Raw genomic sequence first — 57,671 nt, 5'->3', positions numbered from 1 at the left:
GGGATTTCATCCACCTTTGTTTTGGCTTTGGAATCCGACCGGGCACGAATCCAAAGCGAGCCCAGCATAGGTTTCCCGTGCGCTGGTCATAAATAACCAGGTTGCCGTCATCTTGAATAACCATGCAGGTGTTGAACCAAAGCGATTTGTCGGTGCTGTGGGTGCTTGAAGCGATCCATAACCGCTTTCTTGAGGGGTCGTAAAGAAAGCCGCTATTGCTGATGACGAATTGCAAAGGTTCACGCATCTTTTTTTGATGCAGTGTTCTGCTGTAAACCTGATTTTCATCTGCTACCCACACTACTGCATCGTTATCTGTAATTACCAAATTACCATCCGCCTGCAGTACCAGGCGAAATTGTCCGCTTGGGGATATCAGGTGCTGCCCCGGCGACATTGTTTGGTTGGGCGGCAATACTGGAGAGCCGCTTGATTGAAAGGGGGTATAACGAATAGCCATTTGCCTTTCCTCATGAGTGTTTGAACTTCCATTCAAACAGGCTCAACTGCGGATCAAGCCGTAGATATTTATGGCTTGGCTTCGTGGCGACGAGGAGTACGCCCATGGCTTTCCGTTGGTCGTGAGGTGGGCCACCCCTGGTAGGCAACGCAGACCACCCGCACATCCCAATCTCCCCCGCCCAGTTGCGACTAATTATTTCCACCCCCCATCCGTTCTTTTTGGAGACAAGCCCGGCCGTTGTCATGGCCGGGGCGTGCATCCACAGGAAAACGATAAATGGGCATCGATCGCGAAGCACCCGGCCTGACTCTGTTCTGCCTGCCTTATTCCGGCGCCAGCGCCATGTGCTACAGCCCTTGGCGGCAGAAACTGCCGGCCTGGCTGCGGGTGCGCCCGCTAGAGCTGCCCGGGCGTGGCATGCGCATGGACGAGCCGCTGCAGACCGACATGGTGGCGCTCGCCAATCACCTGGCCGACGAAATCGCCGTCGAACTGGACCGTCCCTACGCACTCTTCGGCCATAGCCTCGGCGGTCTGCTGGCCTTCGAGCTGGCTCACGTCCTGCGCCAACGCGGCCTGCCGGCGCCGCTGGCACTGTTTGCCTCGGCCACGGCAGGTCCGGCCCGGCGCGATGTCAGTGAGTACGCCATCGAGAAAAGCGACGCCGAACTGATCGCCCGCCTGCGCGAGTTGGGTGGAACCAGCGAAAGCGTGATCGCCAACGAAGAACTGCTCGAACTGATCCTGCCGATCCTGCGCGCCGATTTCCTGCTCTGTGGCAGCTTCGCCTATGGCCGGCGCGAGCCGCTGGCAGTGCCGATCCATGTATTTGGCGGCAAGCGCGACACGGTCAAGGTCGAGGAACTGCTCGACTGGCAGGAGGAGACCAGCACCGGTTTCTCCCTCGACATGTTCGAAGGTCATCACTTCTACCTGATCGACGAACAGGCCCACCTCCTGCGCCAGTTGCGCCGCTACGCCGACCAGCATCTGGCGCGCTGGCGCAACCGTAAGGCCCTGCAACCCGCCCGCGCGGCCGGTTGAGCAGCACTGCTGCACGCGCGCCGGCCGCTGCGGGCGCGTTTTCTTTTCGATACCCCGACCCTTTTTTTGCCAAGCCGAATCTAGCAGGAACCCATCATGGATGCGTTTGAACTTCCAGCCACCCTGGCTCAGTCCCTTCAACGTCGCGCCGCACAGACGCCGGACAAACTGGCGCTGCGGTTTCTTTCCGACGAAAAGGACCAGGGCCTTGTGCTGACCTACCGTGACCTGGACCTGCGCGCGCGAACCATCGCTGCCGCCCTGCAGTCCCAGGCCGCGCTGGGTGACCGGGCGATCCTGCTGTTTCCCAGTGGCCCGGACTATGTCGCGGCGTTCTACGGCTGCCTGTATGCCGGCGTGATCGCGGTGCCGGCCTATCCGCCGGAGTCCAATCGCCGCCATCACCAGGAGCGCCTGCTGTCGATCATCGCCGACGCCGAGCCGAGCCTGGTGCTGACCGCTTCGGGCCTGCGCGAGAGCCTGTTGGAAGTCGCCGAACTGGCCGCCGACGGCGCTCCGGCGCTGCTCTGCGTGGATACCCTGGACAGCGCGGCGGCTGACGCCTGGCAAGCACCGGAACTGACCGGCGAACACATCGCGTTCCTGCAATACACCTCGGGTTCCACCGCGCTGCCCAAGGGCGTACAGGTCAGCCACGGCAATCTGGTGGCCAACGAGAAACTGATCCGCCATGGCTTCGGCATCGACATCAACCCGGACGACGTAATTGTCAGTTGGCTGCCGCTGTACCACGACATGGGCCTGATCGGCGGCCTGCTGCAACCGATCTTCAGCGGCGTGCCCTGCGTGCTGATGGCCCCGGCGTACTTCCTGAGCCGGCCACTGCGCTGGCTGGAAGCGATCAGCGACTACAAGGGCACCATCAGCGGCGGCCCGGACTTCGCCTACCAGCTCTGCGCCGCGCGGGTCAGCGATTCGGCGCTGGCCCGGCTCGACCTGAGTGGCTGGCGCGTGGCCTATTCCGGCTCCGAGCCGATCCGCCTGGACAGCCTGGACGCGTTCGCCGAGAAGTTCGCCGGCTGCGGTTTCGACGCCAGCAGCTTCTTCGCCTCCTATGGCCTGGCCGAGGCGACTCTGTTCGTCGCTGGCGGCAAGCGTGGCCAGGGCATTCCGCACCTGCGCCTGGACGAGCAGGCACTGGCGCGCAACACCGCCGAGCCGGGGCAGGGCAGTCCGGTGATGAGCTGCGGCACCAGCCAGCCGGAACACGGCGTGCTGATCGCCGATCCACACAGCCTGGCGGAACTGGGCGAAAACCAGGTCGGCGAAGTCTGGGCCTGCGGCCCGAGCATCGCTCACGGCTACTGGCGCAACCCCGAAGCCACGGCCAAGACCTTCGTCCAGCATGCCGGCCAGACCTGGCTGCGCACCGGTGACCTGGGCTTCATCCGCGACGGCGAGCTGTACATCACTGGCCGCCTGAAAGACATGCTGATCGTCCGCGGCCAGAATATTTATCCACAGGACATCGAGCAGACCATCGAGCGTGAAGTGGACGTGGTGCGCAAGAGCCGCATCGCCGCGTTCGCGGTCACTCAGGACGGCGTCGAGGGTATCGGTATCGCCGCCGAAATCGGCCGCAGCGTGCAGAAAAGCGTGCCTGCCGACGAGCTGATCAAGCGCCTGCGCCATGCTGTGGCTGACGCCTTCCAGCAAGCCCCGAGCGTGGTGGTGCTGCTCAATCCCGGTGCCTTGCCGAAGACCTCCAGCGGCAAGCTGCAACGTTCCGCCTGCCGCACCCGCCTGGCCGATGGCAGCCTCGACAGCTACGCGGTGTTCCCGCAACAAGCGGGCGCGGCCAAGGCCAGTGACGCAGTGCTGGCCCAGTCCAATCTGCAGGAACTGGTGGCGCGCACCTGGCGCGAACACCTGCAGGTCGAGGACCTCGCCGCCGACGATCACTTCTTCCTGCTGGGCGGCAACTCCATCGTGGCGACACAAGTGGTCGCCAGCCTGCGTGAAGCGCTGGGCATCGAGTTGAACCTGCGCCTGCTGTTCGAAGCGCCGACGCTGGAAGGCTTCGTTGCCGCCATCGAAGGCGTGCAGTCCGGCGCCCAGGCCCAGGACGGCATCGCCCGCCTGGCCGGCGACGAAGGGCTGCCGCAACCCCTGGCGCAGAACCGCCTGTGGTTCACCTGGCAACTCGACCCGCAAAGCAGCGCCTACAACATTCCTGCGGGCCTGAACCTGCGTGGCGAGCTGGACGAAAACGCGCTGCGTAGCGCCTTCCAGCACCTGGTCGAGCGCCACGAATCGCTGCGCACGCGCTTCTACGAAGAAGATGGCGTGGCCTTGCAGCGGATCGACGCTGCCAGCCCGCTGGCAATCTCGCGTATCGACCTCAGCGAGCTTGATGACGATGAGCGCCGCGCCCGCGCCCTGGCGATCCGCGAGGAGCAGGCGCGCCTGCCGTTCGATCTGGAAAACGGCCCGCTGCTGCGGGTGCAACTGGTGTGCCTGGACGAGCAGGAGCACCAACTGCTGGTGACCCTGCACCACATCATCGCGGACGGCTGGTCGCTGAACGTGCTGATCGACGAGTTCTCGCGCCTCTACGCCGCCGCCGTGCAAGACCAGCCGCTGGTGCTGGAGCCGCTGCCGGTGCGTTACGCCGACTACGGCCAGTGGCAGCGCGAATGGCTGGCCCGCGGTGAAGCCCAGCGCCAACTGGATTACTGGAAAGCGCAGTTGGGTGACGAGCAGCCGAGCCTGAATCTCGCCACCGACCATCCGCGTTCCGCCCGCCAGCAACACAGCGCCGCGCGCTACAGCCTGCGCCTGAGCGCCGAGCTGAGCAGCGCGCTTAAAGACGCGGCACAACGCAATCAATCGACGCCGTTCATGCTGCTGCTGGCCGGCTTCCAGAGCCTGCTGCACCGCTACAGCGGCCAGACCGATATCCGCATCGGCGTCCCCGGCGCCAACCGTCCGCGCCTGGAAACCCAGGGCCTGATCGGCTTCTTCATCAACACCCTGGTACTGCGCGCCGAACTGGAAGCTCGCCTGCCATTCGCGCAACTGCTGGCCCGCACCCGCCAGACCGCGCTGGAAGCCCAGGCCAATCAGGACCTGCCGTTCGACCAATTGGTCGAGGCTTTCCCCCAGGCCCGCGAACAGGGTCTGTTCCAGGTCATGTTCAACCACCAGCAACGCGACCTGAGTGCCTTGCGCCGCCTGCCGGGCCTGCTCGCCGACGAGCTGCCGTGGCACAGCCGCGAAGCCAAGTTCGACCTGCAACTGCACAGCGAAGAGGACCGCAACGGGCGCATTAGCCTGTCGTTCGACTACGCCGACGAATTGTTCGAGCGCGCGACCATCGTCCGCCTCGCCGCGCATTACGTGCGCCTGCTGACCCAGGTCAGCGCCGACGCCGACATCGCCCTCGGTGACCTGCAACTGCTGGACGCCACCGAAGTGGCCCGCCAGCAAGACTGGAGCGTCGCGCCTTGCGCCCCGGCCAGCCGCTGGCTGCCGGAACTGCTCAATGAACAGGCCCTGCGCAGCCCCGAGCGCACTGCGCTGGTGTGGGATGGCGGCAGCCTCGACTTCGCCGGCCTGCACGTTCAGGCCAACCGCCTGGCCAACTACCTGCGCGACAAAGGCGTCGGCCCGGATGTGAAAGTGGCGATCGCCGTGGAGCGCTCACCGCAACTGCTGGTCGGTCTGCTGGCGATCATCAAGGCCGGTGGCGCCTATGTGCCGCTGGACCCGGATTACCCGAGCGAGCGCCTGGCCTACATGTTGGCCGACAGCGGCGTGTCGCTGCTGCTGACCCAGAGCCATCTGCTCGGCGACATGCCGAGCGCCGAAGGCGTCAGCGCCATCGCCCTCGACACCCTCAAGCTGGACAACTGGCCGAGCCACGCGCCGGGCCTGCACTTGCATGGCGACAACCTCGCCTACGTGATCTACACCTCCGGTTCCACCGGCCAGCCGAAAGGGGTGGGCAACACGCATGCGGCCCTGGCCGAGCGCCTGCAATGGATGCAGGCCACGTACCAGTTGAACGACACCGACGTGCTGATGCAGAAGGCGCCGATCAGCTTCGACGTGTCGGTGTGGGAGTGCTTCTGGCCGCTGATCACCGGCTGCACGCTGGTCATCGCCGGCCCTGGCGAGCACCGCGATCCGCACCGCATCGCCCAGTTGGTCCGGCAGCATGGCGTGACCACGCTGCACTTCGTGCCGCCGCTGCTGCAACTGTTTATCGACGAGCCGCTGACCGCCGGCTGCGACAGCCTGCGCCGGGTGTTCTCAGGTGGTGAAGCGCTGCCCGCCGAGCTGCGCAACCGCGTCCTGGCGCAACTGCCCAACGCGCAATTGCACAACCGCTACGGCCCGACCGAAACCGCGATCAACGTCACCCACTGGCACTGCCAGACCAGCGATGGCGCGCGTTCGCCGATTGGCCGCCCGCTGGGCAACGTGATCTGCCGAGTGCTCGATGGCGAACTGAATGCCCAGCCGGATGGCGTCGCCGGTGAGCTGTGCATCGGCGGCATCGGTCTGGCGCGCGGCTATCTGGGCCGCGCCGGGCTGACCGCCGAGCGCTTCGTGCCGGACGCTGCCGGCGAGCCGGGCGCTCGTCTGTACCGCACCGGCGACCGCGTGCGCTGGGCCGCCGATGGCGCGCTGGAATACTTCGGTCGCCTGGACCATCAGGTAAAACTGCGCGGCTTCCGCGTCGAACCGCAGGAAATCGAAGCGCGCCTGCTGGCGCTGGACGGCGTTGGCCAAGCGGCGGTGCTGGTTCGCGAAACCGTCGCCGGCCCCCAACTGGTGGGCTACTTCACCGCCGAGGCGAGCGAGGAGGGCGAGGCCGCGCAAGTGGCGCGGCTCAAGGCCGAGCTGGCGCTGGAACTGCCGGAGTACATGGTGCCGGCGCAACTGATGCGCCTCGACGCCATGCCTCTCGGTCCGAGCGGCAAGCTGGACCGCCGCGCGCTGCCGGAACCGCAATGGCAATCCCGCGAGCACATCGAGCCGCAAACCGAGCTGCAACAGCGTATCGCCGCGATCTGGCGCGACGTGCTGGGTGTGCCGCGCATCGGCCTAGCCGATGACTTCTTCGAACTGGGCGGCCACTCGCTGCTGGCGACCCAGATCATTTCCCGCGTGCGTCAGAGCTGCGACGTCGAGCTGCCGTTGCGGGTGCTGTTCGAGCATCGCGAACTGGGCGATTTCGCTGCCCGTGTCGCCGCCCTGCACGCCGCCGGCGAGCGCAACAGCCAGCAGCCGATCGGCCAGGTCGATCGCCGCCAGGCGGTGCCGCTGTCGTACTCGCAACAACGCATGTGGTTCCTCTGGCAGATGGAGCCGGACAGCCCGGCGTACAACGTCGGCGGCATGGCGCGCCTGAGCGGTGCGTTCGATATCGGCTGCTTCGAGGCCGCGTTGCAGGCGCTGATCCTGCGCCACGAAACCCTGCGCACCACTTTCCCGAGCGTCAACGGTGTGGCCTGCCAGAAGGTCTCGGAAGAGACCGGCGTGGCCATGCAATGGCTGGATATCTCGGCACTGCCCGCCGCCGAGCGCCAGGTGCGCCTGCAAGCCTTCGCCGACAGTGAAGCGCACACGCCGTTCGACCTGGAAAGCGGCCCGCTGCTGCGCGCCTGCCTGGTCAAGGCTGGCGAGCAGGAGCACTACTTCGTCCTGACCCTGCACCACATCGTCACCGAAGGCTGGGCGATGGATATCTTCGCCCGCGAACTGGGCCTGCTCTACGAAGCCTTCCTCGACGGCAAACCGTCGCCGCTGGAACCGCTGGCGGTGCAGTACCTCGACTACAGCGTGTGGCAGCGCCAGTGGCTGGAATCCGGCGAGCGCCAGCGCCAACTGGATTACTGGACCGCGCAACTGGGCAAGGAACATCCGCTGCTGGAATTGCCCGGCGACCGTCCGCGCCCAGCGGTGCAGAGTCACCAGGGCGAGCTGTTCCGCTTCGACCTCGCCGATGACCTGGCCGGCCGCGTGCGCGCCTTCAACGCGAAGAATGGCCTGACCCTGTTCATGACCATGACCGCCGCCCTGGCGGTGCTGCTCTACCGCTACAGCGGCCAGACCGACCTGCGCATCGGCGCGCCGGTGGCCAACCGTATCCGCCCGGAAAGCGAAGGGCTGATCGGCGCCTTCCTCAACACCCAGGTGCTGCGCGTGCAGCTCGACGGGCAGATGAGCGTCGGCGAACTGTTCGAACAGGTCCGCCACACCGTGATCGAAGGTCAGTCGCACCAGGACCTGCCGTTCGACCATCTGGTGGAAGCCCTGCAACCGCCGCGCAGCGCCGCCTGGAACCCGCTGTTCCAGGTGATGTGCAACGTGCAGCGCTGGGAATTCCAGCAAAGCCGCGAGCTGGCGGGCATGACCGTCGAATACCTGGTCAACGATGCCCGGGCGACCAAGTTCGACCTCAACCTGGAAGTCACCGAGCTGGATCACCGCCTGGGTTGCTGCCTGACCTACAGCACCGACCTGTTCGATGAGCCGCGCATTGCGCGCATGGCCGGCCACTGGCGCAACCTGCTGCAAGCGCTGCTGGACAACCCGCAACAGCGCCTCGGCGAACTGCCGCTGCTGGATGACAGCGAGCGCCAGGGCCTGATCGACAGCCTTGGCGCCGAGCCGGGCGAGCAGCGTCTGGACCAGTGCATCCACAGCCTGTTCAGCCAGCGCGTGCATGCCAACCCTGACGCCGGCGCGCTGACCTTCCGTGGCCAGACTCTCAGCTACGGCGAGCTGGACGCCCAGGTCAACCGCCTGGCCTGGATGCTCCGCGAGCGTGGCGTCGGCCCGCAGGTGCGGGTCGGCCTGGCACTGGAGCGTTCGCTGGAAATGGTCATCGGCTTGTTGGCGATCCTCAAGGCCGGCGGCGCCTATGTGCCGCTGGACCCGGAATACCCGCTGGAACGCCTGCAATACATGATCAAGGACAGCGGCGTGCGCCTGCTGCTCAGCAACGCAGCGCTGCTCGACGCTTTGGGCGAACTGCCCGAAGGCGTGGCGCGCTGGAGCCTGGAAGACGACCTGCCGAAACTGGCCGCCTACCCGCACAGCGAGCCGCCGTTCCTCAGCCTGCCGCAGCATCAGGCGTACCTGATCTACACCTCCGGCTCCACCGGCCTGCCGAAAGGCGTGGTGGTCAGCCATGGCGAAATCGCCATGCACTGCCAGGCGGTGATCAAGCGCTTCGACATGCGCCCGGACGACTGCGAACTGCATTTCTATTCGATCAACTTCGACGCCGCCACCGAGCGTCTGCTGGTGCCCTTGCTGACCGGTTCGCGGCTGGTGCTGCGCGCCCAGGGCCAGTGGGACGCCGAGGAAATCTGCACGCTGATCCGCGAGCAGGGCGTGACCATCCTCGGCTTTACGCCGAGCTACGGCAGCCAGCTGGCGCAGTGGCTGGCGACCCAGCAGCAACGCCTGCCGGTGCGCATGTGCATCACCGGTGGCGAAGCGCTGACCGGCGAGCACCTGCAACGGATTCGCGCGGCCTTCGCGCCGGCGCTGTTCTTCAACGCCTACGGTCCGACCGAGACCGTGGTCATGCCGCTGGCCTGCCTGTCGCCGGCCGAGCTGGACGAGGGCCAGGCCAGCGTGCCGATCGGCAGCGTGGTGGGCGCGCGGGTGGCGTACATCCTCGACACTGATCTGGCGCTGGTGCCGCAAGGCGCCACCGGTGAGCTGTACGTTGGCGGCGCCGGCCTCGCGGTCGGCTACCACGAGCGGGCGGGGCTGACTGCCGAGCGCTTTGTCGCCGATCCGTTCGCCCGCAATGGCGGCCGTCTGTACCGCACCGGCGACCTGGTGCGCCAGCGTGCCGACGGCCAAGTGGAATACATCGGCCGGGTTGACCATCAGGTGAAGATCCGCGGCTTCCGTATCGAACTGGGCGAAATCGAAACCCGTCTGCTGGACCACCCGGCCATCCGCGAAGCGGTGGTGCTGGCGCTGGAAACGCCGGCGGGCAAGCAACTGGCCGGTTATCTGGTCAGCGATGTGGCCAATCAAGACGAGGCGCAACAGGCGCATCTGCGCGAAGCGCTCAAGGCCGCCCTCAAGGCGCAGCTGCCGGACTACATGGTGCCGACCCACCTGATCCTGCTGGACGCCATGCCGCTGACCGCCAACGGCAAGCTCGACCGCCGCGCCTTGCCGGCGCCGGACCCGGAGCTGAACCGCCAGCAGTATGTGGCGCCGAGCAGCGAGCTGGAACTGACCCTGGCGCGGATCTGGGGCGAAGTCCTCAACGTCGCCCAAGTGGGCCTCAACGACAACTTCTTCGAACTGGGTGGCGACTCGATCCTGTCGATCCAGGTGGTCAGCCGTGCCCGTGCGGCCGGCATCCACTTCAGCCCCCGCGACCTGTTCCAGCACCAGACCGTGCAGAGCCTCGCGGCGGTGGCCACCACGCAAGAACTGGTCAGCGCCGAACAGGGTCTGCTCAGTGGCACCTCGGGGCTGACGCCGATCCAGCACTGGTTCTTCGAGACCCCGATCGCCAACCGTCAGCACTGGAACCAGGCGGTACTGCTGGAGCCGACCCTCTCCCTGCAGGCCTCGCTGCTGGAACAGGCGCTGAACACAGTGCAGCACCAGCACGACGCCCTGCGCCTGCGCTTCAGCGAGCGTGACGGGCAGTGGCAGGCGCAGTTCAGCGAGAGCGCCGGCGATAGCCTGTTGCGGGTGGCGCAAGTCAGCGACATGGCCCAGTGCGTGGCACTGTTCGACGACGCCCAGCGCAGCCTCGACCTTGCGCACGGCCCGCTGCTGCGCGCCTTGCTGGTGGACGGCCCGCAAGGCCAGCAGCGCCTGCTGCTGGCGATCCATCACCTGGTGGTGGACGGCGTGTCCTGGCGTGTCTTGCTGGAAGACCTGCAAACCGCCTATCGCCAATTGCAGGTCGGCGATGCCGTGCAGCTGCCGGCCAAGACCAGCGCGATGCGCGACTGGGCGGCACGCCTGCACACCTACGCGGCGAGCGAATCGCTGCGCGAAGAACGCGACTGGTGGCAAGCACAACTGGCGGGCGCCGGCCAGCAACTGCCGGACACCGACCTCAATGGCGGCCAGCAGAACCTGCACGCCGCCACCGTCAGCGTGCGCCTGGACGCCCAGCGCACCCGTCAGCTACTGCAAGACGCCCCGGCGGCGTACCGCACGCAGATCAACGACCTGCTGCTGACCGCCCTGGCCCGCGTGCTGTGCCAGTGGACCGGACAGGCCTCGGCGTTGGTCCAGCTTGAAGGCCATGGCCGCGAAACCCTTTTCGACGAGATCGACCTGACCCGCAGCGTCGGCTGGTTCACCAGCGCCTATCCGCTGCGCCTGACCCCGGTGGCGAACGACGCTGCGGCGTCGATCAAGGCGATCAAGGAACAACTGCGCCAGGTGCCGCACAAAGGCCTCGGCTACGGTGTGCTGCGCTACCTCGGCGACGATGCCAGTCGCGCGGCGATGCAAGCGCTGCCGCTGGCGCCGGTGACCTTCAACTACCTCGGCCAGTTCGACCAGAGCTTTGCCAGCGACGCGCTGTTCCGTCCGCTGGAAGAGTCCGCCGGCACCGCCCATGACCCGCACGCGCCGCTGCCCAACGAACTGAGCATCGATGCCCAGGTCTACGCCGGCGAACTGGTGCTGCGCTGGACCTTCAGTGGCGAGCGCCACTCAAGCGCGGCCATCGACACCCTGGCCAACGCTTATCTGGCGCAGTTGCAGGCACTGGTCGAGCACTGCGTCACCGCGGGCAATGGCGGCCTGACGCCGTCGGACTTCCCGCTGGCCAGCCTGACCCAGGCGCAGCTCGATGCACTGCCGGTGCCGGCAGCGCGGATCGAAGACGTCTACCCGCTGACCCCGATGCAGGAGGGCATGCTCCTGCACACCCTGCTGGAACCGGGCACCGGCCTGTACTACATGCAGGACCGCTACCGCATCAACAGCGCCCTCGACCCCGAGCGTTTCGCCCAGGCCTGGCAGGCCGTGGTGGCCCGCCATGAAGCGCTGCGCGCGTCGTTCTGCTGGGATGTCGGGCAGACCATGCTGCAGGTTATCCACAAGGCGGGCGATACCGCCGTCGAATACCTCGACTGGCGCGACGTGCCGGCAGATGAGCAGGAGCCGCGCCTGCAAGCGCTGCACAAGCGCGAGCGCGAGGCCGGTTTCGATCTGCTGCACCAGGCGCCGTTCCACCTGCGCCTGATCCGCGTCGGCGAGGCGAACTACTGGTTCATGATGAGCAACCACCACATCCTGATCGATGCCTGGTGCCGTTCGCTGCTGATGAACGACTTCTTCGATATCTACATGGCCCTCGGCGAGGGGCGCGAGGCGCAACTGTCGCCGCCGCCGCGCTACCGCGACTACATCGGCTGGCTGCAACAGCGCGGCCTGGAGCAGGCGCGCAACTGGTGGCGCGACAACCTGCGCGGCTTCGAGCGGCCGACGCCGATCCCGAGCGACCGGCCTTACCTGCGCGAACATGCCAGCGAGCACGGCGGCATGATCGTCGGCGACGTCTACACCCGCCTCGAGGTGAAAGACGGCGCCCGCCTGCGCGAACTGGCGCAGCAGCATCAACTGACCGTCAACACCTTCGCCCAGGCGGCGTGGGCCCTGACCCTGCGGCGCATGAGCGGCGACCGTGACGTGCTGTTCGGCGTCACCGTGGCCGGGCGTCCGGTGGACATGCCGCAGATGCAGCGCACCGTCGGCCTGTTCATCAACACCATTGCCCTGCGCGTCGGCCTGCCGCGTGACGGCCAGCGCCAGAGCGTGCGCCAGTGGCTGACCGGCCTGCTGGACAGCAACATGGAGCTGCGCGAGTACGAATACCTGCCGCTGGTGAACATCCAGGAAAACAGCGAACTGCCCAAAGGCATGCCGCTGTTCGACAGCCTGTTCGTGTTCGAGAACGCCCCGGTGGAAGTCTCGGTGCTGGACCGTGCGCAAAGCCTGAACGCCACCTCGGACTCGGGCCGGACTCACACCAACTACCCGCTGACCGCCGTCTGCTACCCGGGCGACGACCTCGGCCTGCACCTGTCCTACGACCAGCGTTACTTCGATGAATCCACCGTCACCGGCATGCTTGCCGAGTTCAAGCGCCTGCTGCTGGCGCTGGTGGAAGGCTTCCATGGCGATATGGCCGAGCTGCCGTTGCTGGGCGAGGCCGAGCGTGAATTCCTGGTGCAGGGCTGCAATCAGAGCGCTCATGAGTACGCGCTGGAACGCAGTTATGTGGCGCTGTTTGAAGAGCGAGTGGCCGCGCATCCCGAGCGTGTTGCCGTCTCCTGCCTTGAGCGTCAGGACACCTACGCCGAACTCAATGCCGCCGCCAACCGCCTCGGCCATGCGCTGATCGCGGCGGGTGTTGGCGTCGATCAACCGATCGCCCTGCTGGCCGAGCGTGGCCCGGACCTGCTGGGCATGATCGTCGGCAGCTTCAAGGCCGGCGCGGGTTACCTGCCGCTGGATCCGGCGCTGCCGAACCCGCGTCTGAGCGGCGTGATCGCGCAGAGCGGTGCGCCGGTGCTGGTGTGCAGCGCCGAATGCGAAGCGCAGGCCCGCGAACTGTTGGCTGGTCTGGAAAGTCCGGTGCAATTGCTGGTCTGGGAACAGGTTCAGCAGAGCGGGGTGTCTGTGGATAACCCTGGCCGCTACAGCGCCCCGGACAACCTCGCCTACGTGATCTTCACCTCCGGTTCCACCGGCCTGCCGAAAGGCGTGATGGTCGAGCAGCGCGGCATGCTCAACAACCAGTTGAGCAAGGTGCCTTACCTCAATCTGAGCGACGCCGATGTGATCGCTCAGACCGCGTCGCAGAGCTTCGACATTTCCGTCTGGCAGTTCCTTGCTGCGCCGCTGTTTGGTGCCCGTGTGGATATCGTGCCGAATGACATCGCCCGGGATCCGCAGGCGCTGCTGGCCCACGTTCAAACTCAGGGCATCAGCGTGCTGGAAAGCGTGCCGTCGCTGATTCAGGGGCTGTTGGCCGAAGAGCGCGTGAGCCTGGACGGCCTGCGCTGGATGCTGCCAACTGGCGAAGCCATGCCGCCTGAACTGGCGAAGCAATGGCTGCTGCGTTATCCACAGATCGGTCTGGTGAACGCCTACGGCCCGGCCGAATGCTCGGACGACGTGGCGTTCTTCCGCGTCGATCTGGATTCCACGCAAAGCACCTACCTGCCGATCGGCACGCCGACCGACAACAACCTGATCTACCTGCTGGACGACGCGCTGGAGTTGGTGCCGCTGGGTGCCGTCGGCGAGTTGTGCGTGGCGGGGACAGGCGTCGGTCGCGGTTATGTCGCCGACCCGCGTCGCACCACCCCGGTGTATGTGCCGAACCCGTTCGGCGCACCGGGCGAGCGCCTGTACCGTACCGGTGACCTGGCACGCCGCCGCGCTGATGGCGTTCTCGAATACGTCGGTCGCGCCGACCATCAAGTGAAGATCCGCGGCTACCGCATCGAGCTGGGCGAAATCGAAACCCGCCTGCAAGAGCACCCGGCGATCCGCGAAGCGGTGGTGCTGGATATCGACGGTCCACAGGGCAAGCAGCTTGCGGCGTATCTGGTTGCCCGTGGGGAAGTCGATGGCGAAGCGCTGCGCGAAGAGTTGAAAACCGCACTGAAGGCCAGCCTGCCGGACTACATGGTGCCAACCCACTTTGTGCTGCTGGCCGCCATGCCGCTGACCCCGAACGGCAAGCTCGACCGCAAGGCGTTGCCGAAACCGGACACCACCCAGGCGCAAACAGCCTACGTGGCGCCGGTCACCGAGCTGGAGCAACAGCTCGCGGCCATCTGGGCCGAGGTGCTGAAAATCGAGCGCGTCGGCCTCGATGACAGCTTCTTCGAACTGGGCGGTCACTCGCTGCTGGCGACCCAGGTCATCTCCCGCGTGCGTCAGGCCCTGAAGATCGAGCTGTCGCTGCGCAGCCTGTTCGAAGCCCGGGACCTGCGCGGCTTTGCCCGCCAAGTCGAGCAAGGCGAAAGCAGCAAGCTGCAAGCCATCGGCAAGGCTGACCGCGACCAGCCGCTGGCGCTTTCGTACGCTCAGCAACGGCAGTGGTTCCTCTGGCAACTGGAGCCGCAGAGCGCGGCGTACAACATGCCGGCGGCGCTGCGCCTGAAGGGCGCGCTGGATATCGCTGCGCTGGAACTGGCCTTTGAAACCCTGATCGGCCGCCACGAAACCCTGCGCACCACCTTCCGCCAAGACGGCAGCCAGGCCGTGCAGGTCATCCACGCGGCGGCGCCGTTCGTGCTGGCGCTGGAGCAGTTGCCGGACTCGCAACTGCCGCAGGATGAACAGGTGCGCCTGTTTATCGAGGACGAAACCCTGCGTCCGTTCGACCTGGAGCAGGGGCCGCTGCTGCGCGTACGCCTGCTGCACCTAGGCGAGAACGAACATGTGCTGGTGCTGGTGCAGCACCATATCGTCACCGACGGCTGGTCGATGCCGATCATGGTCGATGAGCTGATGCGCCTGTACGCCGGCTACAGCCAGGGCGAGGAAGTGGCGCTGGCACCGCTGCCGATTCAATACGCCGACTACGCCTTGTGGCAGCGCACCTGGATGGAAGCGGGCGAGAAGGACCGGCAACTGGCCTACTGGACCGCACAACTGGGCGGCGAGCAACCGGTGCTGGAACTGCCGACCGACCATCCGCGGCCACCGGTGCAGAGCACCGAGGGTGCGCAACTGCACCTGGAACTGGATGCCGAACTGGCGGCGCAGCTGAAAGCCTTGGCGCAAGCGCAGGGCGTTACCCTGTTCATGCTCCTGCTGGCCTCGTTGCAGACCCTGCTGCACCGCTATTCGGGGCTGGGCGATGTGCGTGTCGGCGTACCGATCGCCAACCGCAACCGCGCCGAGACCGAAGGGCTGATCGGCTTCTTCGTCAACACCCAGGTGCTCAAGGCCGAGGTGGATTCGCAGACCGCCGTTGCCGCGTTGCTGCAACAGGTCAAGCGCCATGCGCTGCAGGCCCAGGCCCATCAGGACCTGCCGTTCGAGCAACTGGTGGAAGCGCTGCAACCCCAGCGCGACCTGAGCCGCAGCCCGCTGTTCCAGGTGATGTACAACCACCAGAACGAGGCGCCGCAACTGGTCCGCGAGCTGGCCGGGCTGACCTTGCAAGGGGTGACTTCGCAGAAGCACACTGCGCAGTTCGACCTGATGCTCAACACCGTCGAGCAAGACAACGGCCTCAGCGCGTCGCTGACCTACGCCACCGCGTTGTTCGAAGCGGACACCATCGCGCGCATGGCCAGCCACTGGCAGAACCTGCTGCGGGGCATGGTTGCCGATGCGCAGCAGCGGATTGGCGAGCTGCCGCTGCTGGGCGATGCCGAGCAGCACCATATCCTCGGTGAGTGGAACGCCACTGCGGCCGAGTTCCCGAGCGAGGCGTGCATCCAGAGCCTGATCGAGGCGCAGGTTGCTGCAACGCCGGACGCTCCGGCGCTGGTCTTTGCGGGTGAAGAACTGAGTTACGCCGAAGTGAACCGCCGCGCCAACCAACTCGCTCACAAGCTGCGCGAAATGGGCGTTGGGCCGGATGCACTGGTGGGCATTTCGGTCGAGCGCAGCCTGGAAATGGTTATCGGCCTGGTGGCGATCATCAAGGCGGGCGGTGCCTATGTGCCGCTGGACCCGGATTATCCACAGGACCGTCTGGCGTACATGATCGAGGACAGTGGCGTGCAATTGCTGCTGACTCAAAAGGCGCTGGTTGATCGTCTGCCGATTCCAGCGGAAATCCAGTCGCTTTGCCTGGATCAACTGGATCTGAACGGTTACAGCGACGCCAACCCGTCGCTGCACACCGTGCCGGAAAACCTCGCCTACGTGATCTACACCTCGGGCTCCACCGGCAAGCCAAAAGGGGCGGGCAACAGCCATCGCGCCCTGGTCAACCGCTTGCACTGGATGCAGAAGGCTTACGGTCTGGACGGCACGGACACCGTCCTGCAAAAGACCCCGTTCAGCTTCGACGTGTCGGTGTGGGAGTTCTTCTGGCCGCTGCTGACCGGCGCTCGTCTGGCGGTTGCACTGCCGGGCGATCACCGTGATCCGGAGCGTCTGGTGGCGACTATCAACGAATACGGCGTCAGCACGCTGCACTTCGTGCCGTCGATGCTTCAGGCGTTCATGACCAGCGAGCTGGTCGAGTCGTGCGGTTCTCTGAAGCGCGTCGTTTGCAGTGGTGAAGCATTGCCGGCCGAGCTGGCGGCCCAGGTGTTGAAACGCCTGCCACACACCGGCTTGTACAACCTGTACGGCCCGACCGAGGCGGCGATCGACGTCACCCACTGGACCTGCACTCTGAACGATCACCTGAGCGTTCCGATTGGTCAGCCGATCGACAACCTCAAGACCCACATCCTCGAAGACGGCCTGTTGCCCGCCGCACCGGGCACTGCTGCCGAGCTGTACCTGGGCGGTGTCGGTCTGGCTCGCGGTTACCACAACCGTCCTTCGCTGACTGCCGAACGCTTCGTGCCGGACCCGTTCTCGACCGAGGGCGGCCGCCTGTACCGCACCGGCGACCTGGCGCGCTACCGCGACGAGGGCGTGATCGAATACGCCGGTCGTATCGACCACCAGGTGAAGATTCGCGGTCTGCGGATCGAGCTGGGTGAAATCGAAGCACGTCTGCTGGAGCATCCGGCAGTCCGTGAAGCCAGCGTGATCGATATCGACGGCCCAAGCGGCAAGCAACTGGCGGTGTATCTGGTGGCCCAGGACAGCGGCGATTTGAAAGACGCACTCAAGGCGCATCTGAAAGCCCATCTGCCCGAGTTCATGGTCCCAAGCCACTTCGTACTGCTGGAGAAAATGCCACTGAGCGCCAACGGCAAGCTGGACCGCCGTGCGCTGCCCAAACCCGATATCAGCCAGTCGCAGGCCGCCTATGTTGCGCCGACGAATGCGCTGGAAACCCAACTGGCGGCGATCTGGGCCGACGTGCTCAAGCTGGAGAAAGTCGGCGTGACCGACAACTTCTTCGAGCTGGGCGGCGACTCGATCATCTCCATCCAAGTGGTCAGCCGTGCGCGTCAGGCGGGCATCGTGTTCAGCCCGAAAGACCTGTTCCAGCGCCAGACCGTGCAAGGCATCGCCCAGGTGGCGAGCCGTGCTGCGGTGGTGCGTATCGAGCAGGGCCCGGTGACCGGCGAAACCCCGCTGATGCCGATCCAGCACTGGTTCTTCGACAGCGCGATTCCTGAGCGTCATCACTGGAACCAGTCGGTGCTGCTCAAACCGACCGTGCACCTGGAGGCCGCGCCGCTGGAAGCGGCCTTGCAGGCACTGCTGGTGCATCACGATGCGCTGCGCCTGAGCTTCGTCGAGGGTCGCGCACGTTTCCGCGACGCCGCTGCCGGCGAGTTGCTGTGGGTACGCGAGCTGTCCAGCCGCGATCAATTGGCTGCACTGACCAACGAAGCACAACGCAGCTTCGATCTGGAAAACGGCCCGCTGTTGCGCGCCCTGCTGGTCAACCTGCCGCAGGGCGAACAACGCCTGCTGCTGGTGATCCATCACCTGGCGGTGGACGGTGTGTCCTGGCGCATCCTGCTGGAAGACCTGCAAGCCGCCTACAACGGCGTCGCGCTGCCGGCCAAGACCCATTCGGTCAAGGTCTGGGCCGAACACCTGCGCACCTTCGCCGGTACTTCGGCGCTGGAGCAGGAACTGGGCTGGTGGCAGGCGCAGTTGCAGGGCGTCAGCGACGCACTGCCGCTGGACCGTGCCGAGGGCGGTCGCCAGCACCAGCACGAAGCGACCGTTCGCACGCAGTTGAACAGCGCGCTGACCCGCCAGTTGCTGCAGGACGCCCCGGCGGCCTACCGCACGCAGATCAACGACCTGCTGCTCACCGCGCTGGCCCGCGTCATCAGCCGCTGGAGCGGCAACGCCGAGACCCTGGTGCGCCTGGAAGGTCACGGCCGTGAAGACCTCTTCGATGGCCTCGACACCACCCGCACCGTCGGTTGGTTCACCAGCCTGTACCCGGTGAAACTCACCCCGGCCGCGGAGCTGGGCGTGTCGATCAAGGCGATCAAGGAACAACTGCGCGCCGTGCCGAACAAAGGCCTCGGTTATGGCGTGCTGCGCTACCTGGGCAGCGACGCGGCGCAAGCCAGCCTCGCCGCATTGCCGCAAGGCGAGATCGTCTTCAACTACCTCGGCCAACTGGATGCCAGCTTCGCCGCCGAAGGCGCGCTGTTCGCGCCGTCTGGCGAGGGCAGTGGCGAAGGCCAGAGCCCCGAGGCGCCATTGGGCAGTCTGCTGGCGATCAACGGCCAGGTGCTCAAGGGTGAGCTGGAACTGGCGTGGAGCTTCAGCCGCGAAGTATTCGACGCTCAGACCGTGCAAGCCCTGGCCGATGCCTACGGCCAGGAGCTGCAACAGCTGATCGAACATTGCGTGGCCACCGGTGTGGCCGGCGTGACGCCATCGGACTTCCCGCTGGCCGGCCTCGACCAGCAGCAACTGGACAGCCTGCCGCTGGCCGCAGCGCAGATCGCCGATGTCTACCCGTTGTCGCCGATGCAGCAGGGCATGCTGTTCCATAGCCTGTACGAGCAGGAGGGTTCCAGCTACGTCAACCAGATGCTCGCGCAGGTGCGCGGCCTGGATGTCGAGCGCTTCCGCGCGGCGTGGCAGGCGGTGGTGGATAACCACGATGTGCTGCGGGCGAATTTCGTCAGCAGCTTCGCCCAGCCGTTGCAGGTGATTCGCCGCCAGGTGGCGGTGTCCTTCGCCGAGCTGGACCTGCGTGGCCAGACCGTATCGGACGAGGCCCTGGCGGCCTGGGCCGAGGCGGACAAACAACGCGGCTTCGATCTGCAACGTGACCCGCTGCTACGCCTGACCCTGCTGCGCACCGCCGAGGACAGCCACTACCTGGTGTTCACCAGCCACCACATCCTGCTCGACGGCTGGAGCAACTCGCGGATGCTCGGCGAAGTGCTTCAGCGCTACAGCGGTCATGTGCCGGCGGCCGGCAAGCGCTACCGCGACTACATCGAATGGCTGCAACGTCAGGACGCTCAGGTTGGTCAGGATTTCTGGCTCGGCCAACTGGCCGGGCTGGACGAGCCGACCCGCCTGGTGCCAGTGTTCAAGGCACCGGTCGAGGGTGAAGGCTTCGCTGACCTGTTGTTGACCCTGGACAGCGCGCGCACCCGTCGTCTCAACGACTTCGCCCGCGACCAGCGCGTCACCGCCAACACCCTGCTGCAAGCGGCATGGATGTTGGTGTTGCAGCGTTACACCGGGCAGTCCGGGGTGACCTTCGGCGCCACCGTCGCCGGGCGTCCGGCCGACCTGCCGGGCGTCGAAGAACAGCTTGGCCTGTTTATCAACACCTTGCCGGTGGTGGGCCGTCCTCGGGTCGAACAGACCGTGGCCGAGTGGGTGCAACAGGTCCAGGCGCAGAACCTGGCCCTGCGCGAACACGAGCACACGCCGCTGTATGACATCCAGCGCTGGGCGGGCTGGAATGGCGAAGCGCTGTTCGACTCGATCATGGTCTTCGAGAACTACCCGATCGCCGACGCGCTGCATAACGCGGCGCCGGACGCCTTGGTATTCGACAAGGTGGTCAGCCAGGAGCAGACCCACTACCCGCTGACCCTGGTGATCGAGGCGGGCGACGAGTTGGCCGTGCGCATGAGCTACGACCGTCAGCAACTGGCCGGCGACACCGTGGCGCAACTTGGCGCGCATTTCGAGCACCTGCTGCTGGCGCTGGTGGCCAATCCGCAGGCGGCGCTGGGTGAGTTGTCGATGCTGTCCGAGGTCGAGCAGCAGCACATCCTCGGTGAGTGGAACGCCACTGTGGCCGAGTTCCCGAGCGAGGCGTGCATCCAGAGCCTGATCGAGGCGCAGGTTGCCGCAACGCCGAACGCTCCGGCGCTGGTCTTCGCGGGTGAAGAACTGAGCTACGCCGAAGTGAACCGCCGCGCCAACCAGCTCGCTCACAAACTGCGCGAGCTGGGCGTCGGCCCGGATGCGCTGGTGGGCATTTCGGTCGAGCGCAGCCTGGAAATGGTTATCGGCCTGGTGGCGATCATCAAGGCGGGCGGTGCCTATGTGCCGCTGGACCCGGATTATCCACAGGACCGTCTGGCGTACATGATCGAAGACAGCGGCGTGCAACTGCTGCTGACCCAGTCGTCGTTGCTTGAGCAACTGCCGATTCCGGCGAGCGTTCAGGCGCTGAGCCTGGATCAACTGGATGTTTCCGCTTACAGCGATACGAATCCGTCGCTGCACACTGTGCCGGAAAACCTCGCTTACGTGATCTACACATCGGGCTCGACGGGCAAGCCGAAAGGGGCGGGCAATAGCCATCGCGCCTTGGTCAACCGTTTGCACTGGATGCAGAAGGCTTACGGTCTGGACGGCACGGATACCGTGCTGCAAAAGACCCCGTTCAGCTTCGACGTGTCGGTGTGGGAGTTCTTCTGGCCGCTGCTGACCGGCGCTCGTCTGGCGGTTGCATTGCCGGGCGATCACCGTGATCCGGAGCGTCTGGTGGCGACCATCAACGAGTGCGGTGTCAGCACGCTGCACTTCGTGCCGTCGATGCTTCAGGCGTTCATGACCAGCGAGCTGGTCGAGTCGTGCAGTTCGTTGAAACGCGTCGTTTGCAGTGGTGAAGCATTGCCGGCCGAGCTGGCGGCCCAAGTGTTGAAACGCCTGCCACACGCCGGGCTGTACAACCTGTACGGCCCGACTGAAGCGGCAATCGACGTCACCCACTGGACCTGCACTCTGAACGATCACCTGAGCGTTCCGATTGGTCAGCCGATCGACAATCTCAAGACCCACATCCTCGAAGACGGCCTGCTGCCCGCCGCACCGGGCACTGCTGCCGAGCTGTACCTGGGCGGTGTCGGTCTGGCCCGCGGTTACCACAACCGTCCTTCGCTGACTGCCGAACGCTTTGTGCCGGATCCGTTCTCAACCGAGGGCGGTCGCCTGTACCGCACCGGCGACCTGGCGCGCTACCGCGACGAGGGTGTGATCGAGTACGCCGGCCGTATCGACCATCAAGTGAAGATTCGCGGTCTGCGGATCGAGCTGGGTGAAATCGAAGCGCGTCTGCTGGAGCATCCGGCAGTCCGCGAAGCCAGCGTGATCGATATCGATGGCCCAAGCGGCAAGCAACTGGCGGCGTATCTGGTGGCCCAGGACAGCGGCGATTTCAAAGACGTGCTCAAGGCGCATCTGAAAGCCCATCTGCCCGAGTTCATGGTCCCAAGCCACTTCGTGCTGCTGGAGAAAATGCCGCTGAGCGCCAACGGCAAGCTGGATCGCCGAGCGCTGCCCAAGCCCGATATCAGCCAGTCGCAGGCCGCCTATGTTGCGCCGACGAATGCGCTGGAAACCCAACTGGCGGTGATCTGGGCCGACGTGCTCAAACTGGAGAAAGTCGGCGTCACCGACAACTTCTTCGAGCTGGGCGGCGACTCGATCATTTCCATCCAGGTGGTCAGCCGCGCCCGTCAGGCGGGCATCGTGTTCAGCCCGAAAGACCTGTTCCAGCGCCAGACCGTTCAGGGCATTGCCCAAGTGGCCAGTCGTGCCTCGGCGGTGCAGGCGGAGCAGGGGCCGGTGACCGGTGAGGCGCCGTTGACGCCGATCCAGCGCTGGTTCTTCGACAGCCAGATTCCGCAACCGCACCAGTGGAACCAGGCGCTGATGCTGGCGCCGCGTGAAGCCTTGCAGGCGGATGTGCTGGACGCTGCGTTGCAGGCGTTGCTGGCCCAGCATGATGTCTTGCGGGCACGCTTCAGCCACGACGGCGCGCACTTCCAGGCGCAGGCCGGCGAATCGCTGTGGGTACGCGAACTGTCCAGCCGCGATCAATTGACCGAACTGGCCGACGAAGCCCAACGCAGCCTCGATCTGCAAAACGGTCCGCTGCTGCGCGCAGTGCTGGTCAACCTGCCGCAGGGCGAGCAGCGCCTGTTGCTGGTGATCCATCACCTGGTGGTGGACGGTGTGTCCTGGCGGATCCTGCTGGAAGACCTGCAGAGCGCCTATGCCGCCCTGGCGACCGGCACGGCGCCGGCCCTGCCGCGCAAGACCAGCTCGTTCAAACACTGGGCCGAGCAGTTGCAACGCCATGCCGGTAGTCCGGCGCTGGCGGCGCAATTGGGCTGGTGGCAGGCGCAGTTGCACGGCGTCAGCGATGCGCTGCCGTGCGACCGTGCCGAGGGCAGCCAGCAACAGCAGCATGCCCTGTCGGTGGCGACGCGGCTTGACCGCGAGCTGACCCGCCAGTTGCTGCAGGACGCGCCCGCCGCCTACCGCACGCAGATCAACGACCTGCTGCTGACCGCACTGGCGCGGGTTATCGCGCGCTGGACCGGTCGTGCCGAGACCCTGGTGCGTCTGGAAGGCCATGGCCGTGAGGAGCTGTTCGACGACCTGGATATCACCCGCACCGTGGGCTGGTTCACCAGCCTGTACCCGGTGAAGTTGACCCCGGCGCTGGAACTGGCCGACTCGATCAAGGCGATCAAGGAGCAACTGCGCGCGGTGCCGGACAAGGGCACCGGTTACGGCGTGCTGCGTCACCTGGGCAACGACCAGGCGCGAAGCACCCTTGCCGGGCTGGCGCAAGGCAGCATCGTCTTCAACTACCTCGGTCAGTTCGATGCCGGTGTCAGTGACGGCCTGCTGGTTGCAGCCAGCGAAAGCTGTGGCCAGGGCGTCAGCCCGCTGGCGCCGCTGGGCAGTCTGCTGAGCATCGATGGTCAGGTCTCCGGCGGCGAACTGTCGCTGGCCTGGACCTTCAGTTGCGAAGTGTTTGATCCTGCGACCATCCAGCGCCTGGCCGACGACTACGCCAGCGAACTGGCGCAATTGATCGCGCACTGCGTCAGCGCTGGCGTGGGCGGCGTGACGCCGTCGGACTTCCCGCTGGCCGGCCTGAGCCAGATGCAACTGGACGAGTTCCCGCTGGCGGCCGGCGAGATCGCTGACCTCTATCCGCTGTCGCCGATGCAGCAGGGCATGCTGTTCCACAGCCTGTTCGAGCAGGAAGGCGCCAGCTACATCAACCAGATGCTCGCCGACGTGCGCGGCCTCGATGTGCCGCGCTTCCAGGCGGCATGGCAGGCGGTGGTGGACAGCCATGACGTGCTGCGGGCGAATTTCGTCAGCAGCTTTGGCCAGCCTTTGCAGGTGATCCGCAAGCAACTGGCGGTGCCGTTCGAGGTTCAGGACTGGCGCGGTCGCGCCGACCTGGAGGCAGCAGTGGCTGCCTACGCCGAGGCCGACAAGCAGCGTGGCTTCGACCTCGAACGCGAGGCCCTGCTGCGCCTGACCCTGCTGCGTACCAGCGAAGACACCTGGCACCTGGTGTACACCAGTCACCATATCCTGCTCGACGGCTGGAGCAGTTCGCGCCTGTTGGGTGAAGTGCTGATGCACTACCGCGGCGAAGCAGTACCGGCGCCACGCGGTCGCTACCAGGACTACATCCAGTGGCTGCACGGCCAGGATGCCCAGGCCAGTGAATGCTTCTGGAGCGAGCAACTGGCTGAGCTGGATGAGCCGACCCGTCTGGCGCCGTGCTTCCACGCGGCGGAGCAGGGACGGGGTCATGGCGAGCACCGCCATGTCTTCGCCGAGGCTGCGAATGCGCGGCTGGGCGAGTTCGCCCGGGATCAGCGCGTGACCCTCAATACCTTGCTGCAAGCGGCGTGGATGTTGCTGCTGCAACGCTACACCGGTCAGGCCAGCGTGACCTTCGGCGCCACCGTGGCCGGGCGTCCGGCGGACCTGCCGGGTGTGGAAGAGCAGCTTGGTCTGTTCATCAACACCCTGCCGGTGGCGGGCAGCCCGCGTGCCGAGCAGACCGTGGGTGACTGGGTGCAGCAGGTGCAGGCGCTCAACCTGGCCTTGCGTGAACACGAACATTCTCCGCTGTACGAAGTCCAGCGCTGGGCGGGCTGGGGTGGCGAGGCGCTGTTCGACTCGATCATGGTCTTCGAGAACTACCCGATCGCCGAGGCCCTGCAACAGGCGTCGCCGCAGTCGCTGGTATTCGACAACGTGATCGCCCAAGAGCAGACCCACTACCCGTTGACCCTGGCGGTGGAGGCGGGCGAGCAACTGGTGCTATCGATGAGCTATGACCGCGGTCATTTCGATGCCCCGGCCATTACGCAACTGGCCAGGCACTTCGAGCACCTGCTGCTGGCCCTGGTCAGCGATGCCCGCGCGTTGCTGGGCGAGCTGCCGCTGCTGGACGCCGACGAGCGCCAGCATCTGCTGCACGACTGGAACGACACGGCCGTGGCCTTCGCCGACGCACCGATTCATGACCTGATCGAGGCCCAGGTGCAGATCACGCCAGAGGCTGTGGCGCTGATCCTGGGTGAGCGGCAACTAAGCTACGCCGAGCTGGACCGTCAAGCCAACCGTCTGGCGCATCACTTGCGTGAACTGGGTGTGGGCCCGGACGTATTGGTGGGTATCTCGCTGGAGCGCAGCCTGGAAATGGTCGTCGGCCTGCTGGCGATCCTCAAGGCGGGCGGTGCTTATGTGCCGTTGGACCCGGCGTACCCGCGTGAGCGGCTCGATTACATGTTGCGCGACAGCGGCATTCGCCTGCTGCTGACCCAGTCCTCGCTGCTGGCGCAACTGCCGGTGAGCGAGCAGGTTCGCAGCCTGGAACTGGACCTGCTGATCGACTGGCAGGACAGCACCGAGGTCGCGCCGCCGCAGGTTCATCTGCACGCGGACAACCTTGCCTATGTCATTTACACCTCCGGTTCGACTGGACGACCGAAGGGCGTGGAAATTCGTCATGGCGCGTTGACCAACCACATGCTGTGGATGCAGAACGAACTGGCACTGGCGCCACGCGACCGCGTCTTGCAGAAGACCGCGTTCAGCTTCGACGCCTCGGTCTGGGAGTTCTGGCTGCCGCTGCTCAACGGTGCGCAACTGGTGCTCGCCAGCCCGGCACTGAGCGATGACCTGACGTTGCTCTGGAGCGAAGTGGCCGAGCACCACATCAGCATCCTGCAACTGGCGCCGTCGGTACTTCAGGCGTTGCTGCCGGACGTGAAGGGCGGCCAACTGGATTCGCTACGCACTTTGGCCTTTGGTGGCGAGGGCTTGAGCGCGGCGCTGGTGGAGCAACTGCGTCAGCAATGGAATGGCCAGGTCTACAACCTGTACGGCCCGACCGAAGCGACCATCGACACCAGCAGCCTTCTGATCGAAGGGCCTGTGGACACGGCGATCGCTGCGATTGGCCGGCCGATCAGCAACGTGCGCACCTATGTGCTGGACGCCAACTTGCAGGTCTGCCCGGTGGGCAGCGCAGGTGAGTTGTACGTCGGCGGTGACTCGTTGGCCCGTGGTTATCACCAGCGTCCTGATCTGACCGCCGAGCGCTTCGTGCCGGATCCGTTCACTCCGGGTGCGCGTCTGTACCGCACCGGCGACCTGGTTCGCTACCGCGCTGACGGCGTGATCGACTACCTCGGCCGTATCGACCATCAGGTGAAGATTCGCGGTTTGCGTATCGAGCTGGGCGAGATCGAAGCGCAGATCCTGCGCCATGCCGCCGTCCGCGAGGCGGTGGTGCTGGCGAAGGAAACAGCCAACGGTACGCAACTGGTGGCCTGGGTCGTGGGTGGCCAGGGCGATGAGCTGGTTGCCGAGCTCAAGGCGCTGCTGGGCCAGGACCTGCCGGGCTTCATGGTGCCGACGCAGTGGCTGTTCCTCGAGCAGTTGCCGCTGACGCCGAACGGCAAGCTGGACCGCAAGGCCCTGCCACAGCCGGACATCGGCCATGCGCACGCGGCGTATGTCGCACCGGTCACCGAGCTTGAGCGGCAACTGGCGGCCATCTGGGCCGACGTGCTGAAAGTCGAGAAGGTTGGCATGAGCGACGACTTCTTCGAACTGGGCGGGCACTCGTTGCTGGCGACGCAGATTGTCAGTCGGGTGCAGAAGGAACTGGGGCATCACGTGCCGCTGCGGGCGATGTTCGAACTCAACACCTTGCAGGCGTTGGCGCAGTACATCGACGGCCAGCAGGACACGCGCATCGACGAGGCCAAGGTCGACCGTCTGTCGGACCTGATGGCAGAACTGGAGGCGCTTTAAGCCGCGGGCGGGCGTTGTGGAAAAAAGCTTTCGCAAGCGGTAAATCCGCGACGCCCTGACGCGTTTTTCAAGGAAGGAATGAATGCCTGTTTCACTCGCTTCAACGCGGGGTGAAACAGATGGCTAACGGTTCGCCTCATCCAATCTTTTTGAGGGTTGCACAGATGTCAGTCGCTATCAGGTTTACCGAAGGTCAGGACGCCGGCGAGACGCTCTACGAGTTCGACGAGTCGCCGCTCCTGGCCCGGCAAAGCCGCCAGGAATCCAATGCGCGCAGCTATCCGCGGCGCATCCCGCTGGCGCTGAAGCGCGCCAAGGGCTTGCATGTCGAAGACGTCGAAGGTCGCCGTTTCATCGACTGCCTGGCCGGTGCCGGTACCCTGGCGCTGGGCCACAACCACCCGGTGGTGATCGAGGCCATTCAACAGGTGTTGGCGGATGAACTGCCGCTGCACACCCTGGACCTCACCACGCCGGTCAAGGACCAGTTTGTCCAGGACCTGTTCAGCATCCTGCCGCCTGCGCTGGCGGCGGAAGCGAAGATCCAGTTCTGTGGTCCGACCGGCACCGACGCGGTGGAAGCTGCGCTGAAACTGGTGCGCAGCGCCACCGGGCGCAGCACTGTGCTGTCGTTCCAGGGCGGCTATCACGGCATGAGCCAGGGCGCGCTGAGCCTGATGGGCAGCCTGGGGCCGAAACGCCCGCTGGGCGCGCTGCTCAGCAGCGGCGTGCAGTTCATGCCCTATCCCTACGACTACCGCTGCCCGTTCGGGCTGGGCGGCGCGGCCGGGGTCAAGGCCAATCTGAGTTACCTGCAGAACCTGCTGAGCGACCCGGAAGCCGGCGTGCAACTGCCGGCTGCGGTGATCGTCGAGGTGGTGCAGGGCGAGGGCGGGGTAATCCCGGCTGATCTGGACTGGTTGCGCGGTGTGCGCGCCATCACCGAGAAGGCCGGCGTGGCGCTGATCGTCGATGAAATCCAGAGCGGTTTTGCCCGTACCGGCAAGATGTTCGCCTTCGAGCACGCTGGCATCATCCCGGACGTGGTGGTCATGTCCAAGGCCATCGGCGGCAGCCTGCCGCTGGCGGTGATGGTTTACCGCGACTGGCTGGACACCTGGGCGCCGGGCGCCCATGCCGGCACCTTCCGCGGTAATCAGATGGCCATGGCCGCGGGCTCGGCGGTGATCCGCTACCTCAAGGAGCACAACATCTGCGAGCACGCCGCCGCCATGGGCGCGCGTCTGAGCGCACACCTGCACGACCTGCAACAGGATTACCCGCAGCTGGGTGATATCCGCGGTCGCGGGCTGATGCTGGGCGTAGAACTGGTGGACCCGAGCGGCGAGCCGGATGCTCGCGGCCACGCGCCTTACTTCCCGCGCCTGGCGCCGCTGGTGCAGCGCGAATGCCTCAAGCGCGGGCTGATTCTCGAACTGGGTGGCCGGCATGGCAGCGTGGTGCGCTTCCTGCCGCCGCTGGTGATCACCGCTGAACAGATCGATGAGGTCTCGGCCATTTTCGGCCGCGCCCTGGCCGCTGCGGTGGCCAGCCTGTAATTTTCTGGCGTAGCGATACGTTCATTCCACAAGAGGGCCGCGCGGGTGGCGCGGCCTGGCTTGATAACGACGGAGAGCAACAATGACTTCAGTATTTGACCGCGACGACATCGTGTTCCAGGTAGTGGTCAACCACGAGGAGCAATATTCCATCTGGCCTGAGTACAAGGAAGTACCGAGCGGCTGGCGCACCGTGGGCAAGAGCGGGCTGAAGAAGGACTGCCTGGCCTACATCGAAGAGGTGTGGACCGACATGCGTCCGCTGAGCCTGCGGCAGAAGATGGAGGAGCAAGCTGCGCAGTGAGTGAGCGCGGCTTGTGAAAACGCCCCGGTTTCTGACCGGGGCGTTTTTGTTTCCGGTATCGCTCAAACCAGCGAGTCGGCCTTCACGCGTTTGCGCCCCTCCTTGGTGATGCGCTTCAACGCCGCCGCTGTCGCCAGCGCCGTTCGCTTGCTCCAGATCAGCAATCCACTGAGCACCATCATCGACAGCACCAGGCCGAAGAACGCCCAGATCAGCTTGATCCAGATCCCGCCGAAATCGCCGGTGTGCAGCGGGCGCATCGATTCGGTGACGAACTCCAGCGGCGTGCGGTCCGAGAGCAGGCGCGAGGAGGTGATTTCGCCGGTGTAGGGGTGGATTTCCACCATCTGGTACATCAACGGATACCAACTGCGCCCGGCAGCCACCAGGGTGCCGTAGGTGTTGCTCGGCAACAGCAGGTTGCTGCCGTCCAGGCCCGGCACTTTCTCCTGGGCGATGCTCAGGGCCCGGTCGAGACTGATCATCGGCGGTGGCGTGCCATCGGTGCTCAGTGGAACGCTGTCGTGGGCGATCACCGAAGACACCGGGGAGTAGCTGGAAATGCTGATCTGGTTGTCGCCCAGGATCGCCTGGATCAGGAACCAGGTGCCGGTGATGGAAATGACCGCGATGAACCAGATCGACCAGATCCCGCTCAGGCGGTGGAAATCGCCCCAGAAAATCCGTGCCCCGTGGCTGAAACGCAGTACCGGTTTGAAAAAGCCCTTCCAGAACCGCTTGTAGACCACCAGCCCGGTGATCAGCGAGGCCAGCATCGGCAAGCCGAGGATCGAGACCAGATACCAGCCCCAGGAATAGCCGCTGGTTATCGGCACCAGCCACCAGCCATGCAGGGCACGGGTGAAACGGCGGAAGTCGAAGCTGGGGACATAGCCCTGGATGTCGCCGGTGTAGGGATTGACGTAGGCGATGGTGGCGCGGCCGTCGGGGAAGGTCACGGAGACGTTCAGGGCGAAATAGTCACCGTCCGGCTGAAAGAACGTGCCGACGATGGCTTCCGGGTGGGTTTTGCCGAGGTTGTTCCTGACCTGCTCGAAGCTCAGGCGCTCGGCGTCGTCCGAAGGCTGGTTGGCGCGCATTTCGGGGTTGGCAAGCCACATGATTTCCTTGCTGACCACCGCCAGGGTGCCGGTCACACAAACAATCAGCACGAAAAACCAGATCGGCAGTGCCAGCCAGCTGTGCACCAGGAACCAGATTTTCGAGCGGGACTTCTTCGACATGGGTAACGCTCTCGCTGCACGCCCCGGGGTCGCGGCCCGGGGCTTTCGGTGTCGGTGAAAGCGGCCCCTGCGGCCGCTGCATCCTTACCTGAACGAGTAATGGCGGGTTGGCTTTAAGGAAAAGATGTAACGGAGATGCAAGCAGATGTTTCTTACAGCGAGGTCGGGAGGCTTTTTGTATTTGGGTGTTGTGAGCTTATCCATTCCATTTGGCGAGGCTGCCGGCCCCTTCCGCCTTTACGGCGTCCTGCTTTTTTCTTGGAAAAAGTAGGCAAAACCGCTTGCTCCTGCATACGGCCCTGCGCTGCGCTCCGGGTCCCCTCCCTCCGGCGTCTTGCGGGGGCACGCGGCCTACGACTTGCAAGCAAGTCTACATCTCGCGTCTTCGGCTACGCCGAAGGGTGCTGCGCACCTGCCCCCTCCAGACGCCTCCACTCGGCCTCCTGAAGTCGCAATTTGTGGCGTCTGTACTTTCGTGCAAGAAGAGCAGAAGCAAGATCAAGAGCAAAAAAAAGCAAAAAAGAGCAAAAAAGAGCAAGTCGGTGGTTTTCCCAGCTTCTGCTTTCGAAGATCCGTCATCACAGGCACCGCCCGTAACTTCGCGACTTCAGGAGGCCGAGCGGAGGTGCCTGTAGGGGCAGGTGCGCAGCACCCTTCGGCGTAAGCCGAAGACGCGAGATGTAGACTCGCGAAGCGAGTCGTAGGCCGCGTGGCCCCGAAAGGCGCCGTAGCGAGGGGACCCGGAGCGCAGCGTAGGGCCGGATGCGGGAGCGAGCGGTTTTGCCTACTTTTTCCAAGAAAAAAGTAGGACGCCGTAAAGGCGGAAGGGGCCGGCAGCGGCGCCACATTGAATGGATAAGCTCACAGCACCCAAGCCCAAGCCAAAACCCCAAAGATCATGCCCCCACCATTCCACGAACAACCTTAATTTTCAGCCAAGGCCATACGTTCCATCAGGACACCGGTGTCGCGCCTGACCGCTGGGGCTCGGGCGATTGCACCCTTCAGGGAGAAATTTCATGAGTCATGCGTTGAGTTTGGACATCCGACCTTTGCTGGCCGGGGCGGGCACCTTGCCCATGTTGATCGAGGCGCCCGAACCCGGCCTGGATCTGATGGAAGCGCTTGGCGAGTTCAAGCCGCTGGTGGCGCAGCACCTGTACACCGCCGGCGGTATTCTGTTCCGCGGTTTCGACGTGGGCGGCGCCGAGCGCTTTCGCGAGTTCGCCGCAGGCTTCGGTGATCCGCTGCTCAGCTACGAATTTGGCTCCACCCCGCGCAGCAACGTGACCAAGGGCGTCTACACCTCCACCGAGTACCCGGCGCACCAGAGCATTCCGCTGCACAACGAGCAGGCCTACACCCTCGATTGGCCGATGCGGATCTGGTTCTACAGCATGATCGCCGCCGAGACCGGTGGCGAGACGCCGATTGCCGACAGCCGCGAGGTCTACCGCAGGGTCCCGGCGCGGATCCGCGATCGCTTCATCGAGAAAAAGCTGATGTACGTACGCAATTACGGCAACGGCCTCGACGTGGAGTGGAGCCAGGTGTTCAACACCGAGGACGAAAGCGTGGTCGAGACCTATTGCCGCGCGCATTCGATCCAGTGCGAGTGGAAGGACGACGGCGAACTGCGCACCCGGCAGATCTGCCAGTCGGTGGCGCGCCACCCGATCACCCAGGACATGGTCTGGTTCAACCAGGCGCACCTGTTCCACATCTCCAACCTGCAGGCCGAAGTGCGGGAAAGTTTGTTGGACGTGGTGGACGAGGAAGACCTGCCGCGTAACGTCTATTACGGCGACGGCTCGCCGATCGAAGTCGATCTGCTCGATGAAGTGCGCGGCGTGCTGGACGAATGCACCATCAAGTTCCCATGGCTGGAGAACGACGTGATGATGCTCGACAACATGCTTGCGGCCCATGCGCGTTCTCCGTTTACCGGCAAGCGCAAGGTGGTGGTGGCGATGGCGCAGGGGTATTCCGAGCGCTGATTCATGGGGGACTTTTTGGGGCCGCTTTGCGGCCCTTCGCGAGCAAGCTCGCTCCCACGAAGTTTTGGCATATCCCCAGATTTGAATACGACACAGGCCTTGTGGGAGCGAGCTTGCTCGCGAAGGCCTGCAAAGCAGGCCCAAGGCCAGGCCGCTCGATTCCTTGCTAAATATTTCCATTCCTATTCGTTCTTGTTGATACGACCCACCCATGGTCACGCCGATCAGCAAGGACACACCCCATGAATGCCGAACACGCCCAGAAACTCGCCCGTCGCTTCGTCGAGCTGCCTGCCGAAAAGCGCAGCCTGTTCCTCGAGGCGCTGCGCCGGGAAGAGGTCGACTTTGCCCTGTTTCCCATCCCTTCCAGTGAAGGCGTGGCCGGACGCGATGGCTTGTCTTATGCCCAGCAGCGCATGTGGTTTCTCTGGCAGCTCGATCCTCTGTCCGCCGGCTTCAACCTGCCGATTTCCGTCTGCCTCAATGGCGCCCTCGACATTCCCGCACTCGAGCGCGCTTTCGGTCTGCTGGTAGAGCGCCACGAAAGCCTGCGCACCACCTTCTTCCAGGATGACGAACAGGCCACGCAGCGTGTGGCCGCCGCGGCGCCGGTGCGTATCGCGGTTCGCGATGTCGCGGGCGCGGCCCAGGCCCGCGAGGCGATGGCCGAGGAGGCGAATCGGCCCTTCGATCTGGAACAGGGCCCGCTGTTCCGCGTGCAACTGCTCCGGCTCGCCGCCGACCGCTTTATCCTGCTGCTGACCTTGCACCACATCATTACCGACGGCTGGTCGATGGGCGTGCTGCTGGACGAGTGCATGGGCTACTACGACGCGCTGGCGCAAGGTGTTACCCCGCAGATCCAGCCGCTCGCCGTGCAGTATCGAGATTACGCCCTGTGGCAGCGCGCCTGGCTGGAAGCCGGCGAGCAGGTGCGGCAACTGGAGTACTGGCGCAGCCACCTGGGCGATGAGCACCCGGTGCTGGAGCTGCCCACCGACCGACCTCATCCCGCCGTGCCTAGCCAGAAGGGCCGGCACCTGGATATCGCCCTCGACGGCGACCTGCTGAAAAACCTGCAAGCCTTGGCCCAGCGCCAGGGCGTGACCCTGTTCGTGGTGTTGCTGGCGTCGTTCAAGGTGCTGCTGCACCGCTACAGCGGCCAGACCGATATTCGCGTCGGCGGCCTGATCGCCAACCGCACCCGCAGCGAAACCGAGGGCCTGATCGGCTTCTTCGTCAACACCCAGGTGCTGCGCAGCGAAGTGCGCAGCGACAGCCGTTTCGCCGATCTTCTGCAGACCGTGCGCCACGCCGCGCTGGGCGCCCAGGCCCATCAGGAGTTGCCGTTCGATGCCCTGGCCGACGGCCTGCAAGTCGCTCGCGGACAAAGCCGCAACCCGCTGTTCCAGGCCATGTACAACCACCGTCCACAGGCCAATGACATCGGCGGCAATCAACTGGCCTGCGGCCTGCGGGTCGAAGGGCTGGACGCGGAGCAACAGGCGCAAGACAACCGCGACCATGCCATCGCCTGTGACCTGATGCTGGAAACCACCGGTGAAGGCGAGCACCTGACGGCATCGTTCACCTACGCCACCGATCTGTTTGAGCGCCCGACCATCGAACGCATGGCCGGCCACTGGCGCAATCTGCTGCGCTCGCTGTGTGCCGACGCCAATGCCCGCGTGGGTGAGTTGCCGATGCTGGACGCTGGAGAGCGCGCCTTCTTGATAGAGGGCTGCAACCAGAGCGCCTGTGACTATCCGCTGGAGCGCAGTTATGTGGCGCTGTTTGAAGAGCGAGTGGCCGCGCATCCCGAGCGAATTGCCGTCTCGTGCCTTGAGCGACAGGACACCTACGCCGAACTCAACGCCGCCGCCAACCGCCTCGGTCATGCGCTGATCGCGGCGGGCGCTGGCTTCGACCAGCCGATTGCCCTGCTGGCCGAGCGCGGCCCGGACCTGCTGGGCATGATCGTCGGCAGCTTCAAGGCTGGGGCGGGCTATCTGCCGCTGGACCCGGCACTGCCAAATCCGCGTTTGAGCGGCGTGATCGCGCAGAGCGGCGCGCCGGTGCTGGTGTGCAGCGCCGAATGCGAAGCGCAGGCCCGCGAACTGTTGGTCGGTCTGGAAAGCCCGGTGCAACTGCTGGTCTGGGAACAGGTCCAGCAGAGCGGGGTGTCTGTGGATAACCCGGGCCGCTACAGCGCCCCGGATAACCTCGCTTACGTCATCTTCACTTCCGGTTCCACCGGCCTGCCGAAAGGCGTGATGGTCGAGCAGCGCGGCATGCTCAACAACCAGTTGAGCAAGGTGCCGTATCTCGATTTGAGCAACGCTGATGTGATCGCTCAAACCGCCTCGCAGAGCTTCGATATTTCCGTCTGGCAGTTCCTCGCCGCGCCGCTGTTCGGTGCCCGTGTGGATATCGTGCCGAAGGAAATCGCCCGCGATCCGCAGGCGCTGCTGGCCCACGTTCAAGCTCAGGGCATCAGCGTGCTGGAAAGCGTGCCGTCACTGATCCAGGGCCTGCTGGCCGAAGAGCGCGTGAGCCTGGACGGCCTGCGCTGGATGCTGCCGACCGGCGAAGCCATGCCGCCTGAATTGGCGAAGCAATGGCTGCTGCGTTATCCACAGATTGGCCTCGTCAACGCCTACGGCCCGGCCGAATGCTCGGACGACGTGGCGTTCTTCCGTGTCGATCTGGATTCCACGCAAAGCACTTATCTGCCGATCGGCACGCCGACCGACAACAACCTGATCTACCTGCTGGACGACGCGCTGGAACTGGTGCCGCTGGGTGCCGTTGGCGAGTTGTGCGTGGCGGGGACAGGCGTCGGTCGCGGCTATGTCGCCGATCCGCGCCGCACCACGCCGGTGTACGTGCCGAACCCATTCGGCGCACCGGGCGAGCGCTTGTACCGCACCGGTGACCTGGCACGCCGCCGTGCTGATGGTGTTCTCGAATACGTCGGTCGCGCCGACCATCAAGTGAAGATCCGCGGCTACCGCATCGAGCTGGGCGAAATCGAAACCCGCTTGCAAGAGCACTCCGCGATCCGCGAAGCGGTGGTGTTGGATATCGACGGCCCGCAGGGCAAGCAGCTTGCGGCGTATCTGGTTGCCCGTGGCGAAGTCGATGCTGACGCGCTGCGTGAGGACCTGAAAACCGCACTGAAGGCCAGCCTGCCGGACTACATGGTGCCAACCCACTTTGTGCTGCTGGCCGCCATGCCGCTCACCCCGAACGGCAAGCTCGACCGCAAGGCGCTGCCGAAGCCGGACACCACCCAGGCGCAAACCGCCTACGTGGCGCCGGTCACCGAGCTTGAGCAACAGCTCGCTGCTATCTGGGCCGAGGTGCTGAAGATCGAGCGCGTCGGCCTGAATGACAGCTTCTTCGAGCTGGGCGGCCACTCGCTGCTGGCCGCGCAGATGATCGCGCGGATCAAGAAACAACTGAGCGTCAGCCTGCCGCTGCGCACGCTGTTCGAAAAGCCGCTGCTGAGCGAGCTGGCCGCCGAAGTGGCGGCGCTGACGACGACCACGACTGACGATGACTGGGACGATATGGACCAGTTCATGGATTCTCTGGAGGAAGTAGGAGCATGAGCGGGACCACAACTGCACGTATCGCCAAACGTTTTGTCGGTATGTCCCTCGATCAGCGCCGCCAGTTCCTCGCCAAACTGCGCCAGGACGGTAAGGACTTCAGCCTGCTGCCGATCGTGGAAAGCCGCCACGACGTCGCGCTGATCCCGCTGTCCTACGCCCAGCAGCGCCTGCTGTTCCTCTGGCAGCTCGACCCGTCCAGCGACGCCTACAAGATGACCACCGGCCTGCGCCTGCGCGGGCAACTGGATGACAGCGCGCTGCAACGCGCCTTCGACCTTCTGCTGCAGCGCCACGAAGTGCTGCGCACCGTGTTCCGCACCGATGGCGAGCAGCCGTGCCAGGTGATCCTGCCGTCGCTGTCGATGAACCTGGAACGCAGCGACCTCAGCGCCGTCGCCGCCGACCAGCGCGATGCCGAACTGGCCCGCCAGGTTGGCGCGGCCACCGCGCGGCCGTTCGACCTGATCAATGGCCCGCTGCTGCGCGCCAACCTGTTCCAGCTCGGCGCCGAGGACTTCGTGCTGGTGGTGTGCATGCACCACATCGTCTCCGACGGCTGGTCGATGGACGTGATGGTCAAGGAGTTCGCCCAGAGCTACCAGGCCTGCAGCCAGGGCAGCGAGCCCAACCTGCCGGCGCTGCCGCTGCAATACGCCGACTACGCCATCTGGCAACGCAGTTGGCTGGAAGCCGGGGAGGGCGAGCGGCAACTGGACTATTGGCAGCGCCAACTGGGTGACGAGCAACCGCTACTGGAAGCCGCCCAGGATTTCCCGCGGCCACCAAGCCAGAGCTTCCGTGGCGAGCGCCTCGGCTTCGACTTCGGCGTGGAGCGCTCGCAGCGCCTGAACGCCTTCGCCCGCGCCCAGGGCATGAGCCTGTTCATGCTGGTGCTGGCGGGCTTTTCGCTGTTCCTTTCCCGTCAGTCCGGGCAGCGCGATATCCGCATCGGCGTGCCCAACGCCAACCGCGGCCGCGCGGAAACCGAGGGCCTGATCGGCTTCTTCATCAACACCCAGGTGCTGCGTTGCCAGATCGATGAGCGCCTGAGCTACCTCGATCTGCTCGGCCAGATTCGCGAAACCTCGTTCGACGCCCAGGCGCATCAGGACGTGCCGTTCGAGCAATTGGTCGACCGCCTGGCGCCAGAGCGCAGCCTTGGCCACAACCCGCTGTTCCAGGCCAAGTTCAACCAGAACGTGGTGCTCAAGCAGGAGCTGTCGCTGAAGCTGCCGGGCCTGGACGTCAGCGAGTACCCGCTGCACCGCGAGGGCGCGCACTTCGATCTGGCGCTGGACATCACCGACGACGGCACGCTGATCCACGGCGACATGACCTACGCCAGCGACCTCTACCAACGCGGCACCGTGGAAGCGTTCATCCCGTCGCTGCTGATGCTGTTCGATAAGTTGCTGGAAGCGCCTCGGGCGCCGCTGCTCAGCCTCGGCGCCTTGCCGCAGCCGCAAGCGCAGGCGCCTCTGGCTGCCGCGCCGCTGGTGCTGGAACAGTGGAACCGCCATGTCGCGCAACGGCCTGACGCCCTGGCCGCTCGCTGCCTGAGCGAAAGCCTGAGCTATCGCGAACTGGACGAGGCGGCCAACCGCCTGGCCCATCACCTGCTGGCGCAGGGCGTCAGTGCGGGCCAACCGGTGGCGCTGTTGATGGAGCGCTCGCTGGAATGGCTGACCGCGTTGCTGGCCACCCTCAAGGTCGGCGCGGTGTACATGCCGCTGGACGCCAAGGCGCCGGACGCGCGCTTGCAGCAGATGCTGGAACGCGCCCGGGCGCGGGTGCTGCTGTGCGCCGCGGGCGATGCGCGCCTGACCTTGCTGAAGATCGACGGCTGCGTTGCGCTGGCCTACAACCCGGCATCATGGCAGGCGCAGCCGGCCACGACGCCAGCACTGAGCATTGACGCCGAGGCCCCGGCCTACGTGATCCACACCTCCGGTTCCACCGGCCTGCCCAAGGGCGTGCTGGTCAGCCACGGTGCCTTGGCCAGCTATGTGCGCGGCTTGCTGACCCGTCTGGAACTGGCGCCGGAGGCGAGCATGGCGCTGGCCTCTACCATCGCCGCCGACCTCGGCCACACCGTGCTGTTCGGTGCGCTGTGCGCCGGCCGCACCCTGCATGTGATGCCGGAGGCACTGGGCTTTGACCCGGATGCATTCGCCGACTACATGGCGACCCATCAGGTGGGCGTACTGAAGATCGTCCCGGGCCACCTTGTCGCGCTGTTGCAGGCGTCCCGCGCCGCCGACGTGCTGCCGCGCCACGCCCTGATCGTCGGTGGCGAAGCCTGCCCGGCCGGGTTGGTGGAGCAGGTCCGCCGCCTACGTCCGCAGTGCCGCTTCATCAACCACTACGGCCCGAGCGAAACCACGGTCGGCGTGCTGACCCATGAAGTCCGCGCCGACGATCCGCTGCCCCAGATCGTGCCGGTCGGCACGCCGCTGCCGGGTGCCTGCGTGCGGGTGCTGGATGACGTGCTCAACGGCGTCGCAGAGAAGGTGCCGGGCGAGTTGTATATCGGTGGCGACAGCGTGGCCCTGGGTTACCTCGGCCAACCGGCACTGACCGCCGAGCGCTTTATTCCTGACCCACATGGCGCGGCCGGTGCACGGTTGTACCGCAGCGGCGACCGGGTGCGGCGCAACCCTCAGGGACAACTGGAGTTCATTGGCCGGGCCGACGATCAGGTGAAGATTCGCGGTTACCGGGTCGAGCCGGCGGAAGTCGCGCGGGTTTTGCAGACGTTGCCGTCGGTGACCCAGGCGGTGGTGCTGGCCGATCCGCAGGATGGCGACGAATCCCGCCTGCAACTGCTGGCCTGGTGTGTGGCCAGCGGCGTGCAGGCCGATGCTCTGCGCGAGCAACTGGCCGAGCGTCTGCCGGAGTACATGGTGCCGGCGCAGATCGTTCTGCTGGAACAACTGCCGCTGACCGCCAACGGCAAACTCGACCGCAAGGTCCTGCCCAAGCCGGGCGCGGTCAAGCAGCGTTATGTCGCCCCGCAAGGCGAGATCGAGGAAAAGCTCGCCGCCATCTGGCGCGACGTGCTCAAGCTGGAACAGGTCGGCAGCACCGACAACTTCTTCGAACTGGGCGGCGACTCGATTCTCAGCCTGCAGATCATTGCCCGGGCCAAGCGCCAGGGCCTCAAACTCAGCCCCAAGCAACTGTTCGAAAAGCAGACCATCGGCCAACTGGCCTCGGTGGCCAAGCTGATCGAGAAGAAGGCCGCCGCCGTGGTGGTCGAGCAGATCAGCGGCAACCTGCCGCTGCTGCCGATCCAGGCGCGCTTCTTCGAACTGGACATCCCCGCGCGCCAGCACTGGAACCAGTCGGTGCTGCTCAGCCCGACCCAGCCGCTCGACGCCGCGCACCTGCGGGCGGCGCTGCATGCGCTGGTCGAGCAGCACGATGCGCTGCGCCTGAATTTCGCCCGGCAGTACGCCGGCTGGCAGGCGGTGTTCGCTCCGCTCAACAGCGCCGAACTGCTGTGGACCCGCGAGCTGGACGCTGTCGATGGCATCGAAGCGCTGGCCGATGAAGCCCAGCGCAGCCTCGACCTGAAGACCGGCCCGCTGCTGCGTGCGCTCTTGATCAAACTGTCGGCCGGCGAACAGCGCCTGCTGCTGGTGATCCATCACCTGGTGGTGGACGGGGTGTCCTGGCGCGTGCTGCTGGAAGACTTGCAACAGGCCTACGGCGCCATCGCCGCAGGCCGTGCGCCGGGGCTGCCGGCCAAGAGCACGTCGTTCAAGGCCTGGGCGGAAAAGCTGCATGGCTATGCTGCAAGCCCGACGCTGGAAGCCGAGCGTGATTACTGGCGCGCCACCCTGGCCGGCGCCGAAGACACGCTGCCGCGCGACAACACCCAGGCCAATCCACGGATTGCCGACGCCACCCATGCCGCGTCGCAACTGAGCGCGGAACTGACCGCGCACCTGCTCAAGGTCGCGCCGGCGGCCTATCGCACCCAGGTCAACGACCTGCTGCTGACCGCCCTGGCCCAGGTGCTGTGCCAGTGGAGCCAGCAGCCGTCGGTGCTGATCCAGCTGGAAGGCCATGGCCGCGAAGACCTCTTCGACGACGTCGACCTGAGCCGCACCGTCGGCTGGTTCAGCAGCCTGTTCCCGGTCCGCCTGACGCCTGCCGGCAACGCGGCCGCCTCGATCTGCGCGATCAAGGAGCAACTGCGCGGCGTGCCGGCCAAGGGCATTGGTTTCGGCCTGCTGCGCTACCTCGGCGATGTCGATTTCGCCCATGAACTGGCGGCCCTGCCGCAAGCGCGGGTGACCTTCAACTACCTGGGTCAGTTCGATGCCAGCTTCGATCGCGAGCACGGCGCGTTGTTCGCCCCGGCCAGCGAACACGGCGGCCAGCCGCTGTGTCCAGAAGGCCCGCTGGGCAACTGGCTGAGCATCAATGGCCAGGTCTACGACGGCCAGTTGCGCCTGGAATGGGCGTTCAGCCGCGAGATGTTCCAGCCCGCCACCATCGAGGCCCTGGCCCGTGACTACGAACGGACCCTGACCGAGCTGATCGAGCATTGCGTGGCCGGCAACCAGGGCGTCACGCCTTCCGATTTTCCGCTGGCAACCCTGAGCCAGGCGCAGCTCGATCGCCTGCCGGTGCCCGCCGCGCGCATCGAAGACATCTACCCGCTGTCGCCGATGCAGCAGGGCATGCTGTTCCACAGCCTCTACGCGAAAGAAGCCGGCAACTACATCAACCAGTTGCGGGTGGACGTCGAGGGCCTTGACGCCGCGCGGCTGCGTGCGGCCTGGCAAGCGCTGCTGGACAACCACGAAGTGCTGCGCAGTGTCTTCGTCACCGAGGGCGACCAGCCGTTGCAAGTGGTGCAGCGCGACGTGGTGCTGGCGTTCGTCGAAATCGACGCCCGCGAGCAGGACGACCGCGACACCTGGATCGACGACTGGGCCCGCGCCGAGCGCGACCAGGGCTTCGAACTGGCCGAGGGCCCGCTGCTGCGGCTGGCGCTGATCCGTACCGGCGACAACCGTTATCAACTGATCTACACCAGCCACCACATCCTGATGGATGGCTGGAGCAGTTCGCGGATGCTCGGCGAAGTGCTGCAACGCTACGCCGGCGCGCCGATTTCCCGTCAGGGCAGCCGCTACCGCGACTACATCCGCTGGCTGCAAGGCCAGGATGCGGCGGCTGGCCAGCGTTTCTGGCTGGAGCAACTGGCGGACCTCAACGAGCCGACGCGGCTGGCCCAGGCCTTCAAGGCCGGCGCCGATGGCGAGGGCTACGGCGAGTACCTGGAAGACCTCGACGCCGACCTGTCCCGTCGCCTCGGCGACTTCGCCCGCGAGCAGCGGGTCACGTTGAACACCTTGGTGCAGGCGGCGTGGCTGTTGCTGTTGCAACGCTATACCGGGCAGTCCAGCGTCACTTTCGGCGCCACCGTGGCCGGGCGTCCGGCTGAGCTTGCGGGTGTGGAAGAACAGCTTGGCCTGTTTATCAACACCCTGCCGGTGGTGGGCAGCCCGCGTTCAGAACAGAGCGTCGGCGACTGGGTGCAACAGGTGCAAAACCAGAACCTCGCCTTGCGCGAGTTCGAACACACGCCGCTGTACGAAGTGCAGCGCTGGGCCGGCTGGGCGGGCGAGGCGCTGTTCGATTCGATCCTGGTCTTCGAGAACTACCCGGTGTCGGAGGCGCTGCAACAGGCCGCGCCAGACGGTCTGGTGTTCGGCGACGTGCACAGTCAGGAGCAGACCCACTATCCGCTGACCCTGGTGGTCAACACCGGTGAGCGCCTGTCGCTGCGTATCAGCCATGACCGCCGTCACTTCGGCGAGCAGGCCGTGGCGCAATTGGCGGCGCATTTCAATCATCTGCTGGGCGCGCTGATCGTCGATGCCGCCGCACCGGTGGGCGAACTGGCGCTGCCAAGTGGCTGGCATCAGGACGTGGCTCGCTATGAGAGAGAGCAGTGCGTTCAACAGATGATCGAAGCCCAGGCGGCGCGCGTGCCGGAAGCGATAGCGCTGACCTTTGGCAGTGAACAGCTGACCTACGCCGCACTCAATGCCCGGGCCAACCAGCTTGCGCACAAATTGCGCGAGCAGGGCGTGGGGCCGGATGTACTGGTCGGGTTGTCGGTCGAACGCGGCTTCGAGATGCTGATTGGCGTGCTGGCGATTCTCAAGGCGGGCGGTGCCTATGTGCCGCTGGACCCGGATTATCCACAGGACCGCTTGAGTTACATGATGGAAGACAGCGGCATTTCCCTGCTGCTGGCCCAGTCTCATCTGCTGCCTGCGTTGCCGGTTCCGACGGGTGTGCAATCGTTGCGCCTCGATGAATCGCTGGACGGCTACAGCAGCGAAAACCTGGTCAACCTGACCTCGCCGGACAACCTGGCCTACGTGATCTACACCTCGGGTTCGACTGGCAAACCGAAGGGCACCTTGCTACCGCATCACAACGTGCTGCGCCTGTTCAAGGCCACGGATGACTGGTTCAACTTCGACGCAAATGACGTCTGGACTCTGTTCCACTCCTACGCCTTCGACTTCTCGGTATGGGAAATTTTCGGTGCGCTGATGTACGGCGGTCGTCTGGTGGTGGTGCCGCGTGAAGTGACCCGTTCGCCGGAAGAGTTCCACCAGTTGTTGGCTTCCGAGAACGTCACCGTGCTGAACCAGACCCCGTCGGCGTTCAAGCAATTGGCGCGAGTGGCCTGCGAGTCGTCCGCCGAACTGGCGCTGCGTTACGTGGTGTTCGGTGGCGAGGCGCTGGATATCGGCAGCTTGCAGCCTTGGTTCGAGCGCTTCGGCGACCAGAAGCCGCAGTTGATCAACATGTACGGCATCACCGAAACCACGGTGCACGTGACCTACCGCCCGATCAGCAAGGCCGACCTGTTGCAGGCCGATGTCAGCCCGATTGGCGAGGCCATCCCGGACCTGTCGTGGCATGTGCTGGACACCGACTTCAACCCGGTGGCGCAGGGTGTCAGCGGCGAGTTGCATGTCGGCCACGCCGGTCTGGCCCGTGGTTATCACAACCGCGCCGCACTGACCGCCGAGCGCTTTGTGCCGAACCCGTTCGCCAAGGACGGTAGCCGTCTGTACCGCACCGGTGACCTGGCCCGCTACCGCGCCGAGGATGTGATCGAATACGCCGGCCGTATCGACCATCAAGTGAAGATTCGCGGCTTCCGTATCGAGCTGGGCGAAATCGAAGCGCGCCTGCAAGAACATGCCGCAGTGCGCGAAGTGATCGTGCTGGCAGTGGAGGGCCCGAGCGGGCAGCAACTGGCGGCGTATCTGGTGCCAAGTGCGCTGGAACAGGATCAGCAAACACTGCGCGAAATCCTGAAAGCACACCTGAAAGCCAACCTGCCGGACTACATGGTGCCGACGCACCTGATCGTGCTCGATGCCATGCCCCTGACCGCCAACGGCAAGCTGGACCGCAAGGCCCTGCCCAAGCCTGATGCGGCGCTGCTACAAGGCGAACATGTGGCACCGGTCAGCGAACTGGAGCAGCAACTGGCGGCAATCTGGGCCGAGGTGCTGAAAGTCGAACAGGTCGGTCTGACCGACAACTTCTTCGCGCTGGGCGGTCACTCGCTGCTGGCGACCCAGGTGGTCTCGCGGGTACGTCAGCAACTGGGACTGGAGCTGTCGCTGCGCGCGCTGTTCGAGGCCGAGGACCTGGCCGCGTTCGCTGCGGCAGCCGGGCAGGGCGCTGCCAACAGCGCCCCCGCCTTTATCCACGCTGATCGCGGTCAGCCGCTGCTGCTGTCCTACGCCCAGCAACGTCAGTGGTTCCTCTGGCAACTGGAGCCGGACAGCGCCGCTTACAACATTCCTGTCGCCCTGCGCCTGAACGGCTCGCTGGATATCGAGGCGCTGGAATCGAGTTTCGCCGCGCTGATCGCCCGTCACGAAACCCTGCGCACCACCTTCCGCCAGGACGGCGAGCAGGCGGTGCAGGTGGTGCATCCGGCAGCGCCGTTCGTGCTGGCGGTGGAGCAACTGGCCGCGGGTGAAACCCTGCGGGCCTGTGTCGAGCAGGAAGTGCAGCGGCCGTTCGATCTGCAACAGGGGCCGCTGCTGCGGGTCAAGCTGTTGCACCTGGGCGAGCACGAACATGTGCTGGTGCTGACCCAGCACCACATCGTCTCCGATGGCTGGTCGATGCCGATCATGGTCGATGAGCTGGTGCGCCTCTACGAAGGCTTCAGCCAGGGCCGGGAAACCGCGCTGGGCGTCTTGCCGATCCAGTACGCCGACTACGCCCTGTGGCAACGCACCTGGATGGAAGCTGGCGAGAAAGCCCGGCAACTGGACTACTGGACCGCCCAACTGGGTGGCGAGCAGCCGGTGCTGGAACTGCCGATGGACCGTCCACGTCCGGCGATCCAGCAACTGGCGGGCGCACGCTGCGCCATCGCGCTGGACAACGCGCTGGTGGATAACCTTAAGCAAGTGGCGCGGCAGCAGGGCGTGACCCTGTTCATGCTGCTGCTGGCGTCGTTCCAGACCCTGTTGCACCGCCACAGCGGCCAGGCCGATATTCGCGTCGGCGTGCCGATCGCCAACCGTACCCGTGCCGAGACCGAGGGGCTGATCGGCTTCTTCGTCAACACCCAGGTGCTCAAGGCCGAATTCGCCGCGGGCGACACCTTCAGGCAGTTGCTGCAACAGGTCAAACAGACCGCGTTGCAAGCCCAGGCCCATCAGGAATTGCCGTTCGAGCAGTTGGTGGAGGCGTTGCAACCGCAGCGCAGCCTCAGCCACAGCCCGCTGTTCCAGGTGATGTTCAACCACCAGACCGAGGTCAAGGGCGAGGGCCGCGAGTTGCCTGGCCTGACCGTCGAAGGGCTGGAGTCGGACAGCCAGGCCGCCCAGTTCGACCTGACCCTGAACACCTCCGAGCATGCCCGTGGTCTGTTTGCCGAGCTGAGCTACGCCACGGCGCTGTTCGATGCGGCGACCATCGAGCGTCTGGCCGGGCACTGGCGCAACCTGCTGCAAGGCATCTGCGCCGATGTCGGGCAGCGCGTGGCAGCCTTGCCGTTGCTGGACGCCGCCGAGCGTCAGCAGATCCTCGTCGAGTGGAACCGTAGCGAGGCCGATTACCCGCGTGAACAGAGCCTGCCGGCGCTGTTCGAAGCCCAGGTGCTGGCGACGCCGGATGCCACGGCGCTGGTGCTCGGTGACGCGTCGCTGAGTTATGCACAACTGAATACCCGCGCCAATCAACTGGCCCACAAGCTGCGCGAACTGGGCGTGGGCCCGGACGTGCTGGTGGGCGTGGCGCTGGAGCGCTCGCTGGAAATGGTCATTGGTCTGCTGGCGATCCTCAAGGCCGGTGGCGCGTATGTGCCGCTGGACCCGGATTTCCCACCAGATCGCCTGGCCTACATGATGGAAGACAGCGGCCTGAAATTGCTGCTGACCCAGTCCTCGCTGCTGGCGCAACTGCCGATTCCTGCTGGCATCGATAACCTGTGCCTGGACCAGGATGGCGACTGGCTGGATGGCTACGGTCAGGACAATCTGCCTGGTCTCGCTGGCCCATTGAACCTGGCCTACGCCATCTACACCTCAGGTTCCACTGGCCTGCCCAAGGGCGTGACGATTCACCATCAGGCGCTGGTCAACTTCCTCTCCAGCATGGCCGATCAGCCAGGCATCACGGGCAACGACCGGGTCCTGCAACTGACCTCGCTGTCCTTCGATATCGCCGGTCTTGAGCTGTACCTGCCGCTGTTGCGCGGCGCCGCAGTGGTATTGCTGAACACTCACCAAAATAAAGACCCGCAAGCCCTGCTGAGCGTAATCGCCCAGCAGAACGTGACGGTGATCCAGGCCACGCCTTCGAGCTGGCGGATGATCCTCGACGCGGCACCGGCTGGCGCGCTCAACGGCAAGACGATTCTCTGCGGCGGCGAAGCGCTGAGTGCCGAACTGGCGCAGCGTTTGATCGAGCAGGCCGGACATGTGTGGAACGTCTACGGCCCGACCGAGACCACCATCTGGTCGGCCCGCCATTACCTCACTGAAAGCGACGATGTCTGGCTGGGCAAACCGCTGGCCAACACCTCGCTTTATATCATCAGCGACGATATCGACGTGCTGCCAGTAGGCGCCCGTGGCGAGTTGCTGATTGGCGGCGACGGTCTGGCCCGTGGTTATCACCAACGTCCTTCGTTGACCGCGGAGCGCTTTATCCCTGATCCGTTCTCCAGCAATGGCGGCCGCCTGTACCGCACCGGCGACCTGGCGCGTTATCACGCCGACGGTGTGATCGAATACGCCGGCCGTCTCGACCATCAAGTGAAGATTCGCGGTTTCCGCATCGAACTGGGCGAGATCGAGGCGCGGCTGCTGGAGCATCCGGCCGTACACGAAGCGGTGGTGATCGATATCGAAGTCAGCGGCCACAAGCAGTTGGCGGCCTACCTGATCGGTGACGAGGACAGCACTGCGCTGCGTGCCGAACTCAAGGCCCATCTCAAGGCGGGCCTGCCTGACTACATGGTGCCGAGCCACCTGGTGTGGCTGGAGAAAATGCCCCAGACCCCCAACGGCAAGCTGGACCGCAAGGCCCTGCCCAAGCCCGATGCCAGCCCGCTGCAGAACGTCTACGTGGCGCCGGTCAGCGAGCTGGAACAGCAACTGGCCGCGCTCTGGGCCGAGGTACTGAACGTCGAGCGCGTGGGGCTGACCGACGACTTCTTCGAGCTGGGCGGGCATTCGCTGCTCGCGGCGCAGCTGATTTCAAGAATCCATTCCGGCCTCGGTATCGACGTACCGCTGCGCCTCATTTTCGAGAAACCGCAATTGAACGATTTTATCCAGGCATTCGAGAGCACCGGTCTGTCGCTGACCGAAGACGGCTTGTCCGATATCGAAAAAATGATGAACGAAATGGCAGGGGCCTGAGATGGACAACACTACCGCAGAGCGCATTGCCAAACGTTTCGTCAGCCTGCCACTGGAGCAGCGTCGGCAGATCCTCGACAAGATGCGCGAGACCGGGCAGAGCTTCCGCCTCTTGCCGATTGCCGTGACCCGCAATGAGGTGGAGCGCATCCCGCTGTCCTACGCGCAGCAGCGCATGCTGTTCCTCTGGCAGATGGAGCCGGACAACAGCGCCTACAACGTGCCGATGGCGGTGCGCCTGAGCGGCGCACTGGACGACGCGGCGCTGGCCGGCGCCCTGGCGCAACTGGTAAAGCGGCATGAAACCCTGCGCACCCGTTTCGTTTCGGTGGACGGCGAGTTCCACCAGGAAATCCTCGAACAGGCGCCGGTGGCCCTGGAGGTGGTGGAGGTCTCGAGCGACGTCAGCGAAGACGCCGAAAACACCCTGAAAGCGCTGGTCGAAGCCGAGATGCAGGCGCCGTTCGACCTGCTCAGCGGCACCTTGTTGCGGGTCAAACTGTTCCGCCTCGGCAGCGCCGAGCATGTGCTGACCCTGTGCATGCACCATGTGGTGTCCGATGGCTGGTCGAGCCAGTTGCTGGTGCGCGAGTTCGTTCAGCTCTATCAGGCTCAGGTCGGCGCTACCGCCGCGGCCTTGCCGGCGTTGCCGGTGCAGTACGCCGACTACGCCATCTGGCAGCGCGCCTGGCTGGAGGCCGGGGAAGGCGAGCGGCAGTTGCAGTACTGGAAACAGCAACTGGGCGACGAACAGCCGGTGCTGGCGCTGCCGCTGGACCACGAACGCCCGCAGCAACCCAGCTACCGTGGCGCGGTGGTGCGTGCCGACCTGTCGGCGGCGCTGTCCGAGCAGCTCAAACGCGTGGCGCGTACCCAAGGCGTGACCGTGTTCATGCTGACCCTGGCCGCGCTGTCGGTGGTGCTGTCGCGCTACAGCGGCCAGGCCGATATCCGCATCGGCGCGCCCAACGCCGGCCGTACCCGCAGCGAACTGGAAGGGCTGATCGGCTTCTTCATCAACACCCAGGTGCTGCGGGTGCAGATCGATGAGCGGCAGACCTTCGCCGAGCTGCTGGAGCAGGTGAAGCAGGTGGTGACCGGCGCGCAATCCCATCAGGAGCTGCCGTTCGAGCACCTGGTGGACGCCCTGGCGCCCGAGCGCAACCTGGGCCACAACCCGCTGTTCCAGTTCAAGATCAACCAGCAGGTGTTCAGCGCGGACGAAGGCGACGATGCCGAGCGCGGCGTCGATGGCCTGAGCGTGGACAAATACGCTTTCGGCGCCACCGATGCGCGCTTCGACCTAGCCTACGACTTCATCGATACCCCGCAGGGCCTGCGTGGTTACTTCACCTACGCCACCGACCTGTTCGAGGCGGCGACCATCGAGCGGATCGTCGCCTCGTTGCGTGGCGTGCTGGAAAACCTCGCCGCGCACACTGGCGACACGCTGCTGGCGCACGCCGAGCCCGCGCCGCTATTGGCGACGCCAGCGGCTGCGGCGAGCAGCGCCAATGGCTTCCTCTCGCTCTGGCAGCAAGGGCTGCAGGTGGGCCAGGACAAGCCGGCCGTGCGCTCGGGCGAAGACGTCTTGAGCTACGCGCAACTGGACGCGCAATCCAGCCAGCTCGCCCATTACCTGCGGGCGCAAGGCATCGGCGCCGGCATGACCGTGGCGCTGTGTCAGGAACGCGGGATCGAGTGGGTGACGAGCCTGCTGGCGGTGCTCAAGCTGGGTGCGGTGTACCTGCCGCTGGATACCCGCCAGCCGCTGGAGCGCCTGCAACAGCTGACGCGGGACAGCCGCGCCGCGCTGCTGATCCATGCCGCCGGATACGACGCTTCGTCCTTCGACCACTGCCCGACCCTGGCCTGGGACGCCAACCTGTGGGCCGTCAACCCGAGCAGTGCGCCCGAGGTTGCCATCAGTGCGAGCCAGCCGGCCTACATCATCTACACCTCCGGTTCCACCGGTCAGCCCAAGGGCGTGGTGATCAGCCACGGCGCCTTGAGCAACTACGTGCAGGGCGTACTGGAGCGTCTGGCGCTGAGCGGCGAGGGCAGCATGGCGATGGTTTCGACCATCGCCGCCGACCTCGGCCACACCTTGCTGTTCGGCGCCCTGGCGTCGGGGCGCACGCTGCACCTGTTGTCCCATGAACATGCCTTCGACCCGGACAGCTTCGCCGCCTACATGGCCGAGCAGCGGATCGAGGTGCTGAAGATCGTGCCGAGCCATCTGCAAGGTCTGTTGCAGGCGGCGAAGCCGGCGGATGTGCTACCGGCGCAGTTGCTGATCCTCGGTGGCGAAGCCAGTAGCTGGAGCCTGGTCGAGCAGATTCGCGCGCTCAAACCTGGCTGCCGGATCCTCAACCACTACGGTCCGACCGAAACCACCGTGGGCATCCTCACCCATGAAGTCGGCGCCGTTATCGAAGGCTGCCGCAGCGTTCCGGTTGGCCAGCCGCTGGCCGGCGCCCGGGCACGGGTGCTGGACGCCTGGCTCAACCCGGTGGCCGAGCGGGTCGCGGGCGAGCTGTACCTGGGCGGTGCCGGTCTGGCCCAGGGCTATTTGGGTCTGCCGGCGCTGACCGCCGAACGCTTCGTACCGGATGCCGATGGCCAGCGCCTGTACCGCTCCGGCGACCGTGCGCGGCATGTGCCGGGTGGGCTGGAGTATCTGGGCCGTGCCGACGACCAGGTGAAAATTCGCGGCTACCGCGTCGAGCCGGGCGAGGTCGGCCATCTGCTGCGCGGCCTCGACGGGGTCGCCGAAGCCGTGGTTCTGGCGCTGCCGCAGGACGGTGATGAAGCGCGCCTGCAACTGGTGGGCTACTGCGCCGCCGCCAGCGGCGTGACCCTGCAGGCCGAAGCGCTGCGTCAGCAACTGGCGGCGAGCCTGCCGGAATACCTGGTGCCCGCGCAGATCCTGCTGCTGGAGCGCCTGCCGCTGACCGCCAACGGCAAGCTGGACAAACGCGCCCTGCCCAAGCCGGGTGCGATCAAGCAGGCGTACACCGCGCCTGTGGGTGAAATCGAGGAAAAACTCGCCGCAGTCTGGGCCGATGTGCTCAAGCTGGAGCGGGTCGGCACCACCGACAACTTCTTCGAATTGGGCGGTGACTCGATCCTCAGCCTGCAGATCATCGCTCGGGCCAAGCGTCAGGGCATCAAGCTCAGCCCCAAGCAACTGTTCGAGAAACAGACCATCGGCCAACTGGCCGCGGTGGCCAAGCTGATCGAGAAGAAAGCCGCCGCCCCCGTGGTCGAGCAACTGAGCGGCAATCTGCCGCTGCTGCCGATCCAGGCGCGTTTCTTCGAGACCGATATTCCCCAGCGTCACCACTGGAACCAGGCGGTGATGCTCAAGCCGACCCGCGCGCTGGACGCCGTGCACCTGCGAGTCGCCCTGCATGCCCTGGTCGAACAGCATGACGCCCTGCGCCTGAGTTTCGCAGCGCAAGCGGCGGGCTGGCAGGCGAGCTTCGCCGCGATCAACAGCCGTGACCTGCTGTGGGTACGCGAGCTGGACGACAGCGCCGACCTGACCGCGTTGGCCAACGAAGCCCAGCGCAGCCTCGACCTGACAAACGGCCCGCTGCTGCGCGGGGTGCTGGTGAACCTGGCGCAGGGCGAACAGCGCCTGCTGCTGGTGATCCATCACCTAGTGGTGGACGGCGTGTCCTGGCGCGTACTGCTGGAAGACCTGCAACAGGCCTATGCCGCGCTGGTGGCGGGCAAGACGGTGGTGCTGCCGGCCAAGAGCAGTTCGCTCAAGGCCTGGGCGGAAAAACTCCACGGCTACGCCGCGAATGCCGCGCTGGAACAGGAACTGGGCTGGTGGCAAACGCAGTTGCACGGCGCCAGCGACAGCCTGCCGTGGGATCACACCGAGGGCAGCCAGCAACGCCAGCACGCCCTCTCCGTGAGCACCCACCTGGATGCCGGGCTGACCCGCAAACTGCTGCAAGACGCGCCCGCCGCCTACCGCACGCAGATCAACGACCTGCTGCTGACCGCGCTGGCGCGGGTCATCAGCCGCTGGACCGCTCGGCCCGATGCGTTGATCCGCCTGGAAGGCCACGGCCGCGAAGACCTGTTCGACGATATCGACCTGAGCCGTACCGTCGGCTGGTTCAGCAACCTGTACCCGGTGCGCCTGACGCCCGCCGCGCAGGTGGGCGAATCGATCAAGGCGATCAAGGAACAACTGCGGGCGATTCCCGACAAGGGCATCGGCTATGGCGTGCTGCGTTACCTGGGTGGCGAGCCTGCGCGGGCGTCCCTCGCGCAACTGGCGCAGGGCAGCATCGTGTTCAACTACCTCGGCCAGTTCGATGGCAGCTTCGATGCCGGTGATGCGCTGTTTGCGCCGTCCGGTGAAGCGTCTGGCGACAGCCAGGCCGCCGCGGCGCCGCTTTCTGCGCCGATCAGCATCAACGGCCAGGTGTATGGCGGCGAACTGGACCTGAGCTGGAGCTTCAGCAGCCAGGTGTTCGAGCGCGCGACCATCCAGCGTCTGGCGGACGACTATGCCGCCGAACTGCGTCAGTTGATCGAGCATTGCACCGCCGCTGGCGTGGCGGGGATGACCCCGTCGGACTTCCCGCTGGTCGACCTGAGCCAGGCGGAACTGGACCGCTTGCCACTGCCAGCGGCGCGAGTGCAGGACCTTTACCCGCTGTCGCCGATGCAGCAGGGCATGCTGTTCCACACCCTGTACGAGCAGGAGGCCGGCAACTACATCAACCAGTTGCGGGTCGAGGTCGAAGGCCTTGAGGTGCCGCGTTTCCGTGCGGCCTGGCAGGCGCTGGTGGACCAGCATGACGTGCTGCGCAGTGTGTTCTTCAGCGACCTGCGCCAGCCCGTGCAAGCGGTGTTGCGTCAGGTCGAGGTGCCTTTCGTCGAGCTCAATGTGCGTGGGCAGGCAGAGCAGGATGCGTGGATCGAGCAATGGGCGGCGGCGGAGCGTGCGCGTGGCTTCGTGCTGGAACAGGGGCCGCTGCTGCGTCTGGCGGTGCTGCGCACCGGCGAGCACAGCCATCAACTGGTCTACACCTGCCACCACATTCTCATGGACGGCTGGAGCACCTCGCGGATGCTCGGCGAGGTGCTGCAACGCTACAGCGGTCACAGCGTGGCGGCTAACAGCGGACGCTACCGCGACTATATCGAGTGGTTGCAGCGCCAGGACGGCGCGGCCAGCCGCGACTTCTGGACCCGCCACTTGCACGGGCTGGAACAGCCGACCCGGCTGGCCCAAGCGGTCAGTGCGCCGGTGGGCGGCGACGGTTATGGCGAACAGCTTCATGGCCTGGATGAGCAGCAGACCCAACGCCTGAGCGATTTCGCCCGCGAACAGCGGGTCACCCTCAACACCCTGGTGCAGGCCGCGTGGCTGTTGCTGCTGCAACGCTACAGTGGTCAGGCCAGCGTGGCCTTCGGCGCCACCGTGGCGGGTCGTCCAACCGAACTGCCGGGGATCGAGGAGCAGCTTGGTCTGTTTATCAATACCCTGCCGGTGCTCGGTAGCCCGCGCCCGGAACAGACCGTGGCCGAGTGGCTGGCGCAGGTGCAGGCGCAGAACCTGGTTCTGCGCGAGCACGAGCACACGCCGCTCAACGACATCCAGCGCTGGGCTGGACGGGGCGGCGAGGCGCTGTTCGATTCGATTCTGGTGTTCGAGAACTACCCGGTGTCCGAGGCCCTGCAGCAGACCGCGCCGCAGGGCCTGGTCTTCGGCAGCCTGATCAACCAGGAGCAGGCGCACTATCCGCTGGCGCTGGTGGTCAATGTCGGCGCTGCGCTGTCGATGCGCCTGAGCCACGACCGCCGGCAGTTCAGCGATGAAGTAGTGGCTCAGTTGGCGCGGCATCTCGATCACCTGTTGCAGGCGCTGATCCGCGATGCCCAGGCCCCGCTGGGCGAGCTGCCGCTGCTGGACGCCGATGAGCGCCAGCACCTGCTGCATCACTGGAACGACACGGCCGTGGCCTTCGCCGACGCACCGATTCAGGACCTGATCGAGGCCCAGGTGCAGGCCACGCCAGAGGCTGTGGCGCTGATTCTGGGTGAGCGGCAACTGAGCTACGCCGAGCTGGATCGTCAAGCCAACCGTCTGGCGCATCACTTGCGTGAACTGGGCGTGGGCCCGGATGTGCTGGTTGGTATCTCGTTGGAGCGCAGCCTGGAAATGGTCGTCGGCCTGCTGGCGATCCTCAAGGCGGGCGGCGCCTATGTGCCGCTGGACCCGGCGTACCCGCGTGAGCGCCTCGATTACATGCTGCGCGACAGCGGCATTCGCCTGCTGCTGACCCAGTCGTCGCTGCTGGCGCAACTGCCGGTGAGCGAGCAGGTTCGCAGCCTGGAACTGGACCTGCTGATCGACTGGCAGGACAGCACCGAGGTCGCGCCGCCGCAGGTTCATCTGCACTCGGACAACCTGGCCTATGTCATCTACACCTCCGGTTCGACCGGACGACCGAAGGGCGTGGAAATCCGCCACGGCGCGCTGACCAACCACATGCTTTGGATGCAGAACGAACTGGAACTGGCGCCACACGACCGCGTCTTGCAGAAGACCGCGTTCAGCTTCGACGCTTCGGTCTGGGAGTTCTGGCTGCCGCTGCTCAACGGCGCGCAACTGGTTCTTGCCAGTCCAACACTGAGCGATGACCTGTCGTTGCTCTGGAGCGAAGTGGCCGATCACCACATCAGCATCCTGCAACTGGCGCCGTCGGTACTTCAGGCGTTGCTGCCGGACGTGAAGGGCGGCCAACTGGATTCGCTGCGCACTTTGGCCTTCGGTGGCGAGGGCTTGAGCGCGGCGCTGGTGGAGCAACTGCGTCAGCAGTGGAACGGCCAGGTCTACAACCTGTACGGCCCGACCGAAGCGACTATCGACACCAGCAGCCTGCTGATCGAGGGTCCGGTGGACACCGCAATCGCCGCCATCGGCCGGCCGATCAGCAACGTGCGCACCTATGTGCTGGACGCCAACTTGCAGGTCTGCCCGGTGGGCAGCGCAGGTGAGTTGTACGTCGGCGGTGACTCGTTGGCCCGTGGTTATCACCAGCGTCCTGATCTGACCGCCGAGCGCTTCGTGCCGGATCCGTTCACTCCGGGTGCGCGTCTGTACCGCACCGGCGACCTGGTTCGCTACCGCGCTGACGGCGTGATCGACTACCTCGGCCGTATCGACCATCAGGTGAAGATTCGCGGTTTGCGTATCGAGCTGGGCGAGATCGAAGCGCAGATCCTGCGCCATGCCGCCGTCCGCGAGGCGGTGGTGCTGGCGAAGGAAACGGCCAACGGTACGCAATTGGTGGCGTATCTGGTGGCCGATCAGGATCAGCCCGCCGTGGCTGACCTCAAGGCGCTGCTGGCTAAGGACCTGCCGGCCTTCATGGTGCCAGCGCAGTGGCTGTTCCTCGACCAGTTGCCGCTGACGCCGAACGGCAAGCTCGACCGTAAGGCCCTGCCACAGCCGGACGTTGCCCAGGCCCAGGCGACTTACGTCGCGCCACGCAGCGAGCTGGAACAGCAATTGGCGGCGATCTGGTGCGATGTGCTCAAGCTGAAGCAGGTCGGGCTGACCGACAACTTCTTCGAGCTGGGCGGCGACTCGATCATCTCCATTCAGGTGGTCAGCCGTGCGCGTCAGGCCGGGATCTTCTTCACGCCCAAGGACCTGTTCCAGCGCCAGACCGTGCAGAGCCTGGCCGCGGTCGCGCGCCTGGCCCAAGCCTCGGTCATCGATCAGGCCGCGGTGGACGGTGTGGCGCCGCTGACGCCGATCCAGCACGCCTTCTTCGAAACCGACATCCCGCAGCGCCACCACTGGAACCAGGCGGTGATGCTCAAGCCTTCCCGTGTGCTGCAAGCGGCCCTGGTGGAAAAAACCTTGCGGGCGTTGCTGGTGCAACACGATGCCTTGCGCCTTGGCTTCTCGCTGGAAAGCGGTGTCTGGAACGCTGTCCACGGCCAGCGCACTGACAGCGGGTTGCTCTGGCAGCGCCAGTTGAAGCACGCCGATGAGCTGGAACCGTTGGCGCAGGAAGCCCAGCGCAGCCTCGATCTGGAGCGCGGCCACCTGTTGCGTGCGGTGCTGGCGGAACTGCCCGATGGCTCGCAACGTCTGTTGCTGGTGATCCATCATCTGGTGGTGGACGGTGTGTCCTGGCGCATTCTGCTGGAAGATCTGCAGAACGCTTACGCCGCGCTTGCCGAGGGCAAGCCCCTGACACTGCCGGCCAAGACCAGTTCGTTCAAGCGCTGGGCCGAGCACCTGAGCGACTATGCCCGCAGCGCCGAACTGGAGCAGGAACTGGGCTACTGGCAAGCACAACTATCTGAGGTCAGCGATGAACTACCGGACCGCAAAGCGGGCGCCGAGGCGAGCAGCCGCACTGTCGCCAGCGTCACCACCTGCCTGGACCGCGACCTGACCCGACAACTGCTGCAGGACGCCCCGGCGGCCTACCGCACGCAGATCAACGACCTGCTGCTGACGGCACTGGCCCGGGTGATCTGTGCCTGGACCCGGCAGCCGTCGGTGCTGATCAAGCTGGAAGGGCACGGCCGCGAAGACCTGTTCGAAGCGCTGGACATCACCCGCACGGTCGGCTGGTTCACCACGGTCTACCCGGTCAGGCTCAGCCCGCGGCCGGCCCTGGCCGACTCGATCAAGACCATCAAGGAACAACTGCGGGCGATCCCCAGCAAGGGCATCGGTTACGGCGTGCTGCGCCATCTGGGCAGCAGCGCCGCCCGCGAGGCCCTGGCCGGTCTGGCCCAGGGTGCGATCGTCTTCAACTACCTGGGGCAGTTCGACGGCAGCTTCGCGGAGGAAGACGGCTTGTTGCGCCCGTCCGGCGAGAGCAGCGGCGACATGCACAGCCTCGACGCACCGCTGGACAGCCTGATCAGCGTCAGCGGCCAGGTCTATGGCGGCCAGCTCGAACTGAAATGGCGCTTCAGCACCGCAGTGTTCGAGGAGGAGCTGTTGCAGGGGCTGGCTGATCAGTACGGCGCCGCGTTGCGGCAGGTGATCGAACACTGCGCGCATGCCGAGAGCGCCGCAGCGACGCCTTCGGATTTCCCGCTGGCCAACCTCGACCAGCAGGACATCGACGGCCTGCGCATCGCCCCGGCGGAGATCGCCGATATCTACCCGCTGTCGCCAATGCAGCAGGGCATGCTGTTCCACAGCCTCTACGAGAAAGAGGCGGCCAACTACATCAATCAGATGCGGGTGGATGTGCGGGGGCTGAATGTCGCGCGCTTCAAGGCGGCCTGGCAGGCGGTTATCGACCAGCACGATGTGCTGCGGGCCAGCTTCATCAGCGACCTGAGCAAACCGCTGCAAGTGATCCGCAAACAGGTGGCCGTGGCGCTGACCGAGCAGGACTGGCGCGCCTTGGAACAGGGCGCCGCAGCGCTCGAAGCCTGGGCCGACGCCGACCGTCAGCGCGGTTTCGATCTGGAGCAGGAAGCGCTGCTACGCCTGACCCTGCTGCGCACCGGCGACGACAGCCATCACCTGATTTACACCAGCCATCACATCCTGATGGACGGCTGGAGCAGCTCGCGTCTGCTGGGCGAGGTGTTGCAGCGTTACCACGGCCAGGTGCCGGCGCAGTCGGCGGCCCGCTACCGGGATTACATCGAATGGCTGCAACGCCAGGATGCCTCGGCCAGCGAAAACTTCTGGCGTGCACAGCTCTCTGCGCTGGAGGCGCCGACCCGGCTTGCCGAGGTGCTGAAACCGCAGGTCGCGGTGGAGGGCTATATCGACCAGCATTACGCGCTCGACCGCGAGCAGACGCTGCGCCTCAACGCTTTCGCCCGTGAGCAGCGGGTAACCCTGAATACGCTGGTGCAGGCGGCCTGGCTGTTGCTGCTGCAACGCTATACCGGCCAGGCCAGCGTGACCTTCGGTGCGATTGTCGCCGGACGTCCGGCGGAATTGCCGGGGATCGAGGAGCAGCTTGGCCTGTTCATCAACACCCTGCCGGTGGTGGGCAGCCCGCGCGCCGAGCAGTCGGTGGCGAACTGGGTGGGTGAACTGCAGGCCCTCAATCTGGCCCTGCGCGAGCATGAGCACACGCCGCTCTACGATATTCAGCGCTGGGCTGGTCACGGTGGCGAAGCGTTGTTCGATTCGATCCTGGTGTTCGAGAACTACCCGGTCTCCGAGGTGTTGCAACAGGCAGCGCCAGAAGGACTGGTGTTCGGCAGCGTGATCAACCAGGAGCAGACCCACTATCCGCTGACCCTGGTGGTCCAGGCCAACGAGACGTTGGCGGTGCGCTTCAACTTCGATCGCCAGCGTTTCAGCGAAGACGGCATGGTGCGGCTGGTCGGGCATTTCGATCAGTTGCTGCGCGCCTTGGCCGGCGATGCGCAGGCCCCGCTGGGCGAGCTGCCGCTGCTGGACGCCGCCGAGCGCCAGCACCTGCTGCATGGCTGGAACGACACGGCCGAGTCCTTTGCCGACGCACCGATTCATGACCTGATCGAAGCTCAGGTACAGGCCACGCCAGAGGCTGTGGCGTTGATCCTGGGCGAGCGGCAACTGAGCTACGCCGAGCTGGATCGTCAGGCCAATCGCCTGGCGCACCACTTGCGTGAACTGGGTGTGGGCCCGGACGTGCTGGTCGGTATCTCGCTGGAGCGCAGTCTGGAAATGGTCGTCGGGTTGCTGGCGATCCTCAAGGCGGGCGGCGCCTATGTGCCGCTGGATCCGGCTTACCCGCGTGAACGTCTGGACTACATGCTGCGCGACAGTGGCATTCGCCTGTTGCTGACCCAGTCCTCGCTGCCGGCGCAACTGCCGGTGAGCGAGCAGGTACGTAGCCTGGAACTGGACCTGTTGATCGACTGGCAGGACAGCACCGAGGTCGCGCCGCCGCAGGTTTATCTGCACGCGGACAACCTTGCCTATGTCATCTACACCTCCGGTTCGACCGGACGACCGAAGGGCGTGGAAATTCGTCATGGCGCGCTGACCAACCACATGCTGTGGATGCAGAACGAACTGGCACTGGCGCCACACGACCGCGTCTTGCAGAAGACCGCGTTCAGCTTCGACGCCTCGGTCTGGGAGTTCTGGCTGCCGCTGCTCAACGGAGCGCAACTGGTGCTCGCCAGCCCGGCGTTGAGCGATGACCTGTCGTTGCTCTGGAGCGAAGTGGCCGATCACCAGATCAGCATCCTGCAACTGGCACCGTCGGTACTGCAGGCGTTGCTACCGGAAGTGAAGGGCGGCCAACTGGATTCGCTACGCACTTTGGCCTTTGGTGGCGAGGGCTTGAGCGCGGCGC

Annotated in this window: 10 protein-coding genes (1 of these 10 running past the window's edge); 8 read left to right on the top strand and 2 right to left on the bottom strand. The window is 65.4% G+C overall.

All coding sequences use genetic code 11. The annotated features are described in order from the left end of the window. Positions 1 to 460, bottom strand: the 5' portion of a protein-coding gene (locus HWV67_RS28190) for a hypothetical protein (RefSeq protein ID WP_175653612.1). It extends 41 nt beyond the left edge of the window; 460 of the gene's 501 nt are visible here — the first part of the coding sequence; its start codon is at positions 458 to 460; the stop codon falls past the left edge of the window. Between the two features lie 279 nt (positions 461 to 739). Between HWV67_RS28190 and HWV67_RS28185 the strand changes: the two genes are divergently transcribed. The 4 genes from HWV67_RS28185 (at position 740) to HWV67_RS28170 (ending at position 28,549) form a co-directional block, all read left to right on the top strand. After that, complete coding sequence (locus tag HWV67_RS28185; protein ID WP_175653611.1) at positions 740 to 1,507, top strand: thioesterase II family protein; 768 nt, start codon at positions 740 to 742, stop codon at positions 1,505 to 1,507. A 96-nt stretch (positions 1,508 to 1,603) separates the two neighbouring features. After that, the gene (locus HWV67_RS28180; protein WP_175653610.1) at positions 1,604 to 26,686 is read left to right on the top strand and encodes a non-ribosomal peptide synthase/polyketide synthase; all 25,083 of its coding nucleotides are present in this window, start codon (positions 1,604 to 1,606) and stop codon (positions 26,684 to 26,686) included. A 164-nt stretch (positions 26,687 to 26,850) separates the two neighbouring features. After that, the gene (locus tag HWV67_RS28175) at positions 26,851 to 28,245 is read left to right on the top strand and encodes an aspartate aminotransferase family protein (protein WP_175653609.1); all 1,395 of its coding nucleotides are present in this window, start codon (positions 26,851 to 26,853) and stop codon (positions 28,243 to 28,245) included. Positions 28,246 to 28,327: 82 nt separating this feature from the next. Beyond that, positions 28,328 to 28,549, top strand: a complete 222-nt coding sequence (locus HWV67_RS28170) for an MbtH family protein (RefSeq protein ID WP_175653608.1) — start codon at positions 28,328 to 28,330, stop codon at positions 28,547 to 28,549. 62 nt (positions 28,550 to 28,611) lie between these two features. Here HWV67_RS28170 and HWV67_RS28165 read toward each other — a convergent pair whose 3' ends face one another. Beyond that, a complete protein-coding gene (locus HWV67_RS28165; protein ID WP_175653607.1) occupies positions 28,612 to 29,793 on the bottom strand; it encodes a PepSY-associated TM helix domain-containing protein in 1,182 nt (393 codons plus the stop codon). A 1,019-nt stretch (positions 29,794 to 30,812) separates the two neighbouring features. On the opposite strand from HWV67_RS28165, the gene HWV67_RS28160 reads away from it, so the two are divergent. From HWV67_RS28160 to HWV67_RS28145, 4 genes are all read left to right on the top strand, one after another. After that, positions 30,813 to 31,790, top strand: coding sequence for a TauD/TfdA family dioxygenase (locus tag HWV67_RS28160; RefSeq protein ID WP_175653606.1), 978 nt, complete (start codon positions 30,813 to 30,815; stop codon positions 31,788 to 31,790). Between the two features lie 242 nt (positions 31,791 to 32,032). After that, on the top strand, positions 32,033 to 35,404 hold the full coding sequence (locus HWV67_RS28155; RefSeq protein ID WP_175653605.1) for a non-ribosomal peptide synthetase: 3,372 nt from the start codon (positions 32,033 to 32,035) through the stop codon (positions 35,402 to 35,404). Further along, positions 35,401 to 46,347, top strand: coding sequence for a non-ribosomal peptide synthetase (locus tag HWV67_RS28150; RefSeq protein WP_175653604.1), 10,947 nt, complete (start codon positions 35,401 to 35,403; stop codon positions 46,345 to 46,347). The genes HWV67_RS28155 and HWV67_RS28150 overlap by 4 nt, the downstream gene beginning before the upstream one ends. Position 46,348: 1 nt before the next feature. Continuing rightward, on the top strand, positions 46,349 to 57,671 hold an 11,323-nt coding region (locus HWV67_RS28145), incomplete at its 3' end, for a non-ribosomal peptide synthetase (protein ID WP_175653603.1).

Source organism: Pseudomonas sp. Marseille-P9899 (genome assembly GCF_903166565.1).
In the GTDB taxonomy this organism is placed as follows: Bacteria; Pseudomonadota; Gammaproteobacteria; order Pseudomonadales; family Pseudomonadaceae; genus Aquipseudomonas; species Aquipseudomonas huaxiensis.
The sequence above is the reverse complement of the archived record's forward strand: the minus strand, read 5'-3'. Positions and strand labels throughout refer to the sequence as shown.

What these genes read in the sequence shown, in the direction of transcription:
- HWV67_RS28150 (WP_175653604.1), top strand. Translation starts at nt 35,401, where the DNA reads ATGAGCGGGACCACAACTGCACGTATCGCCAAACGTTTTGTCGGTATG.
- HWV67_RS28175 (WP_175653609.1), top strand. Translation starts at nt 26,851, where the DNA reads ATGTCAGTCGCTATCAGGTTTACCGAAGGTCAGGACGCCGGCGAGACG.
- HWV67_RS28160 (WP_175653606.1), top strand. Translation starts at nt 30,813, where the DNA reads ATGAGTCATGCGTTGAGTTTGGACATCCGACCTTTGCTGGCCGGGGCG.
- HWV67_RS28180 (WP_175653610.1), top strand. Translation starts at nt 1,604, where the DNA reads ATGGATGCGTTTGAACTTCCAGCCACCCTGGCTCAGTCCCTTCAACGT.
- HWV67_RS28185 (WP_175653611.1), top strand. Translation starts at nt 740, where the DNA reads ATGGGCATCGATCGCGAAGCACCCGGCCTGACTCTGTTCTGCCTGCCT.
- HWV67_RS28155 (WP_175653605.1), top strand. Translation starts at nt 32,033, where the DNA reads ATGAATGCCGAACACGCCCAGAAACTCGCCCGTCGCTTCGTCGAGCTG.
- HWV67_RS28165 (WP_175653607.1), bottom strand. Translation starts at nt 29,793, where the DNA reads ATGTCGAAGAAGTCCCGCTCGAAAATCTGGTTCCTGGTGCACAGCTGG.
- HWV67_RS28170 (WP_175653608.1), top strand. Translation starts at nt 28,328, where the DNA reads ATGACTTCAGTATTTGACCGCGACGACATCGTGTTCCAGGTAGTGGTC.